The sequence below is a fragment of the Cytobacillus sp. GQ23 genome, from assembly GCF_059758675.1.
In genome coordinates this window covers 57,672-113,221 of sequence record NZ_JCAXER010000009.1, presented here as the reverse complement: position 1 = coordinate 113,221, position 55,550 = coordinate 57,672, and the positions used below count along the sequence as shown (strand labels likewise).

64 protein-coding genes, 1 tRNA gene and 1 riboswitch (1 of these 66 only partly in view) are annotated in these 55,550 nt (G+C 40.7%); of the genes, 17 read left to right on the top strand and 48 right to left on the bottom strand.

The features are described 5' to 3' along the window. Positions 1–16 precede the first annotated feature (16 nt). A complete protein-coding gene (locus AC6CHU_RS09675) occupies positions 17–400 on the top strand; it encodes a rhodanese-like domain-containing protein (protein ID WP_159865162.1) in 384 nt (127 codons plus the stop codon). A gap of 232 nt (positions 401–632) precedes the next feature. On the opposite strand, the gene gcvPB is transcribed toward AC6CHU_RS09675, so the two are convergent. Genes gcvPB through gcvT form a run of 3 tightly spaced genes read right to left on the bottom strand, consistent with a single transcriptional unit; the run spans position 633 to position 4,552 of the window. Next, entirely contained in the window at positions 633–2,093 is a 1,461-nt protein-coding gene (gene gcvPB, locus AC6CHU_RS09670) for an aminomethyl-transferring glycine dehydrogenase subunit GcvPB (protein ID WP_159865329.1), read from the bottom strand. After that, positions 2,086–3,432, bottom strand: a complete 1,347-nt coding sequence (gene gcvPA / locus AC6CHU_RS09665) for an aminomethyl-transferring glycine dehydrogenase subunit GcvPA (RefSeq protein ID WP_159865159.1) — start codon at positions 3,430–3,432, stop codon at positions 2,086–2,088. Before gcvPA ends, gcvPB begins: the two co-directional genes overlap by 8 nt. A gap of 16 nt (positions 3,433–3,448) precedes the next feature. Continuing rightward, the gene (gene gcvT, locus AC6CHU_RS09660) at positions 3,449–4,552 is read right to left on the bottom strand and encodes a glycine cleavage system aminomethyltransferase GcvT (protein ID WP_159865156.1); all 1,104 of its coding nucleotides are present in this window, start codon (positions 4,550–4,552) and stop codon (positions 3,449–3,451) included. Positions 4,553–4,710: 158 nt separating this feature from the next. Continuing rightward, positions 4,711–4,799, bottom strand: a riboswitch (glycine riboswitch). 180 nt (positions 4,800–4,979) lie between these two features. Here gcvT and AC6CHU_RS09655 point away from each other — a divergent pair. Both AC6CHU_RS09655 and AC6CHU_RS09650 read left to right on the top strand, forming a co-directional pair. Next, complete coding sequence (locus AC6CHU_RS09655) at positions 4,980–6,668, top strand: DEAD/DEAH box helicase (RefSeq protein WP_159865153.1); 1,689 nt, start codon at positions 4,980–4,982, stop codon at positions 6,666–6,668. Next, entirely contained in the window at positions 6,646–7,440 is a 795-nt protein-coding gene (locus AC6CHU_RS09650) for a YqhG family protein (protein WP_159865150.1), read from the top strand. The genes AC6CHU_RS09655 and AC6CHU_RS09650 overlap by 23 nt, the downstream gene beginning before the upstream one ends. Positions 7,441–7,482: 42 nt before the next feature. Here the strand turns inward: AC6CHU_RS09650 and AC6CHU_RS09645 are convergent, their stop codons facing one another. The 9 genes from AC6CHU_RS09645 to comGA form a co-directional block, all read right to left on the bottom strand. Further along, on the bottom strand, positions 7,483–7,668 hold the full coding sequence (locus AC6CHU_RS09645) for a YqzE family protein (protein ID WP_159865147.1): 186 nt from the start codon (positions 7,666–7,668) through the stop codon (positions 7,483–7,485). Positions 7,669–7,746: 78 nt separating this feature from the next. Continuing rightward, positions 7,747–8,244: a shikimate kinase gene (locus AC6CHU_RS09640; RefSeq protein WP_159865144.1), complete on the bottom strand. Its 498-nt coding sequence runs from the start codon at positions 8,242–8,244 to the stop codon at positions 7,747–7,749. Between the two features lie 12 nt (positions 8,245–8,256). Beyond that, on the bottom strand, positions 8,257–8,640 hold the full coding sequence (gene comGG / locus AC6CHU_RS09635) for a competence type IV pilus minor pilin ComGG (protein WP_159865141.1): 384 nt from the start codon (positions 8,638–8,640) through the stop codon (positions 8,257–8,259). Further along, positions 8,630–9,046: a competence type IV pilus minor pilin ComGF gene (gene comGF, locus AC6CHU_RS09630; RefSeq protein ID WP_159865138.1), complete on the bottom strand. Its 417-nt coding sequence runs from the start codon at positions 9,044–9,046 to the stop codon at positions 8,630–8,632. Before comGF ends, comGG begins: the two co-directional genes overlap by 11 nt. A 16-nt stretch (positions 9,047–9,062) precedes the next feature. After that, positions 9,063–9,389 carry a phosphatase gene (locus AC6CHU_RS09625; RefSeq protein ID WP_159865135.1) on the bottom strand — a complete coding sequence of 109 codons (327 nt, stop codon included), beginning with the start codon at positions 9,387–9,389 and terminating at the stop codon, positions 9,063–9,065. Continuing rightward, positions 9,373–9,813 carry a competence type IV pilus minor pilin ComGD gene (comGD, locus tag AC6CHU_RS09620; protein ID WP_159865133.1) on the bottom strand — a complete coding sequence of 147 codons (441 nt, stop codon included), beginning with the start codon at positions 9,811–9,813 and terminating at the stop codon, positions 9,373–9,375. The genes AC6CHU_RS09625 and comGD overlap by 17 nt, the downstream gene beginning before the upstream one ends. Continuing rightward, a complete protein-coding gene (gene comGC / locus AC6CHU_RS09615; protein ID WP_159865131.1) occupies positions 9,810–10,133 on the bottom strand; it encodes a competence type IV pilus major pilin ComGC in 324 nt (107 codons plus the stop codon). Before comGC ends, comGD begins: the two co-directional genes overlap by 4 nt. Continuing rightward, complete coding sequence (gene comGB, locus AC6CHU_RS09610; RefSeq protein ID WP_159865128.1) at positions 10,133–11,164, bottom strand: competence type IV pilus assembly protein ComGB; 1,032 nt, start codon at positions 11,162–11,164, stop codon at positions 10,133–10,135. The genes comGC and comGB overlap by 1 nt, the downstream gene beginning before the upstream one ends. Then, the gene (gene comGA / locus AC6CHU_RS09605) at positions 11,151–12,221 is read right to left on the bottom strand and encodes a competence type IV pilus ATPase ComGA (RefSeq protein ID WP_159865125.1); all 1,071 of its coding nucleotides are present in this window, start codon (positions 12,219–12,221) and stop codon (positions 11,151–11,153) included. Before comGA ends, comGB begins: the two co-directional genes overlap by 14 nt. 146 nt (positions 12,222–12,367) lie before the next feature. Here comGA and AC6CHU_RS09600 point away from each other — a divergent pair. Beyond that, positions 12,368–12,439: transfer RNA gene (locus AC6CHU_RS09600), tRNA-Gln, on the top strand. A 50-nt stretch (positions 12,440–12,489) separates the two neighbouring features. On the opposite strand, the gene AC6CHU_RS09595 is transcribed toward AC6CHU_RS09600, so the two are convergent. Continuing rightward, on the bottom strand, positions 12,490–12,843 hold the full coding sequence (locus AC6CHU_RS09595) for a Spx/MgsR family RNA polymerase-binding regulatory protein (RefSeq protein WP_159865122.1): 354 nt from the start codon (positions 12,841–12,843) through the stop codon (positions 12,490–12,492). 244 nt (positions 12,844–13,087) lie between these two features. Here AC6CHU_RS09595 and AC6CHU_RS09590 point away from each other — a divergent pair, with 244 nt between their 5' ends. Both AC6CHU_RS09590 and AC6CHU_RS09585 read left to right on the top strand, forming a co-directional pair. Then, a complete protein-coding gene (locus AC6CHU_RS09590; RefSeq protein WP_159865119.1) occupies positions 13,088–13,786 on the top strand; it encodes a helix-turn-helix transcriptional regulator in 699 nt (232 codons plus the stop codon). A gap of 165 nt (positions 13,787–13,951) precedes the next feature. After that, a complete protein-coding gene (locus tag AC6CHU_RS09585; RefSeq protein WP_009332938.1) occupies positions 13,952–14,197 on the top strand; it encodes a DUF2626 domain-containing protein in 246 nt (81 codons plus the stop codon). Between the two features lie 34 nt (positions 14,198–14,231). Here AC6CHU_RS09585 and AC6CHU_RS09580 read toward each other — a convergent pair whose 3' ends face one another. Together AC6CHU_RS09580 and AC6CHU_RS09575 are read right to left on the bottom strand one after the other, a co-directional pair. Further along, on the bottom strand, positions 14,232–15,302 hold the full coding sequence (locus AC6CHU_RS09580) for a class I SAM-dependent methyltransferase (protein WP_159865116.1): 1,071 nt from the start codon (positions 15,300–15,302) through the stop codon (positions 14,232–14,234). A 193-nt stretch (positions 15,303–15,495) separates the two neighbouring features. Then, on the bottom strand, positions 15,496–16,131 hold the full coding sequence (locus AC6CHU_RS09575; RefSeq protein WP_159865113.1) for an MBL fold metallo-hydrolase: 636 nt from the start codon (positions 16,129–16,131) through the stop codon (positions 15,496–15,498). 87 nt (positions 16,132–16,218) lie between these two features. Here AC6CHU_RS09575 and AC6CHU_RS09570 point away from each other — a divergent pair, with 87 nt between their 5' ends. Both AC6CHU_RS09570 and AC6CHU_RS09565 read left to right on the top strand, forming a co-directional pair. After that, entirely contained in the window at positions 16,219–16,713 is a 495-nt protein-coding gene (locus tag AC6CHU_RS09570; protein WP_159865110.1) for a hypothetical protein, read from the top strand. A gap of 110 nt (positions 16,714–16,823) precedes the next feature. Continuing rightward, positions 16,824–16,997 carry a DUF2759 domain-containing protein gene (locus AC6CHU_RS09565; RefSeq protein ID WP_009332942.1) on the top strand — a complete coding sequence of 58 codons (174 nt, stop codon included), beginning with the start codon at positions 16,824–16,826 and terminating at the stop codon, positions 16,995–16,997. 39 nt (positions 16,998–17,036) lie between these two features. Here the strand turns inward: AC6CHU_RS09565 and AC6CHU_RS09560 are convergent, their stop codons facing one another. From AC6CHU_RS09560 to AC6CHU_RS09490, 15 genes are all read right to left on the bottom strand, one after another. Then, a complete protein-coding gene (locus AC6CHU_RS09560) occupies positions 17,037–17,351 on the bottom strand; it encodes an MTH1187 family thiamine-binding protein (protein ID WP_498121363.1) in 315 nt (104 codons plus the stop codon). A gap of 24 nt (positions 17,352–17,375) precedes the next feature. Then, positions 17,376–18,530 (bottom strand): YqgU-like beta propeller domain-containing protein, encoded by a 1,155-nt coding sequence (locus AC6CHU_RS09555; RefSeq protein ID WP_251283692.1) that lies wholly within the window; start codon positions 18,528–18,530, stop codon positions 17,376–17,378. A 239-nt stretch (positions 18,531–18,769) separates the two neighbouring features. Continuing rightward, complete coding sequence (locus AC6CHU_RS09550; protein WP_159865104.1) at positions 18,770–19,957, bottom strand: M14 family metallopeptidase; 1,188 nt, start codon at positions 19,955–19,957, stop codon at positions 18,770–18,772. Positions 19,958–20,265: 308 nt separating this feature from the next. Next, the gene (locus AC6CHU_RS09545) at positions 20,266–21,228 is read right to left on the bottom strand and encodes an ROK family glucokinase (RefSeq protein ID WP_159865101.1); all 963 of its coding nucleotides are present in this window, start codon (positions 21,226–21,228) and stop codon (positions 20,266–20,268) included. A 17-nt stretch (positions 21,229–21,245) separates the two neighbouring features. Beyond that, positions 21,246–21,446, bottom strand: a complete 201-nt coding sequence (locus AC6CHU_RS09540; RefSeq protein ID WP_159865098.1) for a YqgQ family protein — start codon at positions 21,444–21,446, stop codon at positions 21,246–21,248. Positions 21,447–21,597: 151 nt separating this feature from the next. Then, complete coding sequence (locus AC6CHU_RS09535; RefSeq protein WP_159865095.1) at positions 21,598–23,058, bottom strand: spore germination protein; 1,461 nt, start codon at positions 23,056–23,058, stop codon at positions 21,598–21,600. 162 nt (positions 23,059–23,220) lie between these two features. Next, positions 23,221–24,741 carry a rhomboid family intramembrane serine protease gene (locus AC6CHU_RS09530; protein WP_251283691.1) on the bottom strand — a complete coding sequence of 507 codons (1,521 nt, stop codon included), beginning with the start codon at positions 24,739–24,741 and terminating at the stop codon, positions 23,221–23,223. A gap of 269 nt (positions 24,742–25,010) precedes the next feature. Then, positions 25,011–25,214 (bottom strand): protein YqgO, encoded by a 204-nt coding sequence (gene yqgO / locus AC6CHU_RS09525; protein ID WP_159865089.1) that lies wholly within the window; start codon positions 25,212–25,214, stop codon positions 25,011–25,013. Positions 25,215–25,305: 91 nt separating this feature from the next. Continuing rightward, the gene (locus tag AC6CHU_RS09520; RefSeq protein WP_159865086.1) at positions 25,306–26,256 is read right to left on the bottom strand and encodes an L-lactate dehydrogenase; all 951 of its coding nucleotides are present in this window, start codon (positions 26,254–26,256) and stop codon (positions 25,306–25,308) included. A gap of 45 nt (positions 26,257–26,301) precedes the next feature. Continuing rightward, a complete protein-coding gene (locus tag AC6CHU_RS09515; RefSeq protein ID WP_159865083.1) occupies positions 26,302–27,090 on the bottom strand; it encodes a DUF92 domain-containing protein in 789 nt (262 codons plus the stop codon). After that, positions 27,083–27,658, bottom strand: coding sequence for a 5-formyltetrahydrofolate cyclo-ligase (locus tag AC6CHU_RS09510; protein ID WP_498121360.1), 576 nt, complete (start codon positions 27,656–27,658; stop codon positions 27,083–27,085). Before AC6CHU_RS09510 ends, AC6CHU_RS09515 begins: the two co-directional genes overlap by 8 nt. A 114-nt stretch (positions 27,659–27,772) precedes the next feature. Beyond that, positions 27,773–27,922: a 50S ribosomal protein L33 gene (gene rpmG, locus AC6CHU_RS09505; RefSeq protein WP_009332954.1), complete on the bottom strand. Its 150-nt coding sequence runs from the start codon at positions 27,920–27,922 to the stop codon at positions 27,773–27,775. 77 nt (positions 27,923–27,999) lie between these two features. Continuing rightward, a complete protein-coding gene (locus tag AC6CHU_RS09500; protein ID WP_251283689.1) occupies positions 28,000–28,641 on the bottom strand; it encodes a hypothetical protein in 642 nt (213 codons plus the stop codon). A gap of 60 nt (positions 28,642–28,701) precedes the next feature. Then, the gene (locus tag AC6CHU_RS09495) at positions 28,702–29,937 is read right to left on the bottom strand and encodes a glycosyltransferase family 4 protein (protein ID WP_159865074.1); all 1,236 of its coding nucleotides are present in this window, start codon (positions 29,935–29,937) and stop codon (positions 28,702–28,704) included. After that, positions 29,934–30,569 (bottom strand): DUF4912 domain-containing protein, encoded by a 636-nt coding sequence (locus AC6CHU_RS09490; RefSeq protein ID WP_498121357.1) that lies wholly within the window; start codon positions 30,567–30,569, stop codon positions 29,934–29,936. The genes AC6CHU_RS09495 and AC6CHU_RS09490 overlap by 4 nt, the downstream gene beginning before the upstream one ends. 312 nt (positions 30,570–30,881) lie before the next feature. Between AC6CHU_RS09490 and AC6CHU_RS09485 the strand changes: the two genes are divergently transcribed. Beyond that, a complete protein-coding gene (locus AC6CHU_RS09485; protein ID WP_236566214.1) occupies positions 30,882–31,274 on the top strand; it encodes a hypothetical protein in 393 nt (130 codons plus the stop codon). Beyond that, positions 31,267–31,746, top strand: coding sequence for an endolytic transglycosylase MltG (locus tag AC6CHU_RS09480; RefSeq protein WP_159865071.1), 480 nt, complete (start codon positions 31,267–31,269; stop codon positions 31,744–31,746). The genes AC6CHU_RS09485 and AC6CHU_RS09480 overlap by 8 nt, the downstream gene beginning before the upstream one ends. Before the next feature lie 49 nt (positions 31,747–31,795). Here the strand turns inward: AC6CHU_RS09480 and phoU are convergent, their stop codons facing one another. The 10 genes from phoU to AC6CHU_RS09430 all read right to left on the bottom strand — a co-directional run bounded on the left by phoU (position 31,796) and on the right by AC6CHU_RS09430 (position 43,109). After that, positions 31,796–32,455, bottom strand: a complete 660-nt coding sequence (gene phoU / locus AC6CHU_RS09475) for a phosphate signaling complex protein PhoU (RefSeq protein WP_201306541.1) — start codon at positions 32,453–32,455, stop codon at positions 31,796–31,798. 56 nt (positions 32,456–32,511) lie between these two features. Then, entirely contained in the window at positions 32,512–33,339 is an 828-nt protein-coding gene (gene pstB / locus AC6CHU_RS09470; RefSeq protein ID WP_396398625.1) for a phosphate ABC transporter ATP-binding protein PstB, read from the bottom strand. 17 nt (positions 33,340–33,356) lie between these two features. Further along, positions 33,357–34,241 (bottom strand): phosphate ABC transporter permease PstA, encoded by an 885-nt coding sequence (pstA, locus tag AC6CHU_RS09465; protein WP_159865062.1) that lies wholly within the window; start codon positions 34,239–34,241, stop codon positions 33,357–33,359. Beyond that, positions 34,242–35,198, bottom strand: coding sequence for a phosphate ABC transporter permease subunit PstC (pstC, locus tag AC6CHU_RS09460; protein WP_159865059.1), 957 nt, complete (start codon positions 35,196–35,198; stop codon positions 34,242–34,244). A gap of 105 nt (positions 35,199–35,303) precedes the next feature. Then, positions 35,304–36,263 carry a PstS family phosphate ABC transporter substrate-binding protein gene (locus AC6CHU_RS09455; RefSeq protein ID WP_159865056.1) on the bottom strand — a complete coding sequence of 320 codons (960 nt, stop codon included), beginning with the start codon at positions 36,261–36,263 and terminating at the stop codon, positions 35,304–35,306. Positions 36,264–36,479: 216 nt separating this feature from the next. Next, positions 36,480–38,621: a peptidoglycan D,D-transpeptidase FtsI family protein gene (locus AC6CHU_RS09450; protein ID WP_396398658.1), complete on the bottom strand. Its 2,142-nt coding sequence runs from the start codon at positions 38,619–38,621 to the stop codon at positions 36,480–36,482. A 174-nt stretch (positions 38,622–38,795) separates the two neighbouring features. Further along, positions 38,796–40,013 carry an MFS transporter gene (locus AC6CHU_RS09445; protein WP_159865050.1) on the bottom strand — a complete coding sequence of 406 codons (1,218 nt, stop codon included), beginning with the start codon at positions 40,011–40,013 and terminating at the stop codon, positions 38,796–38,798. Between the two features lie 137 nt (positions 40,014–40,150). Continuing rightward, positions 40,151–40,759, bottom strand: coding sequence for a superoxide dismutase (locus tag AC6CHU_RS09440; protein ID WP_076258029.1), 609 nt, complete (start codon positions 40,757–40,759; stop codon positions 40,151–40,153). A 199-nt stretch (positions 40,760–40,958) separates the two neighbouring features. Next, positions 40,959–41,441, bottom strand: a complete 483-nt coding sequence (locus AC6CHU_RS09435) for a DUF456 domain-containing protein (RefSeq protein WP_159865047.1) — start codon at positions 41,439–41,441, stop codon at positions 40,959–40,961. 60 nt (positions 41,442–41,501) lie between these two features. Continuing rightward, positions 41,502–43,109: a Na/Pi cotransporter family protein gene (locus AC6CHU_RS09430; RefSeq protein WP_159865320.1), complete on the bottom strand. Its 1,608-nt coding sequence runs from the start codon at positions 43,107–43,109 to the stop codon at positions 41,502–41,504. A gap of 267 nt (positions 43,110–43,376) precedes the next feature. Here AC6CHU_RS09430 and AC6CHU_RS09425 point away from each other — a divergent pair, with 267 nt between their 5' ends. The 3 genes from AC6CHU_RS09425 (at position 43,377) to ispG (ending at position 45,857) form a co-directional block, all read left to right on the top strand. Further along, on the top strand, positions 43,377–44,147 hold the full coding sequence (locus AC6CHU_RS09425) for a DUF1189 domain-containing protein (RefSeq protein WP_159865044.1): 771 nt from the start codon (positions 43,377–43,379) through the stop codon (positions 44,145–44,147). A gap of 148 nt (positions 44,148–44,295) precedes the next feature. After that, positions 44,296–44,625 carry a protein YqfZ gene (gene yqfZ / locus AC6CHU_RS09420; RefSeq protein WP_159865041.1) on the top strand — a complete coding sequence of 110 codons (330 nt, stop codon included), beginning with the start codon at positions 44,296–44,298 and terminating at the stop codon, positions 44,623–44,625. Between the two features lie 119 nt (positions 44,626–44,744). Then, on the top strand, positions 44,745–45,857 hold the full coding sequence (ispG, locus tag AC6CHU_RS09415) for a flavodoxin-dependent (E)-4-hydroxy-3-methylbut-2-enyl-diphosphate synthase (RefSeq protein WP_201306539.1): 1,113 nt from the start codon (positions 44,745–44,747) through the stop codon (positions 45,855–45,857). Positions 45,858–45,942: 85 nt separating this feature from the next. Here ispG and AC6CHU_RS09410 read toward each other — a convergent pair whose 3' ends face one another. Beyond that, entirely contained in the window at positions 45,943–46,404 is a 462-nt protein-coding gene (locus AC6CHU_RS09410; protein WP_159865036.1) for a DUF4190 domain-containing protein, read from the bottom strand. A gap of 187 nt (positions 46,405–46,591) precedes the next feature. Between AC6CHU_RS09410 and AC6CHU_RS09405 the strand changes: the two genes are divergently transcribed. Continuing rightward, positions 46,592–47,173, top strand: a complete 582-nt coding sequence (locus AC6CHU_RS09405; protein WP_159865033.1) for a hypothetical protein — start codon at positions 46,592–46,594, stop codon at positions 47,171–47,173. A 27-nt stretch (positions 47,174–47,200) separates the two neighbouring features. Here the strand turns inward: AC6CHU_RS09405 and zur are convergent, their stop codons facing one another. The 3 genes from zur to AC6CHU_RS09390 are packed head-to-tail and all read right to left on the bottom strand — an operon-like array spanning position 47,201 to position 49,289. Continuing rightward, positions 47,201–47,611, bottom strand: a complete 411-nt coding sequence (gene zur / locus AC6CHU_RS09400; protein WP_159865030.1) for a zinc uptake transcriptional repressor Zur — start codon at positions 47,609–47,611, stop codon at positions 47,201–47,203. A 53-nt stretch (positions 47,612–47,664) separates the two neighbouring features. Further along, positions 47,665–48,507: a metal ABC transporter permease gene (locus AC6CHU_RS09395; RefSeq protein ID WP_159865027.1), complete on the bottom strand. Its 843-nt coding sequence runs from the start codon at positions 48,505–48,507 to the stop codon at positions 47,665–47,667. Then, complete coding sequence (locus AC6CHU_RS09390; protein ID WP_159865024.1) at positions 48,504–49,289, bottom strand: metal ABC transporter ATP-binding protein; 786 nt, start codon at positions 49,287–49,289, stop codon at positions 48,504–48,506. Before AC6CHU_RS09390 ends, AC6CHU_RS09395 begins: the two co-directional genes overlap by 4 nt. 159 nt (positions 49,290–49,448) lie before the next feature. On the opposite strand from AC6CHU_RS09390, the gene AC6CHU_RS09385 reads away from it, so the two are divergent. Next, a complete protein-coding gene (locus AC6CHU_RS09385; protein ID WP_159865021.1) occupies positions 49,449–49,703 on the top strand; it encodes a DUF2624 domain-containing protein in 255 nt (84 codons plus the stop codon). Positions 49,704–49,812: 109 nt separating this feature from the next. Here the strand turns inward: AC6CHU_RS09385 and AC6CHU_RS09380 are convergent, their stop codons facing one another. Both AC6CHU_RS09380 and AC6CHU_RS09375 read right to left on the bottom strand, forming a co-directional pair. Continuing rightward, positions 49,813–50,706, bottom strand: a complete 894-nt coding sequence (locus AC6CHU_RS09380) for a deoxyribonuclease IV (RefSeq protein WP_251283683.1) — start codon at positions 50,704–50,706, stop codon at positions 49,813–49,815. Between the two features lie 24 nt (positions 50,707–50,730). Further along, complete coding sequence (locus tag AC6CHU_RS09375) at positions 50,731–52,041, bottom strand: DEAD/DEAH box helicase (RefSeq protein WP_251283682.1); 1,311 nt, start codon at positions 52,039–52,041, stop codon at positions 50,731–50,733. A gap of 402 nt (positions 52,042–52,443) precedes the next feature. Here AC6CHU_RS09375 and vrrA point away from each other — a divergent pair, with 402 nt between their 5' ends. Together vrrA and AC6CHU_RS09365 are read left to right on the top strand one after the other, a co-directional pair. Continuing rightward, entirely contained in the window at positions 52,444–52,932 is a 489-nt protein-coding gene (gene vrrA / locus AC6CHU_RS09370; RefSeq protein WP_236566213.1) for a VrrA/YqfQ family protein, read from the top strand. A gap of 170 nt (positions 52,933–53,102) precedes the next feature. Continuing rightward, positions 53,103–54,053, top strand: coding sequence for a 4-hydroxy-3-methylbut-2-enyl diphosphate reductase (locus AC6CHU_RS09365; protein WP_159865010.1), 951 nt, complete (start codon positions 53,103–53,105; stop codon positions 54,051–54,053). A gap of 58 nt (positions 54,054–54,111) precedes the next feature. Here the strand turns inward: AC6CHU_RS09365 and AC6CHU_RS09360 are convergent, their stop codons facing one another. Together AC6CHU_RS09360 and AC6CHU_RS09355 are read right to left on the bottom strand one after the other, a co-directional pair. After that, positions 54,112–55,227, bottom strand: a complete 1,116-nt coding sequence (locus AC6CHU_RS09360; protein WP_159865007.1) for a Nif3-like dinuclear metal center hexameric protein — start codon at positions 55,225–55,227, stop codon at positions 54,112–54,114. Then, positions 55,224–55,550, bottom strand: the end of a protein-coding gene (locus tag AC6CHU_RS09355) for a tRNA (adenine(22)-N(1))-methyltransferase (protein ID WP_159865004.1). 381 nt of this gene lie beyond the right edge of the window; 327 of the gene's 708 nt are visible here — the last part of the coding sequence; its start codon lies beyond the right edge, outside the window; it ends in the stop codon at positions 55,224–55,226. Before AC6CHU_RS09355 ends, AC6CHU_RS09360 begins: the two co-directional genes overlap by 4 nt.

The window sequence follows — 55,550 nt, the reverse complement described above, 5'->3', positions numbered from 1 at the left end:
AAAGGAGAAAGACATATTGGAAACACTTTATTTCATTCTAATCATTTTGGGTGCAATCATTACCTATTCTGTCATAACTTGGTTTTATCAGCGCCGCATTGTTAAAACACTTACTGAAGACCAGTTTAGAGAAGGCTATAGAAAAGCCCAATTAATCGACGTTCGCGAACCAAATGAATTTGAAAACGGCCATATTTTAGGTGCCCGCAATATACCGCTTTCACAAATGAAAATGCGCATGAAAGAACTGCGTCCGGACAAGCCAGTATACTTATATTGCCAGAGCGGCATGAGAAGCGCGAGAGCTGCCCAGTTTTTGCACCGTAAAGGCTACAAAGACCTTTCACACCTGCAGGGCGGATTTAAAAAATGGTCCGGAAAAGTGAAAGTGAAAAAATAATAGCATTAGCTTGAAAAGGCCCCGTTAGTTTAACGGGGCCTATTTTGTTTTGAACTGTCCCATCTTCAAACTCTTCTTAACCACTGCCATATCCCCATTTCCAGCCCGCTTTTCATTTTTTTGGCTGTTTCCCTCGGATTTTATACCAGAATATCTCTATTCTCTTACATCCGGCAACAATCCATTATAGGCATCAAAAAAGAGTGCCCGTTTAGGACACTCTTTTTTGACATTATACTTTTTGATAGCGAAGAACCGGCTTTCTTGCAGCCATTGTTTCATCCAGACGGCCAATAACTGTTGTATGAGGTGCTTCCTGAACAATCTCAGGGTTTTCCTCAGCTTCTTTAGCAATTTGGATCATGGCATCGACGAAAGCATCCAGCGTCTCTTTAGACTCTGTCTCTGTCGGCTCAATCATAATACACTCCTCCACATTAAGCGGGAAGTAGATGGTTGGAGGATGGTAGCCAAAGTCCAGGAGCCTCTTGGCTATATCCAATGTGCGCACGCCAAGCTTCTTCTGGCGCTTTCCGCTTAAAACGAATTCATGCTTACAATGTCTGTCAAATGGCAGGTCAAAGAACGGCTCCAGCCTTCTCATCATATAATTTGCGTTTAATACGGCATATTCCGTTACAGCTTTTAGCCCATCCGGCCCCATAGTGCGTATATAAGTATAAGCCCGGACATTGATGCCAAAGTTTCCGTAATACGGCTTTACGCGGCCGATTGATTGCGGACGGTCATAATCAAACTCATATTGGTCACCATTCTTAACCAAAACAGGTTTCGGAAGGAATGGAATCAGATCCGCTTTTACGCCGACAGGACCAGATCCCGGTCCGCCGCCTCCATGCGGTCCTGTAAATGTTTTATGAAGATTAAGGTGAACAACATCAAATCCCATGTCTCCTGGGCGTGCTTTTGAAAGTACAGCATTCAAGTTAGCTCCATCATAGTAAAGCTTACCGCCAGCACTGTGAACAATCTCAGCCATTTCAAGAATGTTTTCTTCGAACAAACCTAAAGTATTAGGGTTAGTCAGCATAAGGGCAGCAGTATCCTCGCCAACTACTCTTCTTAAGTCCTCTAAATCCACAAGCCCATTTTCATTGGATTTAACCGTTATAGTTTCAAAACCTGCGACTGTTGCAGATGCTGGGTTTGTTCCGTGAGCAGAATCAGGAACGACAACTTTTGTGCGTTTGGTATCACCATTCGCTTCATGGTAAGCACGGATCATCATTAATCCAGTCCATTCTCCATGCGCACCTGCAGCAGGCTGAAGTGTAACTTCATCCATTCCTGTAATTTCAATGAGATGCTCCTGAAGATCATACATTAATTCCAGTGCACCTTGAACAGAGCTTTCATCCTGCAGAGGATGCAAGTGTGCAAAACCATTGTAGCGAGCTACATTTTCATTGATTTTAGGATTATATTTCATTGTACAGGATCCAAGTGGGTAAAATCCTGAATCAACCCCATGATTTCGATTGGAGAGTGCAGTATAATGGCGCATGATATCCAGTTCAGACACTTCCGGCAGCTCTGGCTCTTCTTCTCTCAGGTAGCCTTCTGGAAGAAGTTCGCTCAAGTCAGCTTCCGGAATATCCATTTCAGGCAGGCTGTAGCCGATTCTGCCTTCTGTGCTTAGTTCAAAGATGAGTGGCTGATCTTCCTTATGCATGGTAATCCCCCATTTCTTTAACGAATGCATCAATTTCTTCCTTCGTTCTCAATTCTGTTACAGCAACAAGCATATGATTTTTCAGGCCAGCATAATCTCGGCCCAAATCGTAGCCGCCAATAATGCCCTTTTCAAGGAGCTTCTGATTAACTTCTTTAACAGGCTTATTCAGCTTGATAACAAATTCATTAAACGAAGGACCTTCAAATGGAACTTCAAAACCGCTGGACTTAAATTGCTGTTTTGCATAATGGGCTTTTTGCATATTGGCAGAAGCCATTTCCTTTACACCCTTCTTGCCGAGAGCAGTCATTGCTACAGATGCCGCCAGTGCATTAAGAGCCTGATTGGAACAGATGTTGGACGTTGCCTTATCACGGCGTATATGCTGTTCACGCGCCTGAAGGGTAAGCACAAAACCACGGCGTCCCTGATCGTCTACCGTTTGTCCGACAAGACGGCCCGGCACTTTTCTCATCAGCTTGGAGGTTACGGCAAAATATCCGCAATGAGGGCCTCCAAAAGCAGTCGGAATACCGAAAACCTGTGCATCTCCTGCTACAATGTCTGCTCCAAACTTTCCTGGAGGAGTAAGTGCGCCAAGAGCAAGCGGGTTACTTGAGACTACAAACATGGATTTATGGGCGTGGATAATTTCCTCGAGTTCTTTTAAAGGCTCGACTCTTCCAAAAAAGTTAGGATACTGTACAATCACAGCTGCGATATCATCGCCAATCATTTCATTTAAGGCTTCAAGGTCAGTGATGCCTTCTTTATGAGGGACCTCAATAACTTCAATATACTGCCCCTTTGCATATGTCTTTACTACTTCCTTTGATTCGGGGTGAACTGCACTTGAGATTAAGATTTTCTTACGGCGTGTGCTTCCTGCGCTAAGCATTGCTGCTTCAGCAAGAGCCGTCCCGCCATCATACATGGATGAGTTGGCAACATCCATTCCTGTTAATTCACAAATCATAGTCTGGAATTCGAAAATTGCCTGCAGCTCTCCCTGGGAAATTTCCGGCTGGTAAGGAGTATAGGCAGTATAAAACTCTGAACGGGATAATACATGATCCACAATGACCGGCATGTAGTGATCATAAACACCTGCGCCAAGGAAAGATGTATTTGTGCGGAGATCAGCATTTTTCTGAGCCATTTTCGTAAGCTCTTTCATTAAGGCTGTCTCTGATTTCGCCGGCTTGATATTATATTCGCCCTTGAACCTTACACTCTCGGGAATATCACTGAATAATTCTTCTACAGAACTGACGCCGATTTTTTCTAGCATGGCTTTCTGGTCAGACTCTGTCATCGGTAAATAGCGATGTTTCATTATTTTCTCCCCCCGGTTAGTTCTTTTCTCTTTTGTAAAAAGGTGTTGCTGCAACCTTAGCCTTCAATCTTTTGCCGCGGATTTCCACTTCCAATTCAGTTCCGAGCTCCGCATGCTCTTTCTTGATAAGAACAAGGCCAATATTCTTTTTTAACGTCGGAGATTGTGTGCCTGTTGTCACCTCTCCGATCAGTTCTTCCCCTTTATATACAGGATATCCATGGCGCGGAATACCGCGGTCAATCATTTCAATTCCGGCCAGCTTGCGCGGAATCCCATTTTCCTTTTGATTCTTAAGGACTTCTTTGCCGATAAATTCAGCTTCTTTATTAACTTTTACAGCAAAGCCGATTCCTGCCTCAAGCGGTGTGATATCAGGAGAGAGCTCCTGGCCATATAGTGCCAGGTTGGCTTCAAAGCGAAGCGTATCTCTTGCACCAAGTCCGCATGGGAGAACGCCTTCTTCTTTGCCCGCTTCAAGGATTTCATTCCATAATGCCGCTGCATCCTTGGAATCACAGTAAACTTCAAATCCGTCTTCTCCTGTATAACCCGTTCTGGAGACAAGCGCTTTCTTGCCATTCAAATCAACATCCTGCTGGAATTTAAAGAATCCGATATCCGCCAGATTTGTACCAGTAAGCTTTTGGAGCACTTTTTCGGCAAGCGGCCCCTGAATTGCCAGCTGGGCCATATCTTCTGAAAGGTTCTTTAATTCCACATTTCCTTCAGCATGGTCCTGAAGCCAGTTAAAATCTTTTTCAATGTTGGAAGCATTAACAACTAGCAAATAGTAGTCTTCCTCTATTTTATAGACAAGTAAATCATCAACAGTTCCGCCATTTTCATAACACATGGCTGTATATTGAGCACCTGAGTTCTTTAATTTGGAAATATCGTTTGTCATCATTTTTTGAAGGTATTTAAGACTGTCCGTCCCCTTCACTTCGATTTCTCCCATATGGGATACATCAAAAAGGCCGGCTTTTGTGCGGACTGCTTCATGTTCTTCTTTAATGCTTGAAAATTGAACAGGAAGGTCCCAGCCGCCGAAGTCGATGGTCTTAGCTCCGTAATCTTTGTACACCTCGAATAAAGGCGTGCGTTTTAACTGTGACATTTACTCGTCCCCCTTAAATCTGTTTAATTTGTTTTAGGAACATAAAAAAGGACAGAGTATCCCCTCAAATATGAGAAGATCTCTGTCCTTGCACCTGAAAGTTTACCGAAATCGGCTTTCCCCTTGGGTGGCTTATTTAAAAGCACTCTCCAGAGCTGCGTCAAACAAGAGTTCTTTTGCCTGAGAGATTCACAAATTTTGCTTGCTCCTTCGGCGCTACAAACGTAGTCTCTCCCCTTGTTGTCATTCGCATTTATAAAATTTTCCAAGATGGTCATACTTATACCAAACAGAAAAAATAAAGCTTCATTTACTTCGGTTAACTAAATGTAATTTGTAAACTTTCAAAACTTTCAAAGCTACTAACATCGTACCACCTAAACAGGGTTTGGGCAATATCTTTATATAGATAAAAGGAGCTGTTTTTATGACAGTGCAAATTGGCTTTGATTCTGCCTGGCAGGATGAATTCTTAAAAAGAATTGACGATGACGGCCCATGGGGAAATTGGGAGCTATATAAACTGGCTGTTGAGGTTGAGAACCATACAACTATTCCTGATTTTGAAGGCCTGCAGGCTCCGAAGCATCTGCCGAACCTTACTCCGCTTCCACATCAGCTGGAAGTGGCCAAGCAGGTAGTCGAGAACATGAACGGAAAAGCTATTCTGGCTGACGAAGTCGGTCTTGGCAAAACCATTGAAGCTGGTTTGATATTAAAGGAATATATGATTAGAGGACTTGTAAAAAAAGTCCTTATACTCGTTCCAGCTTCCCTCGTTTCACAATGGGCTATGGAGCTGAACAGCAAATTTTTCATACCGGCTGTGGCGCAGCGGAAAAGCTATGTATGGGAACAATGTGATGTAGTTGTATCATCTATCGATACAGCCAAGCGCAATCCCCATCGTGATATTATCTACAGCCTTGATTATGACCTGATTATTATAGATGAAGCTCACAAGCTAAAAAATAATAAAACAAAAAACTATGAATTTGTACAAAACCTTAAAAAGAAGTTCTGCCTGCTATTAACAGCAACACCCATTCAGAATAGAATCAGTGAGATCTTCAATCTTGTGTCCCTGCTCAAACCCGGGCATCTGGGCAACGAATCAGCTTTTTATGAGAACTATAAAAAGGACTCCCGTTCTTTGAACGATGATGCACATCTAAAGGAGCTCGTGAACAAAGTTATGATCCGCAACCGCAGGGCGGATACCGGGATCGAATGGACCAAGAGACATGTGGAAACCATACCGATTGAATTTTCGCAGGCTGAGCGTGAACTTTATAAAGCTGTAACAGAGCTCCGGGGTGAAGAAGATTGGGTCAGTTCCAGCCAATTTTCGGTAATGACTCTGCAAAGAGAGGCGTGCTCAAGCAGAGAAGCTGTCTATTTTACACTTCAAAATATGATAAAAAGACAGGAGCATCCTTCAATAGCTTTTCAGAAGCAAATTCAATACCTTATCAAAAAGGTTGAAGCTGTCCAGCAAAATTCCAAAGCGCAAAAAGCTCTGGAATTAATACAGAAAATAAATGACAAGGTCATAATCTTTACTGAATACAGGGCAACGCAGATGTACCTTCAGTGGTTTTTAAAGCAATATGGGATTACATCAGTTCCCTTCAGAGGGGGATTTAAAAGAGGCAAAAAGGACTGGATGAGAGAGCTTTTCCAAAATAATGCTCAAGTACTGATTGCAACAGAAGCAGGAGGAGAAGGAATAAATCTGCAATTCTGTAATCATATCATTAATTTTGATCTCCCTTGGAATCCCATGCGGCTCGAACAAAGGATTGGGCGAATCCATCGTCTCGGCCAGGAAAAGGATGTTATGATTTATAATTTGGCCACGAAAGAAACAGTCGAAGAACATATTATGAAGCTTTTGTATGAGAAAATACATCTTTTCGAAAAAGTTATCGGTGATTTGGACGATATTTTAACCAAGCTTGAATTTGGCAGTATCGATGATCACCTTGTTGATATATTTGGAAGATCAGCTTCAGAAGGTGAAATGAGAATCAAAATGGAAAACTTGACGAGCATGATCCAATTCGCGGAGGATCTGAAGGAAGGTGAACTGAATGCAGCAACAGGAAATTCATAAATTCCTTGAAAGGTATTTTCACGCAAATGGGTGTGAAATAACTGATAAAGGTCCAGGGTATATGACCGTGCAGCTGACGATTGATTTGGATAAGGAACTAATGAATCGGCCCTTTTATTGGCATTATCTCGAAAAAACAGGCGGAATTCCAAATCCCATGCAGCTGACGCTTATTACAAACCAGCAGCTGGCGCCGCCACATATAAAGGGGGAAGTCATTCACTTCGGCTCACCGAGGCTTCACCAGATCTTTGATTCAGCCCGGAAACTGGCAGGCTATATACGATTATATGAAAATCACCGGCAGGCACCTGGAAATCAGGTTCCGTTAAGGCCCTGGCTAGGAATGAACATTCGCGTATCTTATCAATGCGACCGAAAACGGGATGTCTTTAAATCAATCGGCCTACAACTAATTAATGGCCAAATGGTCGAAAATTTTCATGACAGATTGCTCGGCATGAGCCTTACACCTAAAATCCCAGATTACTCGTTTACCTTGTCTCCGCTTATTAAGCCGGGGAGTGGAGTATTCAGGGTAGCAAATTTCATTAAGGCCGAAATTGAACAAGAAGATCATATATGGGCAGAGGAAGCCCGTGAGCGCTGGCAAAAAGATCTTAGACTTCTTGAACATTTCTACGAAGAGGCGGAAGAAAAAGGGGAAAGTTATGGAAACGAAAAAACTGCCCTTCAGGAGCAATATGAGCCAAAGATTAATATCTCCATAATAAATGGCGGTCTCTTTTATCTGACAGACAGCGCAGTCTAAAATGGCAAAAAACCGGCAGACTTTGCCGGTTTTTTGCATGAGCTATTTGTTTTTTTTTCTTCTCATCCCCAAGTAGAATAGATAAGAAATCATGCCAAACCATCTGAATAAAAACGGCTCTTTCATGTCCTTTTTTTCAATTCGATGCCGCTTTCGCTCATCTTTTGGCTGGTCAATATATTTTACTACTGTCTGTGTAAGATACTTTACATAATCGTTGGATTTCATACTCATACCGCCTTTATTCCGCACAGAATTGCCATGGCATCCTGCTTTTTATCATTTACAAGTATGTCCAACGGGTTTTCACTCTAAACAATCTATTATCTCTTGTATAATTTCTGATGTATCTTTATTAGTTGTATCAATGGTCACATGAGCTGTTTCTTTATAGAGCGGCATTCTTTTTTCATAAATTTCGTGAATCAGCTTTTTTTTATCACCTTTCAGAAGCGGTCTGGTATGATCCTTTTCTATCCGTTTGAAAATTTCTTCAGGAGACGCATAAAGGAAGAAAACAATCCCCTTTTCGCTAAGCCATTTTCTGTTTTCAGGCTTTATCACAATTCCCCCGCCAGTAGTTATAACTCGCGCTCTTTCATCCAATTCATTTAAAATAAGTGATTCAAGGTTTCTGAAGTATTGCTCTCCATGCTGCGCGAAAATATCATTAATACTCTTATTTTCCCGCTTAACTATTTCTTCATCTGTATCGATTACTTGCTGATTTAAGCAGGCTGCCAGCTCTTTTCCAATAGTTGTTTTGCCGGAACCCATGAATCCGATTAAGTAAATTGGCTTCATCTTTATCCCCACTCAGTTTTTTTCAATCCATTTTATCATTTTTTGCAGGTCTGTGTCATAGTAAGCATAACCGGTAATTTCCTTAGCAGAGCCAATTTTTGTTTTGAAAGTAATCTGAATTAGGCTTGCTGCCACAGGAGAAATTTCATAAGAGACCTTCCCATCTTTAAACAAATAAACTCCTGACTCTTCCGGAGTAATATTTTCCATTAGCATTTTTTCTGTTTTTTTAAAGGAAGAAAGCAGGTAATATTCCTGCATCATTACGGTTTCAGTCTGTTTCACAATCCTTTTCTCAGAAATAAATTGATCTAATTGAATGGTAAGAAGGAAAAGTGCAGCCAGAATGATTGTTAAAGTAAGAGGATAAGCAAATCCATTTTGATTACGGTACATCAATATCCTCCATATCCATTAAGTAATAAAGAAATGCGGAATGCTCTTGATCAAAATTATCTGAAACATTTATTACTACTCCGCCATTGGCAGACGCAAATGAAATGCTTTTCAATTTTTGAAGGACAATCTCATGTCCTTTCATATCTACTCTCCTTCGCAAGCTGGACCCATATTTCTCATAAAGAACAGTTTTCCCGTCTACAGTTAACACAATTGAAGCAGGTGTTATTTTTGAAGCATCAGCCATTCTGATTTCTTTTTTCAGCTGATTAATAAATACATGCCATTCAAGCCTTTGTGTCCTGGCTTCCATTTTCCAGTCATGAGAAAGGAAATTTAAGCTAACCGGCAATAAGGAAACAATCAATAAAAAAACTGAAAATGCAAATAGCATTTCAAGCATTGTAAATCCCTCATTACTAAAATACCTCACACTTTTCCTTTGCTTTACCCCGTACATTCTCATACCTTATGCAAACCTCCATAACTCCTTGCTTTTCCTTAGGGAGAATTTTATAAACCGTTTGATTTACCTCCATGGCTTTCCCCTCAGGAAAACTCCCTTCCGATGCAGCCTCCATAAGACTTTCAAAAAGCAGCTTGGTGCTTTCATAATCCTGTTTTACTTCTTCTGCCTGCTCAGTTGCCTTTATGATAAGGGGAAAAATTATTCCTGCTGCAAGCAGCATCCCTGATAAAGACAGCAGGAGCTCAGCCAGAAAAAAGCCTTCATTCCTTCTCCACATTAAATCGTCCTCTTCCGATAAAAAATGTTATTTTATATAGCTCCTTGTCTGCTTTAATATAGAAGCTTCCAAAATCTTTTGTAATACCACCTGGTCCATATAGAAAGTACATTGGCATTGTTCCCGGTTTAATCTTAATGATCTCGGGATATTCTCTGCTAAAGATAGGATCTGCTGCAAGCTTTTCATTAGCGAAATACCTATTCTCCTCAGGAATAATCTGAATAGTTACATCTGTCTGATGGGTTATGGCATAGTTTTGGGCATAAAGGAGGTCAGATCTAAATTGGGAAAAGAACATTATCTTTTCAAGATAGAAAAAATGAGGTTTAAGAAGCAGGGCTGTAACCGAGGCAATAATAAGGAAAATACTGAGAACGAATAGCGACTCTATCAATGTAAAGCCTGCTTTGTCTTTTATCATGACTCTACTGATTCAACCTTCCCATCCGCAGAAATCTTAACGGCATCTCCATTAGGACAAGTTGTGGTATCTTCATTGAGATATTCGGCAGCCACTAAGTCCTGTATATTCGAAGGAAGTGCTTTTTTATCGATTTCATATGCCTGAACCTGCGCCTGCACCATTTTGACAAACGCATCGCATCCCTTGCTGTTTATTTTTGAATTGTGTTTCGTTACATTGGGAATGGTGATGATTAACAGTACTGATATCACCAATAAAACAATCATCATTTCAATGAGCGTGAAACCTCTGTTATTGTTTAAATTGCGCCATTTCATTAAAATCCCTCCAGTAGATGAAACATAGGCAGCAGAACTGCCAAATACATCGAAACGATTAAAAAACCGATAAACATATATAAAGTGGGCTGAATGATCTTAAGGAGCTTTTCTGTGTTTTCCTCCATTTTACGCAGACAATGCCTGCTAAAAAAAGTTAATTCCTGGTCCAGCCTGCCATTTTTTTGACCATGTCTGATAATATTAGCAAGTTCCTTTTCAAAAAATGGAAAACTCATCAGAATGTCTTCCAGCTTATTCCCTTCACGGAGCTTGATCTTTACAGCTTTGCCGAGGGCACTATAAAAAGGCTGCTTATCATTTTTCTCAAAAAGACTCAGTGCCTCATGTATGGATAAACCGCCATTTAAAAGATAGCTCAGCTGTACAGCAAAGAAATGAGTATAGTAAAGGCGAAGAAAATGGCCAGCTGCAGGCACTCTTACTAGGATCCTTTTTTGCTGGATAGGGGACAGTTTTCTGAATCTGGCACAGTAGTATATAAGCAAACCGGCCAAGCTGCAGACCAGAATCAGAAAAAGTAATGGAAGAAAGTCACCAAATAAATAAACTGCTTTTGTAAAGAAATTAGGCTGAAGCTGCATTGAAACGAATAAGGAAGAGAAACGGGGCAACAGGACATTATCAACGAAAATAAATAAGAATGCGGTAATGAGCATCAGGAAAATCGGATAGGCCATCAGTTTTTTCAATTTTTCAATGTCCTTGCCTTTTCGGAGCACCATTTCGCTTCCTTCAAGAAATGCAGAAGCAAGGCCTCCGTGCTGTTCAGCAAAAAAAACATAGCCAATCAGATTTTTATTAAAGTTCATGGTTGCGAGTATTTGATAAAATGGAAACCCTTCTCTTAATTGAGAGAGGCACTCCGTGATTTCATGTTTTCTTTTTGAAGGGAGCTGATGCACCAGTGACTCAAGCGCCTCAGATAAAGGGTACCCTCTGGACAACAGTTCCCCTGTATTCTTCAGAAACAAACCCTGTTCCTGAATGGTCCATTTATGTTTCTCCATCGCCGTGCACCCACCTGTTGTACTCAGTTTCCTTTATATAGCCAAGGGCAATCCCCTTAGTTATGACTTCCTTGAGTGTTCGATATTTAACTAGACTGCTTTCGCCTCTTGCCTTCTTAATGGAGGCATTGAGCGCCCTTCCTGCCAGCAACTCAAACACACTTGCCCTTTTCCACCTGCCATATCCATAGCAGAATGGGGAGCACTCCCCTTCACAATAGGGACAATTCAATTCGACAAGACGCTGTGCGGTAACAGCCACTAAAGTCTGTTCAATTTCCAGCATGTTCACTCCAAACTCAGCTAAACGATATACAGCCCCCTGGGCATCCCGGGTATGCATGGTGCTTAAAACGAGATGTCCAGTAAGAGCTGCTCTAACTGCAATCTTTGCCGTTTCTGCATCCCGGATTTCCCCCACCATAATGATATCGGGGTCATGGCGAAGGATTGCTTTTAAGCCAGCAGAATAAGATACGCCAGCTTTTTCATTCACTTGAACTTGCAGTACCAGGTCATTTTCTTTTTCAATGGGATCTTCCAGGGTGATTACATTTCGATGGAACATATGGGAGGTTTCATTTAGAAGAGAATACAATGTAGTGGTTTTTCCGCTGCCTGTCGGGCCAGTGAAAATAATTAATCCATGTGCATGCTTCAGCAGTGCAAGCATTTTTCTTGTCATGTCTGGAAAAAGGCTGATTTGATAAAAGGGAATTTGTTCCTGCTGGGGAAGGATTCTGATAACGAGGCTTTCACTGTGGCTTGATGGGAGAGTTGAAAAGCGCAGACCAATCATTTGTCCGTCTACTTCGAGTGAATAAGCACCGCTCTGAGGCCTCCTTTTTTCACCTATGTCCATCGAAGCTGTAAATTTAAAATGAGAAATCAATCTGTCGCACTCTTCTTTGGGAAGATAAAGCCTGGGGGTTAATTGATTGCCGAATCTCAGCTGAATTAATGTGTCTTTTCTCCGGGGAATGATGTGGATGTCAGAAGCATGGCATCTGACAGCATCCTTAATAATTCGTTCTGCCATTCTTTCAATTATACTCAACTAGTTATGCACCACCTTTTTTAGTTATTCAGGATTATTATTCGACTTAACCGGAGCCTTTCCTTCATTTTACGGCAAATTTTTTTGACGAATTTGTGAATAAAAATTTTTTTTCTTTTCATAATAAAAGTGTATTGAGGAATCAATGGGCTATAGCCAAGCGGTAAGGCACCGGACTTTGACTCCGTTATGCGCAGGTTCGAATCCTGCTAGCCCAGTAGCTGAGGAAGGGCACGCGATGTCCTTCCTTTTTCACTTTTAGAAAAGCCTATTTAGCCATAGACTTAAATGCATCAGGATTATAGCCGATAACAAGCTTATCTTCGTTTGTCAGAATCGGCCTACGCAAAAGTTTTGGCTCCTTAATGACCATTTGCACCACTTCAGATAAAGTTAATTCCTCAAGGTTCTGTCCCAATTCTTTATAGGTCTGGCTTCGGGTCGCGAGAAGCTCATCTAGTCCGCTTGTGGTTAAAGAAAGGATCTTCAATAGTTCTCTTGATGATGGAGTCTCCCTGAAGATATGCCTTTCTTCAAAATCAATAGAATGGGATGTCAGCCATTTTTTCGTCTTTCTGCAGGAAGTACAGCTGGGATATGTGAAAAATGTCAATTGGCTCATACCTCTTCACCTCACAAATTCATAATTTAACTTAAATTATTTGTATAATATTTGTACAATTAATGTATACACATATAAGTAAATAATTAAACTTCATTTGTGAACATTTTCTAAACTTATAGTGAATAAAGTGTTAACCTTAAACGGCTGTATTATAATGGAAGCAGGCCGGGAAGGCGCCAGCAGAGTTTTTATTGACAGCTGATGACCTCGGGAATAAATAACCCTTTTGAGGTGACAATAAATGGAGCAAACATTAAAAATAACAAATGTGTTATCCGATCCAACCCGCTATTATATTTATCAATATATAACCAAGAGACATAAAGATGTTACCGTACAGGAGATTGCAGATAATTTCAGCATCCATCCCAATGTTGCAAGATTGCATTTATCCAAGCTGGAAGATGTAAACATGCTTGTTTCTGAAACAAAAAAAACCGGCAAAGGCGGAAGGCCCAGCCGATTATACCGGTTATCTGATGATGTAGTTCAGCTTCATTTCCCTTACAGGGATTATCAGCTGCTGGCCAAAATAGCCATGGAAAGTATGCTTGAGTTAGGTGAAGAAGGAAGAAAAGCCCTGTATTCGACGGGGAAAAAGTTTGGCAGCGAGCTGATCTTGCAAGAGCTTAAACGGTATGGAAACATAGATAAACTTACTTTTGACCAGAAACTGAACATCTTAAAGCATGCTGCCGATTTGTCAGGATTCCATCCAGAATTTGATGCCAATGATGAAAGGACCATCGTCTATTTTCAAATTTATAATTGCCCATTTAAAGAAGTTGCAGCCCGGCATGCAGAGCCAGTGTGCAATATGCACTATGAATTTTTAAAGGGAATGTTTGAAAGTCTGTTTGAATCCATTCAGCTGGTGGAAAAGCAAAATATGTTAACCGGCTGTGATTCATGCGCATACAAAGCAATAGTAGGAAATTAATGTCATAAAGGGAAAATCTGCGGATAAAGACCATTCTTAAAGCAGGCACAATGCATTTTGTCACGCCCTTTTCTTGACTATTTAGAAACCATTATTTACTTTTATTAAGCATTTACTTTATAATATTGTAGTGATGGACTTGTAAGGGTAAAAGGAGGGATACATATGGATCGTATGTACAGAGTATTAGGATTCTGGACGGGAATATTCGCTGTAATGTTTTATCTTGGCGATATGTATACAACGTCCTTGATTTTCTTCGGCCAAACAGGATTTTTCCTGCTTTTAAGCTACTTAAAGCTTTCCGAACGTATGTATATTTATGTTTTTGGAGCATACTTAACTGTTTTCTTCGTAGGCTTCACTTACTGGTCAACATTTATGATGACACCTGGCGCGGGCGGCCACTAATAGCCGATAAAAAAGCGATGAATCCATCGCTTTTTTATTTTTTCCCTATATTCTTTGCTTGAAGGACTAGATGAAAAGCTGTACTCATACCTGAGGACATTATCAGACTTCTGATTGCCCTGTTTCTTTTGCTGATGGGTGAAAACGGATTAGGATCATAATGATCTTCAAGCTCCTGTAAAATGCCTGCAGACAGCAGGAACTCATCCTGTCTCATTTTATAATGAAAATCCAGGCCTTCTTTCTCTCCCATCCGAATCAGGGAATCAAAATGAATATGGCTGGTTATATCCATCTCGCCAGGGTGCTCGAGTACATCATTAATTAAGGAATGCTTATAATAACCTCTGAGACTTCCATCCCTTCTCATTGGCTCTTGCCATTCTTCATTTGTATAGCCATAATCAGCAGTCAGCACCAATCCTTGAGACAGAGCAGCAGACAAACTCTTAATCATCTGCTCCATTTGCAGAGGGATTTCAATTCTTTGGCCATTGCTAAGTGACAAACCGCTTTCTTCAAGGAACAAGAAAATCTCTCTATTTGTTAATGGCACAGTATTTTCTGCAAGCTTTCCTTCTTTTACGGTTACCATAATTTCATACAATTGATCATTCCTATTTTCAACAACATGTACAGGCAATGCATCAAACAGCTCATTTGAAAATATCAGGCCGCAAAATGGAGTGATCTCATTCCAGCTATCAATTTGTCTGATCTGTTCGGAAAAGACAATCTGCTCCTGCTGCAGTTTCCTGTGATAGGGACTGGTTTCAAAAATATAGTAATGAATCTCTTCATCAGAAATAAGTTTCCACTCATCAAGGAAAGCTTTCGCAAAGCGCCCATTACCGCCACCGATTTCACAGACATGAAAAGGCAGCTTATATTTCCCTGCCATTCGCTGAAACCACTTCGATATAGTTCTTCCATATATATCAGACACATTGCTGGATGTAATAAAGTCTCCCCCAGGCCCAATTTTTTCCGTTTCTTTCATATAATAGCCGTATTCCGAATGATAAAGGGCCTGCTGGATATAATCAGCATAGCTGATCATTTTTTGAGGAGTATTTTCTATATAATCAATTATAAAATTCAGCATATTGACTCCCTTTTCGAATAAAGAATCTGGATTTTCGGAAACAGCTATTTTACACAGTTTCCACTATTGACATAGGTTTTTTCCTGATATATTGTTATTGTAGTAGCTTAACTATATCCCCTCCCATTTTATATGAATAAAACATCCCCCAGAAAAGCCCTTCTCTTTGGAGAAGGGCTTTTCTATTTCCCAATCAGAACCCATTGAGGAATGGATTTGAATCCATTTCCCTGCCAATTGCCGTAACCGGTCCGTGACCAGGAAGCACTTCTGTTTCTTCAGGCAAAGACAAAAGCTTATTATGGATACTATCAAGGAGCTCTTGATGGTTACCGCCCGGAAGATCTGTTCTTCCAATGCTGCCGCTGAACAGCGCATCACCGGCAACCACAAGGCCAGCATCTCTAAAATAAAGAGAAATGCTCCCTGGCGAATGACCTGGCGTCTCCAGAATTTCAAAGGTAAATTCACCTATGCTCAACTCTTGTTCTGCTGTTATAATATGATCAGCAGGCCTTGCTTTTATCAGCTTGCCTATTCTAAACAGGTGAGAACCATTTAAGGCTGGATCAGGAAGCCATGCTGCTTCTTTTTCATGTATGTATACAGGTATAGCAAATGCATCTCTTATTTCATCCACAGCGCCAATATGGTCAAAATGGGCATGTGTAAGAATAACAGCCAGAGGTTTCAGTCCTTTTTGTTTGATAATACTGCTCAGTTTTCCACTCTCTTCACCCGGATCAAAGATTAAACAATCTTTGTTTTCATTCGAAAGGACATAACAGTTTGTTTGCAATGGGCCTAGAGGGATCTGATTCCATTCCATTGCCTACACCTCCAATGTTGATTGATTTGTATATTATTTTACACTATATCAGAATGAAATGCCTTATATCTGGAAAAGGAGCATAACATGAAAATCCTTTATGGCGTTGAAGCCGGCTATATTATTCAAGATGTGCCTGAATTCATGAACTTAATAAAAAATAACACTGAACTATTCGATTTTCAGCAGAGCATTTTTCTGTTTGCAGAGAGGACTGATGCTGAATTTACCAAAAGCGTCCTCACCGATGCAGGTCTTTTTGAAGAATTATTTATACTCTGCTACATAAAATCCGGTGTAAAAGGAGAAACTTTTGAAGACTTTGCGATTGAAACAGAAAGCGGAGTCTGCCTGTTCGCCGAGCACCTTAGCGCCTTCACTATAACCGGTGGCAATAAAGAAGATATCCGGATGGCTGTCCTTCAATTTCATGAGCATTTAGTCTTTACCGCGAAAGGTGAAAAAATGCCAGCAGTTTATTTTTCAGAACTTCACCTAAAGGAGTTAATAACCGGCATTGCTCATGCATATGACATACAAGTGTCATTTTTAGACCTCGACAAACAGAAGAAAAAAATATAAAATAAAGGACGAATGTATATACTTGGGTTTTTACATAATGGGTATATAACCTGAAGAATGATTTTCATATGGCTTTTGCCTGCTGATCACAAATAAAGGGGGCTGTTTTAATGGGATTACCAATCATTTTTGCACTAGTTGCAGTTCTTGCAGCTTTTGGTGCATTTAGCGCACTGAAAAACAAGAACTTCCTTGGCCTGGTGTTTGCTGTAGGGACACTTGCCGTTTTCGGATGGTTCTCTGTAATGACCATAATTAACAGTGGATATCCTGCTGTTCACTAAGAAATAAAAGGGCTTCCCTCTGTAGGGAGCCCTTTTATTTTAGCCATTTAGCCGGGTTTCAACTCTTTGGACCTTTTCTTCCATTTTCCTCTTAACATCTCTTCTGGCATCAATACGGATATTTGTCGCCACTCTCATTAAGCCTTTTTCAAACGGGACTTCATGCATGGCCTGTATGACTTCAAACAGGTCAGGAAGCTCCCCTTCAATAATTGTATTCATGGGTGTCAGCTGAAATCGGATTCTGCCGCTTTCCTCATATTTTTTTAACACCCGCTGTATATCTGCCACATAGCTGCTGACACTTGGTGTTTCTGTTCCTATTGGAATGACTGTAACATCTGCAATTGCCATATTTCTGCTCCTTTACTTGCTTAATTACTCGCTTTGTTCAACTAATCGTATGACCTCTTTTCTATCGGTCATTATCAGTTCCTCAAGATAGAAACCTGTTAAACAGGCTTTTCCGTCTGGTGAACAGCTGAGCGGTGCATTTTCCATACCTTCGAGCAGCACTTCCTTATCGCCGGTTTGACTGTCAAACGATATCAGCTGAAATCCCCCTGCATACATATCACTTTCAGCGCTATACAATGGCTGAAAAGTAATGATCCCTCTGGGAGTCCAGTCATAATACGGCACCAGCCAATCCGAAAACCTTGTCAAATGGGGAATCGAGAAGGAAGACTGCTCATTAAATTGATTATCCATAAAAGTATACAGTGCCTGGTCTGATTGATTTGCCGGCACAGTAATAGTCAGTAGCCTGTCCCTTGCAGCATCGAATTGAAAAATGTCTTCCTCAACCAGTGTTTCATTATCTCCATCAATTGTCTGTTTAACAAGCGGTGCAAAAAGTGACGGGTTTTCATTATCCCAATCAAGAAAAAGCAGATGATTTGAATCCCCCCATTTGGCAAAAGGCTCTCTTAACTTTAATTCTCTGAATGTACCTTCTGCAATATCAATATGGTAGGTTGTAAAGTCCCAGTCTTCAGTAAATGAAGCAAAGAATATCGACTCTTCATGATAAGGGTTCCACTCAACAGCAAAATCAAAGCCTGTAATATTTTCCTCCCAGACAATTTTTCCATTTGATTTGATAACCGTTAAGGCTGCGTCATAAGTGCCGGGTGAAGACCGAATCAAAATGTATTTTCCCATTGGGCTTACGGTTACGGACGCAATCGGATGCGAACTTTCGTAGAGAAGTTCCTGGTCACCTGAAAACAGGTTATAAGCAATAACTTTGGAAATTGCTCCATCCTTTACAGTGTAAACTAGCTGATCATTGCTGAGCCAGCCATTTGCTCCCTGAAATTCCCCGTCTTTAATATGAATCGTTTCAATGGTCCTGATTTCAGTCTCATCAGGCGGTGCGGATGACTGTGGTGGTTCATTTTCCTGATCCTTATTCTGCCCCATCTCAGCTTTTTCTGGCTGTGCACAGCCGGTTATTAAAAATAAAGAAATAAGCATAATTAAGAACAAAAAAAGAAACTTCCATTGATATGTAGATTTGGTGTTTAACAAATCCGCACCTCCTTTTCTCCCTAATAATAAGTACGTAAACTGCAGGGAAATGTTTCAATAATAATAGAATTAATAAGCTTAATAGGAAAAAGCCGTCTTTCCGTCTTCAGTTTGGAAAAGCGGCCTGTTTCCATAGAACTATCCATAGAACTTTTGGCTTAGTGAAGTTAGTATGATAGTAATTTTAATGTCTGCTTGATTAAAATACAATACAGAATAAAATTTATAAGCTGATTTTTTCACATATAAAGCGATGCAAGAAAAATGCCCAGCACTTCTTCATAAATATCATCATACTGTGACAAGGGCAGCGGATTAATGCCTCTGCCCAATTCAATTGTGAATCCAGGCTTCCTGAATTCCTGAATAAACCAATCCTTATAACCCGCAAAGCTATCAATGTACCGGACTGCCTTATATCCGCTTACACGCTCGAACTCTTGCGCTATAACCTCTGATTCCGGCGGCTCCATTCCCTCATATCCCCAATAAAACTCTGCACCTTGTGTATGGAATGCCAGCATCCGATCGAATTGATTCTTATTTGCCAGTTCCGCCATTGCTATGGCTTCCGGTTCTGTTAACGGGGCTTCGCCAAGATAATCTCTTGGTGCCGGACCGCTTTGTTCACTTCTCTGTTTCTCGAATTCCCATTTGGCAGGAAACTGATTATTCAAATCAACCCCTCTAATATTGGCCTTCCAGCCTGTAAAATCTGTGCTTCCCCTATTTATTTTGATAACTTCCTCCCTGACTTCCGCTGGAGGCCCGTTCAATACCAGGTCAACACCATCAGGGTTAACCATCGGAACTATGGAAAGGTCGACGGAATTATACAGGGGCATTGTTGAAATTCCTCTTATTGGCCGGACATTTGTAAGAGATAAAAGAAAACTGTTCAGTAAAGCCATTAATATTGGGGTTGTAATCCATTCATTCGCATGAAAGGATGCATTGATGTGCACTTTCTTAGTTCCTTTACCTAACCGTATTTCCTGAATTGGCTTTCCAAGAACACTGCGTCCAATTGTATTTACTTTTATAAACGGATAAATATCTGCCAGCATGGAGATATCGGCTGTTAATGCTTTATAATCATACTCTCTCCTGCCTGATACAATTGGGGAAATAACGCGCCTCGGCAGTTTAATAGCCGTACCAGGAATCAGACTGTTCGGATTAAGGGATTGATTAACCAGGAGAAGAGCATCCACTGAGAGGTTACGGGAAGAACTCAGCTTCCAAAAAGTGTCACCTGATTTAACCGTATAATTTTGCAATGTAAAGCCGGGAATATTAATTTCGCTGCCTATTTTTAGTGATGCAGGATTAATCCCGGGATTAGCATCAGCAATGAGATTAACAGGCATCATAAAGAGCTGGCTATAATACCATAATGAATCTCCTGAGCGGACTTTGACTTTCATCTTTCTCCCCCTTTCCATCATTTCAATTTTATGAGAAAAAGAAAAAAAGATGACTGTTTAGCTGTGTAAAAGTGAGCAGCTGATTTTAATCCAGGGGTCTGCTTTACCTCAATACATCCACTTTTTGAGTAGGCTTTTTTAGTATTAATTGCTGTTTTATCCTTCTCTAAGCGCTGCCCGTTGATTTCCGCTCTCCAGGCCGCTCGCTCCAATCAATTCAGTGAATTAGAAACAAAGCAGCAAACCTTGTGAAAACACCCTTTATGAAAAAGAAAAAGCACCTGGGCATCAGGTGCATTCCTCTCAATTTACTTATTTTTTGCCAGCCAAGCTGCCCCAATTACTCCAGCATCATTGCCCAGTGTCGCAATATCAATGACTGTAGACTCCTTCACCCGTGGAAACGCAAATTTAACGAAATTTGCAATAACCGGTTTAAGCAGGATATCCCCTGCTCTGGAAACTCCACCGCCCAATACTATTTTCTCAGGATTTAACGTATTTGCGATATTGGCCAATGCCAATCCAAGGTGCATAGCTGTATTATTGACTGTCTGAAGTGATGTTTCATCCCCATTCCTTGCCGAGTCGAAAACATCTTTTGCAGTAATAAACCCATTTTCTTTATACAATTGAGATAGAGTGCCTTCTCCGCCAGATTCCAGGTTTTCAAGAGCCTGCCGGACAATTCCTGTAGCAGATGCAATGGTTTCGAGACAGCCCGTTTTACCGCAATTGCACTGAGCTCCGCCAACAGGAATGGATGTAATGTGGCCTATTTCACCAGCAGCCCCGCTTACTCCCTGTACAATATCACCGTTGGCAATTACACCCCCGCCGACACCTGTGCCAAGTGTTACACACACCAGATCTTTAGCGCCATTTCCGGCACCCTTCCACATTTCCCCAAGTGCAGCACAATTAGCATCGTTATCAATGATGACCGGGAGTGATGTCTCTACTTCAAGCAAGTCCTTCAGCGGGTAATTATCTCGCCAGCCTAAATTAACAGTGTTATATACAACACCCGTTGCCAGATTTACGGGACCTGGGGCCCCCATTCCAATGCCAATAATTTTATCCTTGCTTAAATCCAAATCTTCCAATTTTTGATCGATGGCTTTCGCTATATTTATTGTAATATTTTTCCCTTCTTCACTGTTATCCGTGGGTATTTCCCATTTATGAATGATTTCCCCATAGTAATTGATAAAAGCAAGCTTTGTTGTTGTTCCGCCTAAATCTACCCCAACCAGCCATTTTTCTGCCAATCTCCATCACCTTTTCTCTATTTATTCTCTTTAAGTTTCTGAATTTCAGTCCTCAGGATCAAGACGCCGCTCTGATAATCTTTGACATCAATAAGCTGGGAATCATATAGCTCTTTTAATTCAGCTGCCATAAGCTCCAAGTCAGCTTCACGATCCCCTATGTAGATGATAGTCCCATATTTCTTAAGAAACTGCTGTATATCATAAATGGTTTTCATTCTGTACCTCTGCCTTATCAATAAGTTTATACCACATTAAAGTATAATCTAAAATCCTCCCCTTCTCAAGATAGAGAAGCTCCAGGAAAGATGTAAGATTTCTTGAATTATGTAAAAACCCCTTCCACGCCAGGAAGGGGTTTTATTAGAATCAGCGGTCGGGGTCCTTGGGATGCAGGAAGCGCGGCCGCCTGTTCTTCAATGGTATTGGTGATCTTAGCAATACATCCCTGAATGCTCTCAGATTGAAAGGGATGAATGGCCACAAATAGGGCACACCAAAAGACTTCATTCTGGCAAGCATGATTATCATCAGCAGGATGCCAACAACATAGCCGTAGGTATGGAATATACTGGTTGATATCAGCAGACCAATTCTTAATAGCCTGTTTGCCAGGCTCATTTCGTAGCTTGGGGTTGAAAAGGTACCGATTGCCGCTATCGCTAAATAGAGAATGACTTCATTAATAAATAATCCCACTTCAACTGCTACCTGACCAATCATCAGGGCCGCCACCAGCCCCAATGCAGTGGCCAGGGCAGAAGGAGTATGGATCGCTGCCATTCTCAGCATATCGAGACCAAGCTCAATCATCAGGAACTGAACGACTAATGGAAGCTCCCCCGTTTCATTGGGCCCGATATAAGATAGCACATCAGGAAGCAGCTGCGGCTCTATTGCAAATAAGTACCATAATGGCAAAAGGAAAATGGAAGCCCATACAGCTAAAAATCGGACAAATCTCAAATAGGCGCCTACAAGCGGCTTATTCCTGTACTCCTCAGCATGCTGCAAGTGATGCCAGAAGGTAGTCGGTGTTATGATAACACTTGGCGAGCCATCAACAATAATGCAGACATGTCCTTCATAAAGGTGGGTCGCTGCCGTATCAGGCCTTTCGGTATACCTTACCATGGGATACGGATTCCAATGCCTGCCTGAAATGTATTCCTCTATTGATTTTTCGGCCATCGGCAAACCATCAGTATCAATTTTTGAGATAGCCTCCTTTATTTTCTTCACCATATCCGGGTCTGCAATGTCTTCAATATAACTGACAACCACATCTGTCTTGGAACGCCTGCCCACCTGCATATATTCCATGCGAAGTGTCCTGTCTCTAATCCTTCTTCTCGTTAAAGCTGTATTAAAAACAAGCGTTTCTACAAACCCATCCCTTGAGCCGCGGACAACACGTTCAATATCCGGCTCCTGTGGACCCCTTACAGGATATGTACGGGCATCAATAAGAATTACTTCATCAATACCATCGACTACTAGAGCAGTCGGCCCTGCCAGTACCATATCCACAACTTTATCAAGGTCATCGGTTGTTTCAACCTCAACGTATGGTATATACGTTTTTATCAGTCTGGAAAGTGTATCTCCTTCGAGCTGTTCTGCATCCAGGCCGGCAAGCATTTTCATCAGATAATGCAAAATGTCATCTTTTACAAAGCCGTCTACCAGATATAAAGCCATTTCTCTTTCTGCATATTCAACATCAAGCTGAATCACATCAAAGCTTTTATCTACACCCAGAGCATCTCTAAGATATTCAATATTATCTTTCAGAGAATCCTTTACAGGCTCTCTTCTCGCTTTCTCCAAAATCCCCACCTCAGCATTCTGTTCCATTCTTTTCCTTGCATACTATTCAACATCATTGACATGCAAAAAAAAAATCATACCAATGAATGGCATGATTCATGAAAATTCACAGGGAAATGCACCTGCTATTTCCCAGGAAGTAAGCTGAAAATTCTGGTAATATCACTCTATTTGGTTTAACAGCTTTTGATAATCCTCCTGATCCGGATGAAGATCAGCAGCCTTTTGGGCATGATTTCTTGCTTGATCCGGCTGCTTTTTGTCTAAATAAATTAGCGCCAGATTATAATGTGCTTCATGAAAAGAAGGGTCTTCCTTAATGACACGTAGAAGGTGCACTTCTGCCTCTTTTAATTTCCCCTCTTTTATTTCAGCATATGATAATAGAAAATAGGCTTCCGGTGAAGCATTCCCTTCTTCAATAAAATCAGCCAGCATTAAACGGGCCTTTTCAAACTCTTCATTCTTAATATGTTCTTGGGCCATTACCATAGCAGTCTGTTCATTTAATAATCTTCCCGGTTCATCGAATCCATATTTCAGCAAGCCGGCTGCCAGACAGAATGATCCAGCTAAAAACAGCAGCTGAAGCAAGGGTTTTTTCTTCCTGGGAAAATGCACAATGCCAGTAGCCAGAAAACCGCCAATTAGCCCTCCTATATGTCCAGCATTATCAATTCCCGGAATGGTAAAGCCAAATGCAAGGTTGATTCCTAATACAACAAGTATATTAAATCCCATGGTCCTGAAAAAAAGGCTTGGATAAATGAGACCAAAATATAAAAGTGCTCCAAAGCAGCCAAAAATTGCTCCGCTTGCCCCTGCGGAAAGTGTAGGACTAAAAACAAAACTGGCTAATGTTCCGCCAAAACCAGCAGCCAAATAGATAAATAGGAATCTTATGTTTCCAAACACCCGTTCCACTGCTGATCCAAGATAGAATAAAGCAAGTGTATTCATTAATAAATGCAGCAGTCCAATATGAAGGACAATCGGAGTTAAAAACCTCCACCATTCCCCATCAAGAATTAATGGATTAAATTTAGCCCCATACTTAATTAAAGTTGCTGTATCCTTACTGCTGCCCATTGCTTCCATGAGTAAGAATAAAGCAACTTGAATACCTATAAATATATAAGTAAAAAAGGGCTTCCCAATGTTAAACATTTCCTTTTCTTTTTTTGCTGTTTTCACCGCTTTAGAAAGAGCAGCATGCTTTAGGGCATCAACATCCATTTCCGTATAATTTCCATCAGGAAAAGTTAGCGGTTTTTCGAAAATCTCTTCAACCTCGTTCAGGCTTCCAGTTTTTCCGGATTCAATGATCATAGTTTGAACAGAGGCTTTCCCACTTTCAGGCATGAAGGGGTCTGTGATGCGGAATTCATAGTCATCAACAGGGAGATATGCTGAAACATATATATTTAAAACCGGCATTTCCCTTTTTCCAAGCTGCTTCCTGACCGATTCCGCTTTTTGAGCAGTCACTTCAATATCCCGCTGCATCCAATTGCTCCAGTCAAGATTATATTTTAAAAGCCTGATCGCCTTTACAGTTTTATCCTCCATTTTTTCAAGCCATAATTCATCCTGATCTCCAGATAGCTGAATCATTCTGTACCCGTGGTCAGATATGAAATAATCAGCAAGTTTCCAAAATACATAATCCTCTTGAACGGCCAATTCTTCCCCCACTCTCTATATGTTGCAATAGTTACTTTACTTTATTTAACTATAGGCAAAAAAGGAACCTTTTGTAAAAGAAAAAGCACCTAAAGATTTAGGCAAAATAAAAGGCTCTTTTCGTATAAATTATTGTTTTCGCTTATCAATGTTGTCCGTTGATTGCAGCGAAGGGATGCTCGCTGCAATCAACTCAATAAATATAATTTAAATAGCAACAAACTTTGCGAAAACAGCAAAATAAAAAGACCTTTTACGGTCTTTTTACTTTATGATTGCCGCCCTTCAGATGGCCCGGAAGAAAAAACAGAGCTCATCATCCTGTCGCGGACTAGCGGAAAACTCATGACTGAAGTAACCAGAAGCTTCCGCAAAAAGACATTTCCAAAAATTACATTTATCAATCGATAACGATTATGATAGGCAAAATAAGTACCGAGCCCAATCATAAAAATAGAAAGTAATCGAGACATTGAATTCCCTCCTCTTCCTTATTGTGAGAAGAGAGAATAATTTTTATCCATTCTCTAAAACAAAATAAATTTCACTATTAACTCAAGCTGATTAATTCTTCAATATTGGTGCCATCGTTTTCTTGAGAACATTAACGGAATGGGTAAACTGATTTTTCTCTTCGATGCTTAAGTGAAGTTCAACGATATCACGAATGCCGTTTCTGTTGACAATTGCAGGCACTCCAATATAAACATTCTCATGGCCATATTCTCCATCTAAGTAAGCTGACACTGTGAGGACAGAATTCTCGTTCTGGAGGATCGCTTTCGTCAGTCTCACCAGACCCATGGCTATTCCATAATAAGTCGCGCCTTTCCGCTCGATTATATGATAAGCTGCATCTCTGACATTAAGGAATAACTCATTAAGATCTTCCTGTCTAAAGTTCTCTTCTTTCTTCATCCAGTCTTCAATGGATTTCCCAGCAATATCTGCATGGCTCCATACAGGCAATTCAGTATCTCCGTGTTCACCAATAATATAAGCATGGACATTTCTCGCATCGACTTTAAAGTATTCTCCGAGCAGAAATCTGAATCTGGCTGTATCCAATATCGTTCCAGATCCGATTACTCTTTCTTTAGGAAGCCCGGAATACTTCCAGACAGCATAGGTGAGAATATCCACTGGATTTGTCGCAACCAAAAATATGCCATCAAAACCGCTGTTCATGACATGATTAACTATTTCTTTAAAGATTTTAGAGTTCTTTTCCACAAGGTCCAGGCGGGTCTCTCCTGGTTTTTGATTCGCTCCAGCAGTTATGACAACCAAATCAGCATCTGTGCAATCGGAATAATTTCCATACCAGATTGAAGTTGGGGAAGGGGCAAAGGGCATGCCGTGATTCAAGTCCATGGCATCTCCTTCAGATTTATCTTTATTTAAATCAATCAGAACCAGTTCCTCAGTAACACCTTGATTCAAGAGTGCAAACGAATAGCTTGATCCAACAAAGCCAGTTCCGATCAGCACCACTCTGTTTACCCGATTATTCATAATAACTCCCCTTTACTTTATTGTATAGAGAACTGCAAAGTCCCTTTATGCCAATAAGATATATAGAAGCATTCCCACCGAGGCAGAAGCTAAACCTGAAAAAAAATTAACAAAATCATTATCTGCAAAATTCCAGCCTTTTACCAAAATGGCCGGCTGTCCGCAATGTTCTGATGCCTCCACGTTTGACCTGCATGCCAGGCACTTGTATTCAGCTTGAAAATAAGCACCTGATAAAGAGTCAAGCAAATTCCCTGTAAACCCAAAAGTGCCAACCAGCAGAACCTCATATGTTGATAGGGGAAAAAGCATGTATGCCAGAAGAGCAATTGTAAAAGAACCTGACAAAGCTGCAATCGTTCCTAGAGAGCTGACAGCACCGGAGGTACCTGTTTCGATTGCTTTCCACGTCTTCAATGAAATGGGGGGTTTTTGACTTAATGAGCCAATTTCTGATGCCCATGTATCTGAATTTGCTGCTGCCAGTCCGATAAGAAAGGCAATCAGCCATGCCTGTGATGGATCCAGAAGATAGAATATGCTGGCAATAGCAGCTATGCCTCCATTGGCAGCAACCTGCCGCCAATCTCTTCTTGATCCCTTGGCATGCTTAGTTTCGAATTCCTTTTTTTTATGGCCTTTAAATTTTGACCAGAAGCTTGAGCTTGCAAAAAAGAACCCCAGGACAAAAAGGCCATCCAAACCAAACCCAAAGGCTGCTGCTGCACCTACAATGAATGCCGCTATACTGCCTGAAAGGGTCAGTAAGCGGAAATAATACCCGGCCAGCGCTGTGATTAATATAAAAATAATGATTGCAATAGATTCAAGCATTGCCAAATTCCCACACCTGCTGATTGGTAATAATCATTTCCACCGGCCTATCATGGTCTTCCACCGGAAAGCCTGTTATGAACTGCATTTCAAATGCCAGTGAAACCGTTCTTCCTTTATAATGCTCGAGAAAACGATCATAATAGCCTCCCCCAAATCCGAGCCGGAAACCGTTTTTCATATATGCCAGTCCGGGAACGACTAAAGTATCGATTTCCTCACTGAGGATTTCCTCCGTTTTTTCCGGATTCGGCTCCCATAATCCATAAAATACAGACTCCAAATCCATAAAGCTATTCAATTCACGAAATACCATTTGTTTGGATTCAGGTATGCATTTCGGTACAGCGACCCTTTTCCCTTCTTCCCAGGCTCTTCTGATAATTTGCCATGTGTCAGCCTCAGGTACCTTTGAAACTGTTATTCCAATTGTTTTGGCCTGTCTCCATAAAGCGCTGTTATAAAACCTGCAGGCAATTTGATAGGACAGCTGTTCATACTCCGGCTTGCTCAATTCCTTCATTTGATCCAGCATTTGCTTTCTAAGGAGCTTTTTATCGTTTTCCATATTAAAACCTCCAACAATAGTTACTATTGCAAAGTTCTCAATAACTTATCCAATAAAGGGAATGTTAACCATTAAAAAAATCAACAAAAAAAGCAGTAGGAATGATCCTACTGCTTATTTTGTTTCACGATGTGTAGTCGAACGCTTGTCTCTTGGGCAATATTTTTTAAGCTCAAGACGATCTGGATTATTTCGTTTATTTTTTTTAGAAATATAGTTACGATCTCCACATTCTGTGCAAGCTAACGTAATGTTTACACGCATGTAATTTCCCTCCAAACTATGTTCAAACTAGTTCGTTCATACGACTTTTCTATAATATCACTTTTTAAATCGAAATGCTAGTACGTTTTTTTAAAAGTATCCTCTTTCCCCCTGTCTATCAGCAGGCTATTATACTGAAGCATTTCTGATTTGCTGTTCCCGTTAATTATCCATGACTCCCCTTCTGCTGTTCCTCTTCCATTAAATACAGCTGTAAGGGCGATAATACTAATTGAGTTGCCCTGAGCCATAGGGTTGTACTTTAATGTTCCTTTCTTTTTGCAGCTCCATATCTGGTCACTGAAAGTGTTCCAGTATGGCTGAATTGTACACTCTTCCATTTTTTTGCCGTTTATCTGGCCGTTAACCAAAAATAGCTTGGAGTCAGCCATATGAAAGATGACATTTTCAGCAGGTGAAATGAAAGAAAGGTGTTCACGGGAAGAAAACTCATGCCTGTGCTGCAATAAAAGCTTAATCGTTCTGGGCTTGTTCGCATGGTTAGTAATATAGCTTCTAAAATACGAAATTTTAGAATGGATTTGTTCTGTTTTAATTTGAACAGAGATATTTTCATCAGGAAACATTTCTTTACTGTCATTTTCCATCCAGTAAGTTTTACCGTCTATCCGCAATCCGGGTATCATTCTCAATTTCCCGGCCGGCGCTTTCTCCATTTCCTCATAAACATCAGATTGAATCCAATTTAATGTATTCATTCCTATGCACCTTTTTCTATAAGTTTTTCAAACGGCCTTTTCAATGACAGATAATATATATCACACTAAATCTTCCAGCTTCCGGCTGATCAGGGTTTCTTGATATACTCTTTTGGTTTCATCCGCAATGCGTCTCCAGCTGAATAGGCTTTCTGCAACCTTTTGACCTTGTTTGCCAATTGTATCGGCAGCTTTAGGATCCTCCAAGAGAGTGAAAGCCTGCTCTGCAAAGCTATATGGATCTCCAGGGGCCATGAGCAGGCCGGTGTATTCATGTTGAACGATACCCTTTAATCCGCCTGTATTGGATACTATCGCCGGCTTTCCCATAATCATGGCTTCGAGGGCTACAATGCCAAATGGCTCATAGTAACTTGGAAAAACAGCGATTTCACACTTCTGAAACAGAGCTAATCTTTGCATGTCATTAATAAATCCTGGAAAATGTATGATATCATCGACTTTCAGCTCTCTTGCTTTTTTTCTGTGTGCTTCAAGCATAGGACCCTTGCCGGCAACGATCAGGTAAGCATCCTGATACTTCTCTTTAATCAAAGGCGCTGCCTCGATTAAGGTATCAAACCCTTTTTCCCTCACCATCCGTCCAATGGAGAATATCAGCCTTCCTCCTTTTTTTACTGAAAGTCCTTCTAATAAGCTGTCTGGATCATCAAGAAGTGTTTCTTTGCTGATACCGTTTGCGATAACAGATATTTTTTCGCTTGCAATTGAAAATTGATGAAGTACTTCTTCCTTCATATACTCGCTGCAAACAATAACCTGATCTGACCCATGGATCAGCTGCTCTTCTTTTGTATGGATAAATTTCTGCAATTCTGTGTAAATTCCATTATTTCTCCCATATTCTGTTGCGTGTATAGTTGTAATCAAAGGACAGTGTAAGCTCTCCTTTAAGGACAGGCCGCTTGCACCTACAAGCCAGTCATGTGCATGAATGATTTCAAAGAGGTGGGAGGATGACAGTTCAATGGCCTTTTGCTCCATCGCCAAATTCAATCCCAAAATCCAGTGCAGAAAGTTAGGATCCTTTTCATTTAACGGCTTTACCCTGTGTATATAGATACCGTTAATACATTCATAGCCCGGAAGTGTGCCAGGATTGGCAGTCAGAATATGAACCTCATAATCCTGTCTTAATCCTCCGGCAAGTCCATGCACATGCCTTGATAAACCGCCAACAACATGTGGAGGATACTCCCAGGTAAGAAGAAGGATTTTTGGTTTATCGTTAATGAAACTATTATTATTTAATTCAGAAATTCTCGAGTTAATCATTCTTTACCTGCTCCTTCACTGACTGATTCATAATACGTGTATGTACTCACATTCACAGTCCATTCAGGCTGAACCCCAGATTCGCTTTTTCCGTATGAATGGCAGGGTATTTCCTCTGAAGTATGAAGTGCTTCTGAGCGCAGTAAAGGGAGGAATTGAATATCTGTGATTTTAATGCCCAATTCCACACAGTACACTCGGTCAGGTTTGAGCCCTTTAAAGAGCCATTCAGTTTGCCCGGACAGGATTACCTCATGGTCACAGACTGAATTAGCTCCATCAAAAAGGACTCCGGTAACATCATAGATTCTTAAAGATTTTCTAAAAGCAGAGAAAGGCTCGTCCAAATATCGTGAGAGCATCTTCTCTTTCTGAGCTGATAATTCCCAGGATGCTATTACCCTATCATCTGTTGAGCGGGTTAATGCCAAACAATCTATTGATTGATTTCGCACAGGATTTACTTCAGCATTTAATTTATTCCCCGTAACCTCCCCGCTATCGCGCTTTCCTTTATTTTGGATAAGTTTGGTCCATTGATACTGCACTTTTCCTACTGTTGTATCAAGCTCACTGGCAATCTTACGAAAGGAAAGCCCCCTGCGTCGAAGTTTAATAATTTCATCTATCATAACGGCACCTCTTGCATTTATTTCATAAAACCATTCTATATGACAAAAAGCAAAATTTTATGACTATTTATATAACTTAATGTTATCACTGATATGAGTCGCCTACAATAAACGGAATTTGTCGCTTCTTGCGAATGTACATTCCTTCCCGATTATTCACAGGAAAAATTTTATAAACGTTTGCTGAGCTTCTTAATCGACAGGATTCCTCTGACAGGAATCTTTAAGTTTCACCTGTTTATGGAATATATATCGAAATTTGTCAATTTTGATGGTAAAATACATCTGTGCAATGAATAGAGGTGAGTTTTATTGGAATTAATCTTGCTGTCATTATTAGTCTTTTCTATAGGATTAATAATTCTTTCAGTATTTTTGAGAGATCCTTATAAAGAGCTGCGCGATGAAATGGACCAAATGTCCATGCAGCAGATCCAGGAAATTTATCAAATTAAAAAGAAATTAAAAGTATTGGAAGAAGAACTGCTGGTGGCAGATGAGCCATTTATTAAGCATGTTCCTTCAGAGCCTTCTGTTCATTCTGCAGAAAAAAGGGCAGTTCATGAAATCATAAAAAATCAGGTGATGCTCCTGACCAGGCAAGGGCTGTCAGTAGAACAAATTGCAAGACAATCATCCCTTTCTCCTGATGAAGTAAGGACTATCCAAACAGAAATGAAATTTAGGGGCCATAGCTATGAATAAACGAAATACCCGTGCATTTGCATTTGGCATTCTTATTGCTGTCGCAGCCTTTGGCACAGCCTATCTATTGAATAAACCGGAGCAATCGGAAGATAGAAAAATTGATGAAAACAGCGCAAGAAAATTTCTGGAGGCAAACGGCTATACAGTATTAACAAACGAAGAATATGCTCTCCTGCAGCAGACGGATGCTAAAGACCCAAATGAGAAAGAAGTTAATGAAGAAACTTCAGAGGAAAATACGGAGCAGGCAAAAGAGGCTCAGAGAGTCTTTCAGCTAACCATTGAAAGCGGCATGACTCCCGGTGAAATCGCGTTGCTGCTTGAAAAAGCAAGTGTTATTGACCAGGCAGCAGACTTCGGCAATTACCTGGAGGAATACGGGTACAGCCAAAAAATACAGCTTGGCACATTCGAACTGAACCATAATATGAGCTATAAAGAAATTGCAAAAATCATAACAAAAAGCTAAAAGGGTACAATTCCTTTTAGCTTTTTTGACTGTCTAGATCCAAAGCCTGTTAATTATTTAAATCATACTGGCGTCCTTTAACCAGGTAGAAGGTATGTTCAGAAATATTGGTCACATGGTCAGCTGCTCTTTCTAAATATCGGCAGACAAAAGACAGCTGGGTAATCTGAGGAAGGTATTCAGGTTTCTGCAGATTGATTTGCAGCAGATCTCTAATTGTTTCACCATATAGATCGTCTACCTGATCATCCATATCGGCAACTTTTTTTGCCTTTGCTATATCTTCTTCAGTGAAAGCTTCCAGGGATAAACGGAGCATTTCAGCAGAGATATCGTACATTTTTTTTATATGTTCAATCGGCTTAATTAGCGGTTCAGATCCAATCCGAATGGCAGATTTCGCAATATTGACTCCAAAGTCTGCAATTCTTTCAATGTCTGTTGCGATCTTTATAGCCACAATGATGCGGCGGAGGTCAATAGCCACTGGCTGCTGTTTAGCAATTAACAGAATGGCTAGATCATTTATTTCTTCATATAATGCATCAGCCTGATTGTCGTCATCAATGATTTCAAGTGCCAATTCAATGTTTTGGGTTTCAAGCGCTTCAACTGATCTATGCAGTGCCTCTACAGCAAAATTGCCAATTTCTATAAGCATTTTTTGAAGCTCCTGAAGATCATATTCAAACCTTTCACGTACTGCCATCATTGTAATCCCCCTACCCCCATATATTTATGCCAGTCTGAATCATCATCATGCAATTAACCGAATCGCCCAGTGATATAATCTTCAGTCCGCTTATCTGAAGGAGTGGAGAAAATCTTATCAGTTTCAGCAAACTCGATTACTTCCCCATTTAAAAAGAAAGCAGTTTTATCAGAGATACGGGCTGCCTGCTGCATATTATGCGTAACAATAATGATACTGAATTCTTCCTTAAGCTCCTGCACGAGCTCCTCTACTTTTAAAGTAGAAATGGGATCAAGTGCAGAGGTTGGCTCATCCATTAAAATGACATCCGGTTCAATCGCAAGGCAGCGCGCAATGCAAAGACGCTGCTGCTGCCCGCCTGATAGGCCGTACGCATTCTGGTTCAGGCGATCTTTTACTTCATCCCAGATTGCAGCTCCTCTTAAGCTTTTTTCAACAATTTCATCAAGGATCCTTTTATCACGGATTCCATGTATTTTCGGTCCATATGCCACATTTTCATAAATGGACTTTGGAAAAGGATTGGGCTTTTGGAAAACCATGCCTACACTTGTTCTTAAATCTTCCACTTTAAACGACTTATCCAGAATGTCGCGGCCGCGGTATAAAATTCCGCCGGAAATCTTCACAGAAGGTACAAGTTCGACCATACGGTTCAGGGTTTTGATATAGGTGGACTTTCCACATCCGGATGGACCGATAATGGCCGTTACTTCATTTTCATGAACGGCCAGGTTAATATTCTTTAACGCATGGCCCTCACCATACCAAAGGTTAAGATCTTTTGTATGATAAACAACTTTGTTATTCTCATTAACTTTTTGGTTTAGGTTAGCTGTATGAATATTTGGACTGGTTTTTTCCATAACTGCAGTCATTATTTAAAACCTCCAGCTTAGTATCTTTTTTGGAATTTATTTCGGATCATTATTGCGATTGAATTCATCACAAACAAAACCATTAATAATATGACAATGGTCGCGGCTGCCAGGTTGGCATATTCCGCAACAAGAGCAGAGTCAACTGTCCAATAATAAATCTGGACCGGCAAAATCGTAAATTTATCAAAGACTCCATCAGGAACGGGAATTAACAATGCCGGTATGCCGATTACAACCAATGGCGCTGTTTCCCCGATTGCCCTGGACAGGGCAAGAATGACCCCAGTAAGAATTCCCGGAAGAGCTGCGGGAAGAACCACATTTTTAATGGTCTGCCATTTAGTCGCACCCATTCCGTATGAAGCTTCTCTTAAGAATTGCGGTACTGCCCGAATGGCTTCCTGGCTGGCAACTACAACTACCGGAAGAACCAGCAGCGACATTGTCAGACCGCCAGCAAGAACTACAGAACCCAAATCCAATGTTCTTGCAAAAACAGTTAAACCAAGAATCCCAAAAACAACTGACGGGACGCCTGCCAGGTTGGAGATGTTCGTTTTAATAAATGATGAAATACGCCCCTTTCCGGCATACTCTTCAAGATAAATGGCTGTGCCTACTCCAAGAATCATCGTGACAGGAGCAACAACAAGCATCAGCCAAAATGTTCCTGTTATGGCTCCCCAGATTCCAGCCCTTTCAGGATCCGTTGATAAGCGATTCATAAGAAAATCCATGTTGATCCAGCTTAATCCATCAGCGAGGACTCGATAGATTAATACAATTAACACAGCCAGGCCAAATAAAGTTGCTAAAAAGAAGAGTGTTTTTGCCAGATTATTTGCAAGCAGGCGGCTGCCCATCTTTTTTTGCACTTGATCCGAATCTACATATTTCATTTAATACTCCTCCCTGAACCTTCGAGAGATATACTGAGCGAGCAGGTTCATAACCAGCGTAAAAACAAATAATGTCATAGCAACTGCGTAAAGGCTGTAATATAATGTTGTTCCTGCGGCTGCTTCCCCGCCTGTTACTTCCACAATGTAAGCCGTCATAGTCTGCATGGACTGCGTTACGTCAAAGGTGAAATTCTTCGAACTTCCACTTGCTATAGTTACGATCATCGTCTCCCCAATTGCTCTTGATATTCCGAGCACGAATGAAGCAATGATGCCAGAAATAGCTGCTGGAACAACCACTTTCCAGGTTACTTCCAGCTTAGTGGCACCTAACGCAAGGGCTCCTTCCCTCATGGCATTTGGCACAGAGCTCATGGCATCCTCGGAAAGAGAGGCTACCATCGGAATGATCATAATTCCCATTACAATCCCGGGACTCAATATATTTGTAGGTTCAAGGCCAGGAATAAAAGATTTTAGTAAAGGTGTTACAAACGTAAAAGCAAAAAATCCATAAACAATGGTAGGAATACCCGCCAGGATTTCAAGTAGGGGCTTTAACGCCTTTCTTGTTTTTTCTGATGCATATTCACTTAAAAATATGGCTGTCATCAGACCCACCGGAATCGCAACCAGCATGGCTATTAAAGTGGAAATAATGGTTCCCGTCAGTAAGGGAAGAACACCAAAGACGGCATTTTCACCCAAAGGCTTTAATTGAGTACCTGTAAAGAAATCTATAAAAGGAACGTCTTTAAAAAAGGCGATTGTTTCCGTGATTAAGGTAAGGACAATTCCAATAGTAGTGAAAACTGAAATTGCTGCAATGCCGAATAATATTTTCGGTATTAATATTTCTGTGTAATTATTGACACTTCGAGATCTTTTCTTTTGTTGAATGATTTCTCGCACATTCAGCTTTTTTTTGTCATAGTGAACAGCACTTTTAGCCACGTCAAAACCCCTTTCAGCCTTCTCATCCAAAGAAGCACTCTTTACAAGCCCATCACAAGAAGATGAGAAAGCAAACTTCTCATCCTCTTATGACGGTACTTCTTCTTATTTCAATTCGTTCAAAGCATCAAGTGAAGCTTGGACATCTTTATCTGATAATGGCGCAAATCCAGTTTCAGCGGCAACATCCTGCGCATTCTCCATTGTATAAATAGCATAGTCAAGTACTTGCGGCTTATCTTTCGCCATATTCGTATTCAGATATGTGAACACAGGTCGAGTGAATGGAGCATACTCTCCGTCTTCCTTGATTGTGTCCAATGATGGCTCAACAGGCCCATTTCCAAAGTCTATCTTTACTGCTGCCAATTTATCTTTATTACTATCATAGTATCCATAACCAAAGAAGCCGATGGCATTTTTATCTTTTGATACAAGATCCACTAACGTTGAGTAGTCCTGCTGTAAGTTGATATTTTCAGGAAGATCCTGCTCTTCAAGAATATTTTCAAACATAAATTCATACGTTCCATGGTTTTCATTTGGGCCATACGTTTTAATTTCATCGTCCGGGAAGTCAGGGCGGACATCTGACCATTTTTTCTTTCCTGCGCTTGCAAGGAATATGTCGATAACTTCCTGCTGGGTAAGTTCAGTTGCCCAATCATTTTCTTTATTGATTACGATCGTAATTCCATCCAAAGCAACCTTCATTTCCTGTACATCAATGCCAAGCTCCTCAGCGGAAGCTTTCTCTTCATCTTTAATTTGGCGGGAAGCGTCGTTAAAATCTGTTCCGTCTTCTGCAAGAAACTTCTTAAAGCCTGCTGAAGTTCCTGAGCGGCTGACTTCTACAGAGACATTTTCCTGTTCTCCCATATAGTTTTCAGCCATGCGAGCCATAAATGGATAAACTGTCCCAGAACCGTCTATAACTACACTGCCCTCCAGCTCTTCACTGTTATCTCCATTCGCACTGGTGCCCTCATCTCCACTGCAAGCAGCTGTAAAAGCCATTACAGCTCCAAGCGTTAATAAAAGGCTCATTTTTTTAAGACGTTTCATTCCTGAATTCCCCCTAAGAAAATTGGTTGTTTTGTCCTACGTGTTTAGAATAAGGGTTGACTGTTAACCCGGTTTTAACCGAATGTAAAGCTTTTGTAAATGTGGGCAATTCTTGTGTAAATATGTCGAAGTGGCGTATAACTTTGAAGTAACTCTCTTCCCAATTTTCAATAACACAAAAAACTGTCTCCCTATTCGGGAGACAGTCCATCTTGCTTATTCATTCTCTTCATTTTCTCTGCGGGCATCTTCCTGCCCTTCGATTACTTCATCAATATTATTTACTTTTTGAACAGAATCCTTGCTGTTCTCGCCTTTCTTTTGACGCTCCTTTTTAAGCTCAAAGTAGGCATCCAGAACACGTTCACCGATTTTTTTATTTGCTCCATGATCTACGCTTCCCTGGTAGGCCCAAGGTACTAAAACAGCCATGGCAATCTCGGGATTATTTGATGGTGCATAGCCAACAAGGCTAAGATTCATGACTTCAGGAGGCTCTTTTCCAAATTTGCTGCGCTCAGGTCCATCGTAAAAGGCCTCAGCTGTACCTGTTTTACCAGCTGGTTTATACTCTTTGCCCCCAAAATTGGAATAACCTGTACCGCCGCTTTCCTGCATTACTCTGCGGAAACCTTCCTGCACACGGTCCATCCAGCCTTCTTCCAGTTCGACCCTATTAAGAACCTTTGGCTCCATCTCCTGAACAATAGGGCCAAGTTCATTGTTTTCCATTAATGGCTCACGGATTTCCTTTACGATGTGAGGCTCCATCCTATTTCCGCCATTGGCAATGACAGAAACATATTGTGCAAGCTGCATGTTGGAATAAGTATCGTACTGTCCAATCGAAAGGTCAAGCATGAAACCAGGCAAAACACTCATTCCTTTAAAGCCTGTTTGCTCATTTGGCAAATCAATCCCTGTCCGAACGCCAAGACCGAATTGAGCGAACGATTCCCTTACAGTACTAAAAGCTTTTTCATCTATCCATAATGGCTTCTCAAACTCATATCTCCCCCCGCCTATCCTGATGACCGTTTCGAACATATAAACGTTTGAGGAAAACTTTAGTGCATTAATATCATTTAAAGAGCCAAAATTTCTCCATGATTTTTTCACAGGTGTTCCTTTAATTTTTAAAGGACGATCATACAAAACGGTTCCGGGATTAATAGCCCCCGTTTTATAACCGGTAAGTATTGTAGCACCCTTCACAGCTGAACCGACATTATAAGTAGTTGTGATGTTGCCCAGTGCATCGTCCTGCATTTGAGACTGGCCTGTCTCTTTATCCTTCACAATCTTTTTGCCGGCCATTGAAAGAACTTCTCCCGTATGCGGGTCCATCAGTACTACATAGGCCCTGTCCAGTAAAGCTGTTCCTGCTGATGCCTTCGCTTTACGCAATTCCTCTTCAATGATTTTCTCAACTTCCTTTTGAAGATCCATATCTATGCTCAGCACAAGGTCCTTGCCTCTTTGACCGTCTGTGATGGGTACAGTTTCAAGAACATTCCCGGCTTTATCTGTAACGTTTTTTACTTTTGCCTTTTGGCCGTGAAGGACTTCTTCGTATTGCATCTCGATATAACTCTTGCCTACACGGTCATTGCGGCTATAGTCACGTGCCATATAGTATTCAATCTGTTCGGCCGGAAGACCTTCATCAGAGCTTGTTACTTTTCCAAGCACCGATTTCAAAGTATCTCCAAAGGCATAATACCTTTCCCAGTCGGTTGTTGTATCTACACCCGGTAAAATCTGCAGATTTTCGCTGACAACTGCAAATTCCTCAGGTGTTACTTTTTTATTCTTAACAATTTGAGGGGTCAAAGCATATCCGCTTGTAAATTCTCTGTAGATAGCAAGGACTTCAAGATCATCCTTTGTCAGTTCACTTAATTCCTCTTTAGTTATCCGGTCCAAAGTGAGCTGATAAATGGCCTTATCCAGTTCCTTATCCTTACCCTCATACTTCTTTTCAAGTTCGTCTTTATCTTTTTTAGTGACCTTTGCTTCTGCCTTATCAGGATTCTTCATGATCCAGTAATCCTTTTTATCCCGTTCCTGAACCTTTTTGGTATCTTTATCGATCAGCTTGGCCAGCCTCTCCGCCACCTCAAGCATTTCATCCTGCTTGTACCCATTATTAGTAAAGGTGATGGCATTTTGCGGGGTATTATCGACAATCACCTGTCCATTCCGGTCAAACATTTTACCTCTCGGCACAGGACTGTTAACTGTAACATCTTCCGTTCTTTCAATCTCACGCTTATAATCATCGCCATAAACAATCTGAACCATCCCAAGCCGGAGGATCAGCAATGAAAACAATAAAAACACAGCAAAGAAGAGCATATTCAGACGGAAAGGAACATGGGTCTTCTTTTTCTTCCTATTCAATTACGCACACTTCCTTTAAAAAATTCTCTTAGTCCCATTCTAAAAGAAAAAAACAATTAATTCTATAAAGAACCCTTTTTCTACATAAATAAATTTACTGGTAAAAAAAGAGAGAGGGTTTCCTCTCTCTTACGCTGACTGAAATTGAATTTTTCTTATGAATAAATAAATGACCGAATGTCCCGCCCCTATTATTAAAAGAAGGATTGGTATGCTTTTTTCCTCCTGAAAAAAAGATACCGCAGCTAAAAAACCTAAAATCGATACTATGCGCCCTGCATTTAAAAAGATTTCCCTGACGACAATATACTCAATCCTCATCTCAGCAGCCTTCCAGCCCCTTCCAATGACATCATAGGTTAATGAGATATATGGGACAAGCAGAAGTGGATACGCTATAGCAATTGCTGCTGCATACATCAGCAGCTTTGGGTAGGTAACATCAAATACAATAAAGAATATGGCCGCATATAGTACCAATCCCCCGATAAGTATGGCTCTTTTCCGGTACTCCTTTTTCAAAAGTCTTGATACAAGATAATATCCTAAAAAAGAGATACTTGAGTTGACCAAACCGTATGTTCCAAGAGCCAGTTCGCTGCCAGTTGAAATGAAGACATACACTGAAACAACAAAAATAAAGGTTCCTTCTCTGAGCCCCTGAAAAAAGTGGGCATTTGTAATCATGCGCCAATTTACATTGTTTTTTCGTTCTGCTAGGATTCTCGTAAAAAAATACCTTCCATCTGCAGGCCGCCTTTTAAGGAAAAAACTTAAAAAGACAGCTATTGAAAAAAGGGTCAGGGAGATTCCGAAGATAACTGAATAGCCGGTGAACTTTTCCATCCTTGAAATAATGAAACCCGCTGCTATCGGTCCAATCATACCCCCAACGGATGTTAGTATTCCAAGGAAGCCATTAAAGAAATCCCGATTCTCCGGCTCTGTTATTTCGAAGGTCAGTACATTGAAAGCAAGCCAGTAAAACCCGTATCCTACTCCCAGCAGTGCTCCCAGAAGCAATAGATATTTCGAGGCGCTTGTACCAATAAAAAGAACGGTCAGATAAAAAAGGGCTAAAAAAATAACACCTATTCTCAGTACAATGACCCTGTCAATCTTCTTCGCCCATCTCCCCGCCAGAATAAAAGTCAAAGGCTGCAGAACAACAATGGCCAGGTTATACAAAGCCAAATCACTGAATTCACCTGACTGCTTCCAAAGATAGATATTTACAAATGTGTTTGAGAGGGCAGCACTTAAAGAATATAGCCCCCCAATAAATAAAAGCAATGTTAAATCTTTCGTTAAATCGACATTACCGATCAGTTTTTTAAATCTGCTCATAAAAAAACTCCCCTTTGCTTCTAAGGGTAGTCTCCTACAAAGCCAGTGCGGTTATGCAATGATTTAGAAATTAGCACAATACATTATTTAAAAAATAAAACACGGCAGATATAAAATCTGCCGTGCTGTTTGATAGCTTATTTTGCAGCGCTGTAACGCTTAGAAACCTCATCCCAGTTAACAACATTCCAGAAAGAATTGATGTATTCAGGACGGCGGTTTTGGTATTTTAAGTAGTAAGCATGCTCCCAAACGTCAAGGCCAAGGATTGGAGTCTTGCCTTCCATTAATGGTGAATCCTGATTAGGTGTGCTTGTTACTTCAAGTTCGCCATTGTTTACAACTAGCCACGCCCAGCCTGAACCGAAGCGAGTTGTTGCCGCCTTCGCGAACTCTTCTTTAAAGCTGTCATAGCTTCCGAATTTGCTGCTGATGGCATCTGCTAATTCGCCTGTTGGCTCTCCGCCGCCATTAGGAGAAATGATCTGCCAGAAAAGAGAATGGTTTGCATGACCGCCGCCGTTGTTGCGCACAGCAGTACGGGCAGCTTCAGGAACAGCATCCAGGTTGGATACTACTTCTTCAACAGTTTTAGAAAGAAGCTCTTCGTTTCCTTCTAAAGCATTGTTAAGATTTGTTACATAAGTATTGTGATGCTTTGTATGATGAATATTCATCGTTTCCTTGTCGATGTTTGGCTCCAATGCATCATAAGCGTAAGGTAATTGCGGTAATTCAAATGCCATAATAAAATTCCTCCCTATGTATCTGTTTTAGTAAGCCCCCTGAAACATTTACAATCATTTATAAAATTCTGATTTTAGAATGTTTCTAAGGTCTTTAGCTTAAGATTACCAAAGTTGGTTTTTTGTTTCAATCAAAAAGCTTTGCTCCATATATACATTATCCAAATTAGTATTTTTTAATCCGCAGCAGTATGCTTAGTTATAGAACTACAACTAAAAAATAAATAATCATAACTGCCTGGATTACAGCTTTGGCTGCTGCGCTGCTGACAAATCCGATTACAGACCCGAATCCAATTTTTAATGCATCATTAAAGTTTGTCCTGTTAACTGCGAGTTCAGCAATAACCGCTCCAAGAAATGGCCCGATAAGTATTCCCAGCACAGGTATGACAAATGGGCCAGCTAAAAGGCCAATTGTACTTCCCCATACACCAGCTTTTGAACCTCCATATTTTTTCACGCCAATCATATTTGCTACGTAATCCGCTCCGAAAAGAAGGAGTACAAATAGCCCCTGAATCGTCCAAAATAGCCAGTTAAATGGCTCAAAAGAAAATAGGACTCCATAAAGAATAAAACCTCCAAGCAAAAACAGCACACTTGGAATAATCGGAAAAACCAGGCCTGCAAAAGCGACAATAAACAACACAATAATCAGTATCCAATAAAATATTTCCATAATCAGCACCCTTTTTTTATAAATAAATAAGCAAGGGATCCCCCTTGCTTATTTTACCACTTATTCTTCCCCTAAAACAGCTTCAGCAATATTCACTGCGTGATCACCTATACGCTCCAGGTTGCTGACAATGTCTACATACACTATGCCGGCCTGGCCTGAGCATACACCTTCATTCAAACGAAGGATGTGCTGTTTGCGGAGCTTTCTTTCCATCTTGTCAATTTCTTCTTCCTTTTTAACTACATGCTCTGCAGCAATTTTATCATTATGGTCCAGCGCCTGAAGCGCTTCTTTTACAGTAGAAATGGTTAATTTGAACATTTGCTCTAAATCAGCCATAGCTGAATCAGTAATGGACACTTTATTTGCCTGTTTATAATCAATCAGTTCGATTACATTTTCGAAATGATCACCAATACGTTCAATATCTCTTACCGTATCCATCAGCACAGTATGCTCGGCTGATTCATTTGCCGAAAGTGAACTTGAAGATAGTTTTATCAAATAATCAGTAATTTTTCGATCTAGATTATTGATTGCATCTTCCAGCTGGTATGCTGTATCGGAATGCTTTTGATTGCCTGTTTTTAAATACTGAACCGTTTCTTCCAGTCCGTGTACAGAAAATGTTCCCATGCGGAGCACTTCTTCCTTGGCTTGTCCAAGTGCAATCGATGGGGACTGTTCAATAAACATAGGATCCAAATGCTTAGCTTTATAATCAGCCACCGCATCTTCGCCCGGAATGAGCCTTGTCACGATCCATGCCAATACAGCTACAAATGGAAGCTGAATAAGTGTATTCGACGTATTGAAAATTCCATGTGCAAAGGCAATTGTCATTTCAGGATTTAGATCCATTTTCCCCTGCAGTGTTTCAACTATAAATGTAAAAGGTTTTAATAAAACCAAGAAAACGGTTGTACCAATTAAGTTAAACAATACGTGTACAGCTGCAGCTCTTCTTGCAGCAACAGAAGCCCCAATAGCTGCTAAAACCGCTGTAATGGTTGTACCGATATTATCCCCAAATAAAACCGGCAGTGCAGCATCCAGATTGATCAGCTCTTCAGAAAACAATCCTTGAAGAATACCGATTGTTGCACTAGAGCTTTGGACAATAACTGTAAATACAGTTCCGACAACCACACCCAGAATTGGATTTGAACTCATACTGACGGTCAAGTCATGGAAAGATTCCAAAGTGCGAAGAGGCTTCATTCCTCCACTCATTAATTCCAGTCCGTAGAATAATGCACCAAAGCCAAAAACAATTTGTCCGACATTGTGGATTTTCTGTTTCTTGAAGAAGAATAGCAATATAGATCCTAGTGCAATGATGGGTAAAGCATACTCACCAACATCTATTCCAATGATGAAAGCTGTAACAGTGGTCCCTATATTAGCACCCATGATTACCCCGATTGCCTGGCGCAGCGTCATGAAACCTGCTGACACCAATCCGACAGTAATAACTGTTGTAGCTGAACTGCTTTGAATTAGCATCGTTACAAGAATCCCGGCCAAAACACCCATGATTGGATTTGTAGTAAAACGATCTAATAAATCTCTCAGCCGATCCCCTGCTGATTTTTGGAGCCCATCACCCATGAACTTGATTCCATAAAGAAAAATACCAAGCCCTCCAAAAAATTCAAAAAGCATTTGCTGAACATTAAGTTCCACAACTATTCAACCCCTATATTTTTTTCGACATGTTTCATCAAACCCCATACAATTATTAATGGTAATGAAGATAAAAGTAAATATAATCAGACACGAATTTACAATACCTTAACATTGATCATAAATGTTACAGTTTCATTACAAATACAGAAAAGGTATTGCTTTAATACTAAAAGAGCATTCCCCTTGTAACTCCTTGGGATTTGGCTAAAATAAGTATGTGAATCTCAAAAAGGGTGTGTGCAAATGAATATTTTTGTTCAGTTTTATAAAAGTCTGTTTTCTCCTAAAGATATCGCTTTATTTAGGCATCAGGGAATAGGCAAAACCATTCTGTATGTGTTTTTCCTTACCCTGCTGTCAGTATTGCCAACCGTTTTTTATTCCGGGGCAGGAATCATTTCCGGCTTCAATGCTATTGATAAAACCATTGACAGTGAATTACCTGATTTTGAAATAGCAGATGGTCAGCTTCATACAGATGAAAAGGTTCCAGTTACCATCAATAAGGATAACTTTACAATCATTGTTGATTCGACAGGTACAGTTGATCCTGCAGTTCTAACCGAAGGCGGCAATACGATTGCCTTATTGACAAATGAAGTCTACATAATAGCAGAAGGACAGGAACAGAGACATCCATACTCGATGCTGTCAAACGGCTCAATTTCTAAGAATGACCTTTCCGGGTTCCTTGATTCGGCAGAATCCCTTATGCCAATTATTATTCCCTTAATAGGAATAGTCATTTATATTTTTGGAGCTGGCATTCGATTTATTGAGATATCTCTGTTAGCACTGGCAGGCCTTCTAGTCAAAAAAGCTCTTTCCAAAAGACTGGAATACCGCCATTTATGGCGCATGTCTGCCTACAGCATAACTTTACCGACCATTTTCTTTGCAATCATGTCAGCCCTGCAAACCACAGTGCAAAACGGGGCAATGATTAACTGGCTGGTTTCCCTTATTATTCTTCTGCTGGCCATTAAGGAAGTACCTGCTCATAACGCTAAGTAAAACGCGCGCAGCCCGTGCGTTTTTATTTTGGAATAAAATAAATTCCTCCTATCTGCAGAATAATAAACTGAGAACTTTTGTTGGTCTAAGTACGATGGGACAAGCATACATATTGGGTAAACAAGCTATTCCAGGAGGTTTGGCCAATATGAAAAAAATGGCGGGAGTATTGCTTTCCATTCTTGTAATTTATGTAATTTATTATGACCTGAATCATGGTACACTCCCCGCTGGACAAAGCCAGTCTATCGAGGCAAGCACAATTCCATCTGCAGAATCAGACCCAGTCTTTTTTGAAAAAAAGGTCAATCCGGGAGAGACTGTTCTTTCTATAATTGAACTAAACCTTGATGGCCCAATTCCGGTTGGCATAGACCAAGTGGTATCAGATTTCTCTGAGTTGAATAATGGATTGAGGCCTGAAGAAATCAAATCCGGTAAAACCTACAAATTTCCTAAATACAGTCAGGATAACTAATCATCATTCTTGTCAATTTCAGCAGTTCATTGATACAATAGAGTGGAACTTCTCTAACAGTGAACTTTACTCATCTGTTATATGAATTGATAAAAAGGAGCGAATCTCCATTGAGTGAAATTATACACCGCACAAAAACAAGGCCTGTAAAAGTTGGGCCTTTAACAATTGGCGGAAGCAACGAGCTTTTCATCCAGAGTATGACTACAACAAAAACGCATGATGTTGAGGCAACTGTAGCCGAAATTAAAAGGCTGGAAGAAGCAGGCTGTCAAATCGTACGTGTTGCTTGCCCTGATGAAAGAGCCGCAAATGCCATAGCAGATATAAAAAGACAAATTAATATACCGCTTGTTGTTGATATCCACTTTGATTACAAGCTGGCCCTAAAGGCTATCGAGGGCGGAGCAGATAAAATCCGCATAAACCCTGGCAATATCGGTAAACGCGAAAAGGTGGAAGCAGTCGTCAAGGCAGCCAAGGCAAAAGGAATACCTATCCGGATTGGGGTAAATGCCGGTTCCCTTGAGAAAAGAATTCTTGAGAAATACGGATACCCTACAGCAGATGGCATGGTTGAAAGCGCACTTCATCATATCAAAATCTTAGAAGATCTTGATTTCCATGACATCATCGTTTCCATGAAGGCATCTGATGTCAACTTGGCCATTGAAGCATACGAGAAAGCATCCAAGGCTTTTGACTACCCTCTGCACTTAGGTATTACAGAATCAGGCACACTTTTTGCGGGTACTGTAAAAAGCGCTGCTGGACTGGGAGCTATCCTAAGCAAAGGCATTGGAAATACATTAAGAATCTCATTGAGTGCAGACCCAGTTGAAGAAGTTAAGGTTGCCCGTGAACTTCTTAAAGTGTTTGGATTATCCTCCAACGCCGCTACACTGATCTCCTGCCCAACATGCGGACGGATTGAGATTGACTTAATCAGCATCGCTAATGAAGTGGAAGAATATATTCAAAAAATTAAAGCGCCTATTAAGGTTGCTGTATTGGGCTGTGCGGTTAACGGGCCTGGTGAAGCCAGGGAGGCGGATATCGGCATAGCCGGCGCACGCGGAGAAGGCCTGCTGTTCCGTAAGGGCCAGATTGTCAGGAAGGTTCCGGAAGAAACAATGGTCGAAGAACTTAAGATCGAAATCGACAAAATAGCTGAAGAATATTTTGCAAAACAGGCAGAAGAGAAATTACAGGCTGAAAGCCTGCAGCCATAATAATAACAGCAGAATAAACAAGTATCTTACAAATAGAAAAGCCTGGCCCCAAATACAATTTGGGAACCAGGCTTTTTTCTTATTTTTAAAAGAACGGCAATATAAACATACCGATAATAATGGAAATTGCCCCAATTGCAATCGCCCAGCCTCCAAGGCTTTCTGAACCCCTTCTTCGAGCGATAAAACCAAGGACAATTCCTGTTGCTCCAAAAAGAACTGGCAGTACAAACAAAGATAAAATGGAAAGTGCCAGGGCTGCATAACCGACTCCTCTTCCGGCTGTAACAGTTTCATTCTCTTCATCCCTGTCCAATGACCTGTCATAGACACCTGGCGCTGCTATTTCTGCAGCGGTTTCCTCAGAATAATTTTCCTGAACTGCTTCTCTTTCGATTTCCTCATTACGATCAAGCGACCTGTCATAGACACCTGGCGCCGCTATTTCTGCAGCAGCTTCTTCTGAATAATCCGCTTCATTCGCTTCGCCAATTCGCTCACTGTATCGGAGGTCATACTCTTCATTGGTGCGATCTTGATCTGCCATCAATGATCCCTCTCTTTCTTTGCTGTGTTCCTAAAACTTTTGCTTAATGGAGCATTTATAGTGTTTGCGATAAAGGTCTTTTTTAAGATGTTAATGTTTAACTGTCAAACCTGGCAGCAACACTCTTTTGCAAGGCTCTGACTTTTGTTAAGATAAGGGATATATGCATTAAAGGAGATTTAATAAAATGAAGAAACGCTTTGGCATCGATATAGACGGAACGGTTACCAGCCCCGAAGCAATGGTTCCGTATTTAAATGAAGCATTTAACTTGAATATTACGTTAAATGATATTAAGCAGTATGATTTAACACCATTAGTGACGATTTCAGAGGAGAAGTTTGCCCATTGGTTTTTTGAGAATGAACCAATAATCTATAAGGAATCTCCACTTGCGGAAGGTGCAAAGGAAGTTCTGACCAACTGGAAACGGCAGCATGAATTGTATTTTATCAGCGCCAGGGGCTCTCACCTGCAGCAAGTAACAGAGGAATGGTTTTTAGAAAATGCACTAGAGTTTGATCATATTGAATTGATCGGGAGCCATGATAAAATTGAAGCTGCAAAAAAGTATGAGGTCGATATCTTTCTCGAAGATAAACATGATAATGCAGTGATGATTCATGAGGCCTGCGGAATACCTGTCCTTTTATTCGATACACCTTATAATCAGGATTCCCTTCCCAATGGCGTCATCCGCGTCCGAAATTGGAAGGAAGCCCATGCCTGGACTGAAAATTGGCTAAAGCAAAAAAGCATGGAAAAATAGCTCCATGCTTCTTTTTTTATTTCTGTATTAAAAACACTCCGGACATTTCCCATATATTTCAAACTTATGTCCGGAAACATCATAGCCCTTCAGATTTTCCTGCACCTGCTTCATGGGACAGACTTCAATTTCTTTCGTCTTGCCGCAATCCAGACATATAAAATGATGATGATGATGATCATGAGAGCAAGTAAAGCGGAAATGTTTTTCACCTGATAGCTCTGTCATTTCAAAAATACCCAGTTCCACAAATAACGATAAATTTCTGTAAATAGTATCAAAACTAAGTCCAGGATAATTATCTTTCATTTTCTCGAGAACTTCTTTTGCCGTTATATATTTATCGCTGTCAGCAAACAGCTGAAGCATCTCTTCCCTTTTCCCGGTATGTTTATAGCCTTTATCCTTTAAAAGCTGCATGGCTTCATCAACATTCATTTTTTCCACCTCTTTTTTGCTCTTAAATCAACCCGGATAGAAGTCATTCACATTTATGCGGCTCTCATGCCTGCAAGTTTTTTCAGCAATATTGTTACAATCAGTATAAATACGGCAATCATAACGATTGTTCCGCCAGGTGCCAAATCAATATAGTAGGAAATTGTCAAGCCGCCAAGAACCGAAATTTCACCAAAAAGCATGGACAGGAATATGGTCTGTTTGAAGCCTTTTGCAATTCTGATGCTTGCAGCAACCGGCAATGTCATAAGAGAGGAAACTAATAATATCCCCACTATTCTCATGGAAGCAGCTATAACCAGTGCTACCATGACTATAAAAATGAAGTGAACACTTTTAGCAGCTATTCCGGATGCCTTGGCATGCTCTTCATCAAATGACAGCAAAAACAATTCTTTATAGAGCAGGACCACAAGTACTATGACAAGCACGCTGATAATCAAAATAGTCCATAAATCAAGCCGGCTGACTGCACTGACACTGCCAAACAGATAACTGAATAAATCTGTATTGAATCCGTCAGCAAGTGAAATGAATATGACTCCAAGACCAATGCCGCCAGATAAAATAATAGGAATAGCCAGCTCCTGATAATGCTTATAAACAGCTCTCAGCTTTTCAATAAACAACGAACCGGCAACTGAAAAAGCCATCCCCATATACAAAGGATTCAATCCGCTCAATCCGATAAATTTCTTTTCTAGCAGCAGGCTTGCAGCAATGCCTGCAAGTGTTACATGGCTTAAAGCATCCGCAATTAAAGATAGCCTTCTGACAACTATAAACACACCCAGAAGAGGAGCAATGATCCCGATAATAATTCCAGTTAAAAAAGCATTTTGTAAAAATTCATATTGAAGGATTCCCGAAATCATTTGCCTGCTCCTTTATGGTGGTGATGATCATGGTCATGTGTCAGGACATGTACATCATGTCCGTAGATCTCCGACATTTCATTTACATTTAAGCTTTCAAATTCAGCTGTATTTCCATGGAAATGCAAATTCTTATTCAGGCACGCCACATGGGTGACTTTATCAGAAATTGTCCCAATATCGTGTGTAACAAGCAATAAAGTAATGCCAAGATCCTTATTTAAATCATCCAGCATTTCATAGAAGGACTGAACATTTTTCACATCCACACCTACTGTGGGTTCATCCAATATTAATAATTTCGGGTCGCTTACCAATGCCCGGGCGATGAATACCCGCTGCTGCTGACCGCCTGAAAGCTCGCCTATATTACGCCCTGCATACTCATGCATGCCAACAGATTCAATCGCACGCATAACCTTTGCCTGATCTGTCTTGCCCATAAATTTAAAAAGCCCCAGCTTCTTTGTAAGCCCGCTTGAAACCACTTCAAAGACCGTTGCCGGGAATCCTGTATTAAATGAATTTGCCTTTTGAGAGACAAATCCAATGTTCTGCCAATCCTTAAATCGGCTAATTTCCTGGCCAAACAGTTTGACGCTCCCCTTCTGCACTTTAAGCAAATTCAAGATAAGCTTTAAAAGGGTTGATTTACCCGAACCATTGGGACCTACAATTCCAAGGAAATCTCCTGAATTAATGGTCAGATTGATATCCTCGAGTACATTTTCTTTCTCATATCTATAAGAGACATGAGCTATTTCAATTATTGGCTTTGCCATTATTATCACCTTACATATTAAGAATCATTACGATTTACTAACACAGTATACAAGAACATGCATTTAAAGTAAAGGTACATGCTTTTGTCGGAAATTTTGAAACTTATAGTCACTATTCACAGTCTTCACTCATAAAGTACTGAGGAGGAGTGATGAAAAATGAAAATATTCGAAAACATCATTAATCATAAGTTAAGCAATATTACAGCAGATGAATTATTAAAATATGGAGAACAGTTCAACATCCAGATCACGAAAGCGCAAGCACAGAAAATTGCAGATCATTTGAGAGGCAAACAAGTAAACATCTTTGATGACCGCGAAAGGACAAAAATCATAAAGGAAATTGCAAAGATTGCCGGCCCGGAAACTGCAAGGGAAGTAAACAGGCTTTTTATGCAATTTACAAAATAAATCTCACTTATCATACTTAATTTTTCACGCAAAAAAGCTGTGCATTCCAGGCACAGCTTTTTACTATTGACTCTTTTTTCAAGGCTCAGCCAATCAAACTGAACTATATTTATACAGCCGCAATGACTTCCAATAAGCTTTCATTGAATTCCTGGCTGCGCAGCATTTCTATTTCATGCTTATAAGGGGCTTTTTTATTATTTTTATCTTCGCCTACATAAGGAGTCTCCAGAATTTTAGGGATTTCCTTTAATTGCGGATGATGGACAATATAATTTAAGGCATTGAAGCCGATATGGCCAAATCCGATATTAGCGTGACGGTCTTTACGCGTTCCGCGCTCATTCTTACTGTCATTAATGTGAAGGACTTTCAGACGGTCAAGTCCAATAATCTTATCGAATTCTTCCAATACTCCATCGAAATCATTCACAATATCATATCCTGCATCATGTGTATGACAAGTATCAAAGCATACAGATAAGTGATTGTTATAATTGACTCCCTCAATAATCATAGCCAGCTCTTCGAAGGATCTCCCGCACTCTGATCCTTTTCCAGCCATGGTCTCAAGTGCGATCTGCACATTTTCTTCTCCGTTCAGAACTTCATTTAAGCCTTCTACGATTTTTTTGATGCCGGCCTCTGTTCCTGCTCCAACATGGGCGCCGGGATGGAGTACAATCTGTTTAGCTCCAATCGCTTCGGTGCGGTCGATTTCAGAGCGCAGAAAATTTACGCCTAATTCAAATGTTGAAGGGTTTGTAGTATTTCCGATATTGATGATATAAGGAGCATGTACAACAATATCAGCAATCCCGTTCTCTGACATATGCTTCAGCCCTGCTTCAATGTTCAGATCTTCGATTTTTTTTCTTCTTGTGTTTTGCGGAGCCCCTGTATAGATCATAAATGTATTGGAGCCATATGAAACAGCTTCTTCACTTGCTGCTAAAAGCATTTTTTTCCCGCTCATGGAAACATGTGATCCAATCTTCAACATGAAAATACCTCTCCCTTTAGTTCCTTATTTACGCTTGATTCTTCTTTCGCGTTTTTTAATTTTGTCCATTTCCCATTTCATTTTCTTTTTATAGCCTGGTTTTACTTTTTTAGGTTTTTTCACCAATGAAGCGGCTTTTTTATCAATGTCATCTGTTTGTTTCTGTCTTGTTTTTCGCTTGTTGCGATTATCCAGGTCTGTCCATTCACCTTTTTGAAGATCTTTGTGCCTGAATTCTATTCCCATTTTTTCTAGTCTGTTCAATGCATCTTCATCGGAGATTTCATACACTGTTACCGCAATTCCCGAGAAACCTGCACGCGCTGTCCGCCCAACCCGATGAATATAAAAATCAAGATCGGTTGGAAGTTCATAGTTAATTACATGGCTGATCCCCTGTATATCAATGCCTCTGGCAGCCAGGTCTGTTGCCACAATATATTGAAACTCAAGGTCTAGAATCTGCTTCATCATTTTCTTTCGTTCACGCGGGTTAAGGTCCCCATGGATACGTCCGACCTTCAGGCCTTTGCTGATTAATCCGTCTGCCACTTCGTCCGCTTTTTTCTTGGTGTTGGTGAATACAATGGCTAAGTAAGGGTTTAAGGAAGTCAGTGCCTGATATACCAGCTCTACTTTATTGCGGTGTTTGGAAGGCAGAAGCCAGTGCTCAATATTTGCTGCTGTGGCCTGCTTTGGCTCCACGTGAACATATTTTGGATTTTCCATGTATTTTTTCAGGAAAGGCTTCAGCTTCTCAGGAATTGTAGCTGAGAATACAAGCATTTGCAGCTTCTCCGGCATCCTTGCTGCAATTTGGTCAACATCTTCAATAAATCCCATATCAAGCATTAAATCTGCTTCATCCACAATAAGAATTTCGGCAGTATGCACAAACAATGCCTGTTCTTTTACGAGGTCATTTATTCTTCCCGGTGTACCTACAACCACATGAGGCTGTTTTTTCAGCTTTTCAATGGTTCTCTGCTTGTCCGTACCGCCGATATAGCAGCGTGCAGATATTTCTTCTCCCTCCGGACAATGCTCTGTAACCTTAAGAATTTCATGATAAATCTGATTGGCAAGCTCTCTGGTTGGAGCTGTAATAATAGCCTGAACCTCCTGGCGGGAAGGATCAACCTTATGAAGGATAGGCAGCACATATGAATGGGTTTTTCCTGTGCCAGTTTGTGATTGCCCTATTGCGCTTTCTCCCTTCAGCACAGCAGGGATCATTCTTTCCTGAATTTCTGTCGGCTCATAAAAGCCAAAATCTTTAACCGCTTCTATAATAAAGGGCTTTAAGTTAAATCGGTCAAATCTCGTTTCGTTCATATAAAAACTCCTCAATTATTCAGACTCGCCTTACGTTAAGGCAGTATCCAAAACATATATTAGTGAGTAAGATCTACTAGTATCAACTGACAACTTGCTGGTTCCGAGCTTTTCTTACATCCTGTTATTATAATAAAGTTTTCTGCAAATAACCACTCAAACAGGCTTTTATATTTTTATGATGAGCTTTTTAGGTGATTTTAATAAATAAATTGGTTTCTTCTGAATTATGCCTAAACCAAAATGGGATATACGCATACTTTATATTATGAAATTTTTATTTAAGATGCAGAAATATGCAATGAGAGGAGGCCAATGAATATGTTGCCAGGACCGAGACCCCCTATGCGCGGAGGGATGCCCCCCCACCCTTTTATGACCCCCATGCAGGGAAGACCTCCCATGGGGCCAATGATGGGCGGCCCTCCGGGCATGAAACGCGGCGGTGGAGGCGGAGGATTGCTCTCTAAAATATTAGGAAAAGGAAATGCCCAGCCCGCTGCAGGGATGGGAGCTGCCAGAGCTGCAGGAGGCTCTCCCTCATCAGGAGGCATACTGCAGGCATTAAGCAATCCTTCGTCCATAAACGGCTTTCTAACCAACACTCAAAAGGTATTAAATACAGCACAGCAAATCGGCCCCATGGTTCAGCAGTATGGACCGCTGGTCAGGAATCTGCCTGCCATGTGGAAGCTATATCGAGGCATAAAGGATGCACCTGAAGCTGATGAGACAGCTTCAGAAGCCAAGGTGGAATCCCAACAGGCAAATACAGAAAAAAAGACACAGAATTCAAAGCCCAAAAAGACAAAAAAGAAACAAAAGGTGGAACAGCCCGCTGCCAAGACATCATCAGCAGAAGGTATTTCCAGACCGAAATTATATATTTAAAGAAAAGAATGCCGGTGCATTCTTTTTTTGCTTTTTTCATAAGAAGAATTACTCCTTTTGTATTATCGGTTTATCTCTTATATAATAGAGGGGCAATATGGAGTTTTTCCGTTTTGAAAGATGAACTCAGTTCCATTCATATATAAGCTTTTATTAGGGAGGATATACAGATGAACGTCATAAAAATCTCTCCTCGGGGGTATTGTTACGGTGTGGTGGATGCAATGGTTATCGCGAGGAATGCTGCACTTGATCCATCTTTGCCGAGACCCATCTATATTTTGGGTATGATTGTCCATAACAAACATGTGACAGATGCTTTTGAAGAGGAAGGCATCGTTACACTTGATGGAAAAGACCGCAAAGAAATCTTGGATAAAGTCGATAAGGGCACAGTCATTTTTACAGCCCATGGCATTTCGCCTGAAGTGCGGGAAGCAGCGAAACAAAAAGGCCTTGTGACACTTGATGCAACATGCCCTGATGTAACAAGAACCCATGATTTGATAAGGGAAAAAGAAAAGGAAGGTTTTCAAATCATTTACATTGGCAAAAAAGGCCATCCGGAACCTGAAGGAGCAGTTGGAGTGGCTCCTCATGCAGTGCATTTAGTACAGACTGTTGAGGATGTAAATGAACTTAATATCCAGGCTGATAAAATACTGGTGACAAATCAAACTACAATGAGCCAATGGGATGTCGCTCATGTAATGGATGAAATTAAAGAAAAGTACCCTCATGCAGAGTTCCATAAAGAAATCTGCATGGCTACCCAGGTTCGCCAGGAAGCAGTAGCAGAACAAGCTGGCCAGGCCGATGTATTAATTGTTGTAGGCGACCCAAAAAGCAATAATTCCAACCGTCTTGCACAAGTCTCAGAAGAAATTGCCGGTACAAAAGCCTATCGCATTGCTGATATTTCAGAACTGGATTTGAATTGGATTAAAGACGCATCAACTGTTGCCGTTACGGCAGGAGCCTCCACTCCGACACCGATTACAAAGGAAGTTATAACTTTCCTAGAGCAATTCGATTCGTCTGATGATTCCACATGGTCACGTGAGAAGAAAGTTCCATTAAATAAAATTCTTCCAAAAGTAAAAAAGCCTGCAAAGTTATAAAATAAATAAATTCTTACAAACAGAACCGGACCCTGAGGGAATCCGGTTCTTTTGATTATCAGACAAATTTAAAAGGATCTGTATGAATTAAGGAAGGAAAAATGGATACGTTATATCCTTTTTCCGTACACATCTGAGATAATTTTTGGGCTACTCCTTTTTTCATTACCTTTTCAACATTATGGCCAGGATCAACAATATTCAGACCCATCATCATAGCGTCATGTGCCACATGGTAATACATGTCTCCTGTCACATATACGTCAGCACCCTTCATCTTTGCTGACATAAAGTACTTGTTCCCATCTCCTCCCAGTACAGCAACTTTCTTCACTTTTGATGAAAGGTCACCCACTACACGAACTCCCTCCACTTCAAGTGTTTGCTTTACATGCTTCGCAAATTCAGCCAGAGTCATTTCGCCGATTACGCCGATTTTACCCAGACCCAGGACTTCACCCTTGTTTTCAAGCTTATAAATATCGTAGGCAACTTCTTCATATGGATGGTTTTTGAACATAGCAGACAGCACTTTCTTTTCTATATGTTCAGGAAAAATGGTCTCAATGCAGACTTCATTAATAGATTCAAGCTCACCCTGCTGGCCAATATGAGGATTTGCCTCACTGCCAGGTTTAAACTGCCCTGTTCCCGAAGAGGTAAAAGAGCAATGACTGTAATTGCCAATTGAACCTGCCCCTGCGTTTCCAAGAGCTTGTCTTAACGGCTCAGCATTTTCTTCAGGTACAAACACAGCAAGCTTTTTCAATACAGTCTCATATGTGGGATATAAAACTTCCGTATTGGTTAGCCTCAGTGCATCAGCCAGCATATCATTAACCCCGCCATTTGCAATATCCAAATTCGTATGTGCAGCATAAACGGCGATATCATGTTTTATAAGCTTTTCAATAATTCTCCCTGATGGTGTATCAGTAGGAATTTTTTGCAGAGGTCTGAAGATTAAGGGATGATGAGCAATGATCAGCTGCACATTCTTTTCAATTGCCTCATCAACGACATCTTCCAGCACATCCAGGGCAATCATGACATTATCAACTGGAACATTCAGCCTGCCAACCTGAAGGCCAATCTTGTCTCCTTCCATCGCATACACTTTTGGGGAAAACTGTTCAAATAATTGGATAATCTCATGTCCGTTAACTTTTTTCACAGCATCAATACCTCCTCTGCCATTTTGATTTTTTGCTTTAACTCCTGTTTTCTCTCTTCTGTTTCACTGGAGTATGCTGCTTTTTCAAGCTGATGAAGAATTCTCTCCCAATTCTTCATTTCACTGAGCCACTTGTTTTGAAATGCTGCTGATTTTTGCTCCATTAGAAAAGGACCCATCAGCAAACCTTGCTCTTTGTTCTTGTAAGGTTTCAACGGCTCTCCTTTTTCAGCTCCAAGGATTTCATAGATCTTTCCGTCTTCCTCAAGAATTTCTTCTGCTATTAGCTCCCAGCCATTTTCAATCAGCCAGCTTCTAATGGA

Coding starts and splice junctions, on each gene's coding strand:
- gcvPB (WP_159865329.1), bottom strand. CDS start 2,093: ATGCATAAGGAAGATCAGCCACTCATCTTTGAACTAAGCACAGAAGGC.
- gcvPA (WP_159865159.1), bottom strand. CDS start 3,432: ATGAAACATCGCTATTTACCGATGACAGAGTCTGACCAGAAAGCCATG.
- gcvT (WP_159865156.1), bottom strand. CDS start 4,552: ATGTCACAGTTAAAACGCACGCCTTTATTCGAGGTGTACAAAGATTAC.
- AC6CHU_RS09655 (WP_159865153.1), top strand. CDS start 4,980: ATGACAGTGCAAATTGGCTTTGATTCTGCCTGGCAGGATGAATTCTTA.
- AC6CHU_RS09650 (WP_159865150.1), top strand. CDS start 6,646: ATGCAGCAACAGGAAATTCATAAATTCCTTGAAAGGTATTTTCACGCA.
- AC6CHU_RS09645 (WP_159865147.1), bottom strand. CDS start 7,668: ATGAAATCCAACGATTATGTAAAGTATCTTACACAGACAGTAGTAAAA.
- AC6CHU_RS09640 (WP_159865144.1), bottom strand. CDS start 8,244: ATGAAGCCAATTTACTTAATCGGATTCATGGGTTCCGGCAAAACAACT.
- comGG (WP_159865141.1), bottom strand. CDS start 8,640: ATGTACCGTAATCAAAATGGATTTGCTTATCCTCTTACTTTAACAATC.
- comGF (WP_159865138.1), bottom strand. CDS start 9,046: ATGCTTGAAATGCTATTTGCATTTTCAGTTTTTTTATTGATTGTTTCC.
- AC6CHU_RS09625 (WP_159865135.1), bottom strand. CDS start 9,389: ATGTGGAGAAGGAATGAAGGCTTTTTTCTGGCTGAGCTCCTGCTGTCT.
- comGD (WP_159865133.1), bottom strand. CDS start 9,813: ATGATAAAAGACAAAGCAGGCTTTACATTGATAGAGTCGCTATTCGTT.
- comGC (WP_159865131.1), bottom strand. CDS start 10,133: ATGAAATGGCGCAATTTAAACAATAACAGAGGTTTCACGCTCATTGAA.
- comGB (WP_159865128.1), bottom strand. CDS start 11,164: ATGGAGAAACATAAATGGACCATTCAGGAACAGGGTTTGTTTCTGAAG.
- AC6CHU_RS09595 (WP_159865122.1), bottom strand. CDS start 12,843: ATGAGCCAATTGACATTTTTCACATATCCCAGCTGTACTTCCTGCAGA.
- AC6CHU_RS09590 (WP_159865119.1), top strand. CDS start 13,088: ATGGAGCAAACATTAAAAATAACAAATGTGTTATCCGATCCAACCCGC.
- AC6CHU_RS09585 (WP_009332938.1), top strand. CDS start 13,952: ATGGATCGTATGTACAGAGTATTAGGATTCTGGACGGGAATATTCGCT.
- AC6CHU_RS09580 (WP_159865116.1), bottom strand. CDS start 15,302: ATGCTGAATTTTATAATTGATTATATAGAAAATACTCCTCAAAAAATG.
- AC6CHU_RS09575 (WP_159865113.1), bottom strand. CDS start 16,131: ATGGAATGGAATCAGATCCCTCTAGGCCCATTGCAAACAAACTGTTAT.
- AC6CHU_RS09570 (WP_159865110.1), top strand. CDS start 16,219: ATGAAAATCCTTTATGGCGTTGAAGCCGGCTATATTATTCAAGATGTG.
- AC6CHU_RS09565 (WP_009332942.1), top strand. CDS start 16,824: ATGGGATTACCAATCATTTTTGCACTAGTTGCAGTTCTTGCAGCTTTT.
- AC6CHU_RS09560 (WP_498121363.1), bottom strand. CDS start 17,351: ATGGCAATTGCAGATGTTACAGTCATTCCAATAGGAACAGAAACACCA.
- AC6CHU_RS09550 (WP_159865104.1), bottom strand. CDS start 19,957: ATGAAAGTCAAAGTCCGCTCAGGAGATTCATTATGGTATTATAGCCAG.
- AC6CHU_RS09540 (WP_159865098.1), bottom strand. CDS start 21,446: ATGAAAACCATTTATGATATACAGCAGTTTCTTAAGAAATATGGGACT.
- yqgO (WP_159865089.1), bottom strand. CDS start 25,214: ATGTCTCGATTACTTTCTATTTTTATGATTGGGCTCGGTACTTATTTT.
- AC6CHU_RS09520 (WP_159865086.1), bottom strand. CDS start 26,256: ATGAATAATCGGGTAAACAGAGTGGTGCTGATCGGAACTGGCTTTGTT.
- AC6CHU_RS09515 (WP_159865083.1), bottom strand. CDS start 27,090: ATGCTTGAATCTATTGCAATCATTATTTTTATATTAATCACAGCGCTG.
- AC6CHU_RS09510 (WP_498121360.1), bottom strand. CDS start 27,658: ATGGAAAACGATAAAAAGCTCCTTAGAAAGCAAATGCTGGATCAAATG.
- rpmG (WP_009332954.1), bottom strand. CDS start 27,922: ATGCGTGTAAACATTACGTTAGCTTGCACAGAATGTGGAGATCGTAAC.
- AC6CHU_RS09500 (WP_251283689.1), bottom strand. CDS start 28,641: ATGAATACATTAAATTGGATTCAATCTGATGTTTATGAGGAAATGGAG.
- AC6CHU_RS09495 (WP_159865074.1), bottom strand. CDS start 29,937: ATGATTAACTCGAGAATTTCTGAATTAAATAATAATAGTTTCATTAAC.
- AC6CHU_RS09490 (WP_498121357.1), bottom strand. CDS start 30,569: ATGATAGATGAAATTATTAAACTTCGACGCAGGGGGCTTTCCTTTCGT.
- AC6CHU_RS09480 (WP_159865071.1), top strand. CDS start 31,267: ATGAATAAACGAAATACCCGTGCATTTGCATTTGGCATTCTTATTGCT.
- phoU (WP_201306541.1), bottom strand. CDS start 32,455: ATGGCAGTACGTGAAAGGTTTGAATATGATCTTCAGGAGCTTCAAAAA.
- pstB (WP_396398625.1), bottom strand. CDS start 33,339: ATGACTGCAGTTATGGAAAAAACCAGTCCAAATATTCATACAGCTAAC.
- pstA (WP_159865062.1), bottom strand. CDS start 34,241: ATGAAATATGTAGATTCGGATCAAGTGCAAAAAAAGATGGGCAGCCGC.
- AC6CHU_RS09455 (WP_159865056.1), bottom strand. CDS start 36,263: ATGAAACGTCTTAAAAAAATGAGCCTTTTATTAACGCTTGGAGCTGTA.
- AC6CHU_RS09450 (WP_396398658.1), bottom strand. CDS start 38,621: ATGCTCTTCTTTGCTGTGTTTTTATTGTTTTCATTGCTGATCCTCCGG.
- AC6CHU_RS09445 (WP_159865050.1), bottom strand. CDS start 40,013: ATGAGCAGATTTAAAAAACTGATCGGTAATGTCGATTTAACGAAAGAT.
- AC6CHU_RS09440 (WP_076258029.1), bottom strand. CDS start 40,759: ATGGCATTTGAATTACCGCAATTACCTTACGCTTATGATGCATTGGAG.
- AC6CHU_RS09435 (WP_159865047.1), bottom strand. CDS start 41,441: ATGGAAATATTTTATTGGATACTGATTATTGTGTTGTTTATTGTCGCT.
- AC6CHU_RS09430 (WP_159865320.1), bottom strand. CDS start 43,109: ATGCTTTTTGAATTTTTTGGAGGGCTTGGTATTTTTCTTTATGGAATC.
- AC6CHU_RS09425 (WP_159865044.1), top strand. CDS start 43,377: ATGAATATTTTTGTTCAGTTTTATAAAAGTCTGTTTTCTCCTAAAGAT.
- yqfZ (WP_159865041.1), top strand. CDS start 44,296: ATGAAAAAAATGGCGGGAGTATTGCTTTCCATTCTTGTAATTTATGTA.
- AC6CHU_RS09410 (WP_159865036.1), bottom strand. CDS start 46,404: ATGGCAGATCAAGATCGCACCAATGAAGAGTATGACCTCCGATACAGT.
- AC6CHU_RS09405 (WP_159865033.1), top strand. CDS start 46,592: ATGAAGAAACGCTTTGGCATCGATATAGACGGAACGGTTACCAGCCCC.
- zur (WP_159865030.1), bottom strand. CDS start 47,611: ATGAATGTTGATGAAGCCATGCAGCTTTTAAAGGATAAAGGCTATAAA.
- AC6CHU_RS09395 (WP_159865027.1), bottom strand. CDS start 48,507: ATGATTTCGGGAATCCTTCAATATGAATTTTTACAAAATGCTTTTTTA.
- AC6CHU_RS09390 (WP_159865024.1), bottom strand. CDS start 49,289: ATGGCAAAGCCAATAATTGAAATAGCTCATGTCTCTTATAGATATGAG.
- AC6CHU_RS09385 (WP_159865021.1), top strand. CDS start 49,449: ATGAAAATATTCGAAAACATCATTAATCATAAGTTAAGCAATATTACA.
- AC6CHU_RS09380 (WP_251283683.1), bottom strand. CDS start 50,706: ATGTTGAAGATTGGATCACATGTTTCCATGAGCGGGAAAAAAATGCTT.
- AC6CHU_RS09375 (WP_251283682.1), bottom strand. CDS start 52,041: ATGAACGAAACGAGATTTGACCGATTTAACTTAAAGCCCTTTATTATA.
- vrrA (WP_236566213.1), top strand. CDS start 52,444: ATGGGGCCAATGATGGGCGGCCCTCCGGGCATGAAACGCGGCGGTGGA.
- AC6CHU_RS09365 (WP_159865010.1), top strand. CDS start 53,103: ATGAACGTCATAAAAATCTCTCCTCGGGGGTATTGTTACGGTGTGGTG.